We start from the raw sequence: 57671 nt of genomic DNA, 5'->3' as shown, positions 1-57671 counted from the left end.
AACCATATCGTCACCAGTCCGAAAGTCATAAGCTCAGCTACCAATAGCACAGCCAGTATGATCAGCCAGTATACTGCTTCCATAACTGTTCCCCCTTTTATTGCCGGATAGAGTGAAGTTCAAGTCCACAACTGTTTTGTCCATCCAACCGTTATTTAGTTACGTTTATCTTACTATACTATTTTTAATATTACAAGTTTTAGTGAAAGCTTTTTACAATTCTGCCCTATTATGTTAGTGTTCACGCGGTCACCAGCAACAGAACAGGGCTGCTTCTCCATGACTAAACAGTAGTCATGGAGCTGCAGCCCCTTGATTTTAGTGGAAAACGTGATTTCCTATGATTGTATATGATGAGTAGGAACCTAAGTTCGCGCTGCTTACAGTTCTGAAATGAAGGTATCCGCCTACATTGTTCGTTCCTGCCAGGGCATCATTCGCTGCCTGGACGCATGCTGAGCTTACGCCCTTTGCGATTACGCCTGAAAGTCTTCCAACGGTTGAGAACTGACCTGACTGATAAATAACGCCGCTGATCGTGTTCGGGTATCTTCCGCTTCTGACTCTGTTTAAAATGACATTTGCAACTGCGAGCTTTCCTTCGTAGGATTCTCCGCCCGCTTCCATCTGAATGATTCCCGCCATAAGCGTTACGTCATCATAAGAAGCCGATGTTGCTGCCTGTGTGGTAGTAGCCACACTCTTGTTTTTTGCTGCTACCGCCGCTTTCGCTTCTGCCGCTGCCTTTGCTGCAGCTTCTGCTGCCGCTTTCTCTTCTGCTGCCCTGATTGCAGCCTGTTCTTCTTCTATCGAAATGGCTTTTCCCAAAACCAGTTCAACGCTTGCATATGCGCTTGCGATATATCCTGTATTTCCTGACGAGAGCTGTACTGTTACCCACTGACCGTCATTTGCTGTTGCCGTATATGTCTGGCCTGCTGCAGCAAGTTCGAAAACGCCTGCTGTTTCTGAAGGCTCTTTCCTCACCCTTAACGTCTGGGTATTGACTGTCGCTGTAAGCTTTCCATCTCTGTTTGCTACCGCTTCGGCATCCTGTTCAAAAGCAAGATATTCATTATTCACAAATCCCTGCACCGATCCCGAACTGATTCTTGTCCAGACATCTCCTCTTTCAAGGATATCCGCTGCCGCTCCTTTATAAAGCTTTCCGACTATCGCAGATGCTTCATCAGCTGTTTCCCTGATGTTTGCAAATTCTGCCACATTTGCCATTACTCGGTTAGCCCATGGCGACTGTGCCGCCATTACCATTTCAGCCCTGTAGGCTTCAACAGTTGCGATGACCGTATCCTGGTCCTGAGCGATTGCCTGCTCTTTTTTTATCTTTGCATCAATTAATTCCGTCAATTCTGTTTCTACATATGCAAAATCTTCACTACACTGAATTGTTTCTGTCACATTCTGATTAGTATCAGCAGCAGCAGCCTGTTGTGTGTTTCCTGCAAAAGCAGTTGTTATCATCATAGCGAGTGCCATAATGCCACTTGTGACTACCTTTCTGTTTCCTAAATTCATATTTGACCTCCTGACCAATTGTTATGTTTGATAAATTTCCAATACATAGCTTCCCGGCAACATGGTTTATATTCATGCGCCATTCTGCAAACTGTTGAATCGTATTGTGCAAATTAATTCAATTCTATTACAATTGTTACGAATTTATTACGAAGTAATTGTAACAAACTTAACATTTTTTGTCAACCCCTGTCTTCTTCCCCTCCCGAAACCCCAGTGTTTATGCGGGTTTCAGAACCCTTCATGTTTTTGTAAACAGACTATTTTTCATTTATTCCAGGCAGAATACCTCTCAAAATCAAAGCATCAAGAGTTTCGTTTACGAAGCTCTTGTACTAATGCGCAGCCGCTTCTGCGACATATTCTTCTTGCGCGTCATGCGCCTCTCTTGAAGTGTTTTGATTTATAGTAAATTCAAGGAATTTTTCATAAAGACTAGCAACTGCAGGTCATCTTTGCTCATGGGCCGGAATATCTCCTGGCAATAACGAAAATGCAGGCAAAAAAGAACTTTTTATCATGCACAATATCAGCGTATTTCAGCCCGTAGAGAAAAAAACAGGGCACATGTGGCGGTAGCACATTCCATGCTTATCTCCATATACAACATTTTGAAGTATGGCGAAAGCTATAAAGAACTTGGCTGAGACTACTAGAACCATTGCAACAAAGAAACGTTTTCATAATAAAAGCCCTCTTGTAACGTTCGGCTTAGTCAATTTGCACAGCCACCAACTGCTGCACAGTGATACAAAACATGAATTGATGAGCAGCTTTATGAAGACGTTGGTACTTAGGCCGCGTGTTTTGCGGCCTTACGTACCACTACGTCTTCATCTAAGCGAGAGCGCGCTGCGAGTCAACATGTTTTGTATCACGTCCTCATTCGAAAACCTGTGCAAATTGGCTTTTGACACTCCTAGAATAAAGAGTCTGCCTTGGCAGACTCTCGCGCCGAGCGCGGTCGCTTTTGCGACGTGATTCCCATCGCGCGAGTGCGCTTCCACGCGGAGCGTTTTTTATCTCATAGGACGAACTTTCCTATGAGATAAAAAAAAGCCTACCGTCTCTGACGGTAGGCTTCATACATCAATATGGATGCAGCGATCGCTGCATTTAAGGATTCAACGCTTCCCTCCATGGGGATTCTGATCAGGCGGTCGGCTTTCGAAGACAGTTCCCCGCTCAGTCCGTTCCCTTCATTCCCGATCATGAAGGCAGTTCCATTTTTATAATTTTCCCTGTCATAATCATTTTTTCCATCAAGGTGGGCCGCATAGGTCGTAATGCCGTTTTCATGCAAAGCCGGCAGAACAGAGGCCAGATCCTCCACATAGATAAAAGGCATCCGGTATATGGATCCCATTGTCGACCGGATTGTCTTGGGGTTGTAGATATCTACCGAGTTTCTGCTCAGCAGGATTCCCGTTACGCCTGCGCCCTCTCCGGTACGGAATATAGTGCCGAGATTTCCAGGGTCCTGAAGATTCTCTATGAGGACCAGATGCGGATTTCTGCTCGCCAGGATCTCTTCGATGGTGTAATGATACTGCCTGATCAGGCACAGGATGCCCTGGGGAGTCTGGGTGTCGCTGACCAGCTTGAATATGTGGTCTGACACGGTTTCAAACTCCAGTCCTTCAAGCATTGCAGGCGTATCCGCTTTTGCATAGAAGGTTTCTGAGACATAGGTCTTGATGATCCTGTCTCTCGGCGCTTCCCGGAACATCCGGATCCCCTCGACCAGGAAAAGATCCTGTTCCGTTCTTGCCTTGGATTTCCTTCCGATCTGTATCAAATTTTTAATCTGTTGATTTGCTGCAGACGTTATCATTTCGCACCCTATTCCTGTTTTATATTCCCTGTTTTATATTTCTGTTTATCTCTGTCTGATTTTTCTCAGTGAATCATTATTTCCAACAAGCACGAGGGTATCATCTGCTTCCAGAGGCGCATCAGGATTCAGATCGACATCCAGATTATCGCCCTTCTTCACAGCAATCACATTCACCCCGTACTGGTCCCTGATATTCAGTTCCCTGAGGCTGCTTCCCACCCATGCTTTCGGAATACCCATCTCAGCCATGCTGAAGGTAGCAGAAAGTTCCACGAGATCGACAAAGTTTCCTGAGATCATGTTATGGGCAGTCCTTACGCCCATTTCCTTTTCCGGGAAGATGATGGCGTCAGCGCCTACTTTTTTCAAAACAGTTGCATGTCTTTCGTTCTGTGCCTTTGCGATGACATAGTTCACGCCAAGCTCTTTCGCGAGGATTGTAGCCATAATACTTGCCTCCAGGTTATCTGAAATCGCGACTACCGCTCCGTCCAGATTGCTGATACCCAGGGACTGAAGAACATCCGGATCAGTTACGTCCGCTTTTACCGCATAGGTCACTATGTCCGCAATTTCCTGAATCTTCTCTTCATTGTTGTCTACTGCCAACACTTCGCATCCGCTTTTTGCCAATGTTTCTGCCACACTGTATCCAAACTTGCCCAAACCAAAAACCGCAAACTCCTTATTAGCCATTTTACTAATCTCCTTATAATAAAAAAACTGTGGCACCACCTTCAGCCTGTGAAGGTAGTGCCAGGATTACTCAGGTCAATGCGCTGCTGCACATTCCTTAATCATGCTATACTGCAAGCATTTTGCTTACTTCATACTGGTATTCTGAAATGCCTTTTGTCATGGCGAGTGCTTCGTTGATGTCGAAATCTACATAATCGCCGTCCCTGTAGCCTACTACACGGTTTGTCTCTCCTGCGCATAAAAGATCTACCGCAAGGGCACCCATCATGGATGCATACACCCTGTCTTTGGCAGTCGGGCTTCCGCCACGCTGCATATGTCCAAGGATTGTAGCTCTTGTTTCAATGCCTGTTGCCGCTTCGATTCTCTTTGCCATGCTTGATGAATGTCCGATGCCTTCTGCATTTATGATGATATGATGCTTTTTGCCTTTTTTCCTGTTTTTGATGATGTTGTTGATCAGCTGCTGCTCATCGTATTCATATTTTTCAGGAAGGAGGATGTCTTCCGCACCGTTGGCGATACCGCACCAGAGTGCGATGTATCCTGCATGTCTACCCATAACTTCAATGATGCTGCATCTTTCATGGGAAGTTGAAGTATCCCTGACCTTATCGATTGCTTCCATAGCAGTGTTTACCGCTGTGTCAAAACCGATTGTATATTCTGTACAAGCGATATCAAGATCGATTGTTCCTGGAAGGCCTATCGTATTGATTCCAAGGTTTGCCAGCTTCTGTGCGCCTGCAAACGAACCGTCGCCGCCGATTACAACCAGGCCGTCGATTCCATGTTTTCTGCAGATCTCAGCACCCTTTGCCTGTCCCTCAGCAGTCCTGAACTCAGCACAGCGTGCCGTATACAGAACAGTTCCGCCTCGCTGGATGATATCCGAAACATCCTGCGCTCCCAGATCTACGATATCTTCATCAAGAAGTCCCGCATATCCTCTTTTAATACCTTTTACCTTTTTACCGTTTGCGATTGCTTTTCGTACTACTGCCCTTATTGCCGCATTCATTCCCGGTGCATCTCCACCACTTGTTAAAACGGCGATCGTATTGATTTCTTTCGACATACTGCTACCTCCCAGACACAAACCTGTTATGTCAATGATAATTCCTCTGTTTACATGACTATTATATTTGTTACTGTTAACGAAGTGAACAGCAACTATATTTTTTCCTGTAACAACACATAATATCACAAGTTACATTTATAACGCTTAAAGTGACACTCAATATCACGAGTTACATTTTAATTCATTTTACCGATGTTTTCAATACTCTTTTCTATAACTTTTACATTCTTTTCACCAAAGTGTTTTGAAAGCACGCCAATCAGCTCTTTACCGGCTTTCACGCCCTGGCTTTTCGGAAGTCTTTTTATGGATTTCGGAGAGGCCACGTAGATTACGATGCCGTCTTTTCCGTCAGAATCCTCAATCAGCCCGTAAAGGTTCCTCTCGGAAGCCTGAAACGTTTCCTTATCCGGAAACTGTATCCAGATTTCCTTAGGCACTTCTCCGAAAGGCATGATCTTCTCACAGATCAGCTTGCCCGGCTTGTCCTCCTCGGCTGACACGCGCCCCTTCACGAACACCTTTTCATCCTCTGTTATGAAGGCTGCGTTCGCCTCGTAGTCCCTCGGGAAAATAACGACTTCTACCGTGCCGACCAGATCCTCTATGGTTATGAAGGCCATGGCCTTGTTGTTCTTCGTGTATTTGATCGTCTTTGAGGTTATCATTCCTCCGACGATCTGTTTGGAGCCGTCCTCCACCTTGATCTGGTTCGTTTCATCGTCAAGAACAAAATCCGAAGTCAGGGCTGAAATATTCCGCCTCCACATCGCCTCATATTCCTGCAGGGGATGCCCGCTTATGTAGACGCCGAGGACCTCCTTTTCGAAGGCCAACAGAATTTCCTGAGGATATTCCCCGACATCGGGAAGTTGTATCTCAAAGTCCTTCTTCTCCTCTTCGCCCACCAGGTCGAACAGGCTCATCTGGCCTGTCATGGAATATTTCTTCTTCTGCGTGGCCTCGTCGATCAGCTGCGCATAGACCATCATGAACTGCTTCCTGGTTCCTCCCAGGGCATCAAGAGCACCTGCTTTTATAAAGCTTTCAACTGTCCTCTTATTGACCTCTTTGCCGGAAAGCCTTTCGATGAAATCCCGAAGGGAGGTAAAAGGACCGTTCTCATTCCTCTCGCCTACGATCGCTTCTATTACCGGACGGCCGATGCTTTTCAGGGCAGACAGCCCGTATCTGATGGAATTTCCCGAAACCGAGAACCTTCCTTCTCCCTCGTTGATATCCGGAGGAAGGATTTCTATGTTCATGTTTCTGCTTGTCAGGATGTATTCCGAAACTTTTGTCGGATTTTCAATCACGGAGGTCATAAGGGCCGCCATGAATTCAACCGGATAATAGTACTTCAGGTAAGCCGTCTGATAGGATACCACTGCATATGCCGCGGCATGGGATTTGTTGAAGGCATACTTTGCAAAATCCGTCATATCGTCGAAAATCTTGTTTCCTACCTTTTCGTCAATGCCGTTCTTCAGGCAGCCGGCAACCCCTTCTTCCTCATTTCCGTATACGAAATTCTGCCGTTCCTTTTCCATGACGGAAGCCTTTTTCTTGGACATGGCCCTTCGCACAAGATCGCTTCGGCCAAGGGTGTATCCTGCCAGATTACGCACAATCTGCATGACCTGTTCCTGGTATACGATACAGCCATAAGTAGGCGCCAGGATTTCCTCAAGCTGCGGGCAGTCGTATTTTATAGAAGACGGATTGTTCTTGCCCTTTATATATTTGGGTATGAAATCCATGGGGCCCGGACGGTACAGGGAGATTCCGGCTATGATATCTTCCAGGCTCTGGGGCTTTAACTCCTTCATGAAGTTCTTCATTCCGGCACTTTCGAGCTGGAACACGCCCTCTGTACGTCCCGTCCCGATTGCATCGAGGACCGCCTTGTCATTGTAGTCGATCTTAGCCAGGTCTATCTTCCTGCCGATGGACTTTTCAGCCATGCGCACCGCGTTCTGTATGACGGTGAGGGTCCTGAGCCCCAGGAAGTCCATTTTCAGCAGGCCAAGCTCCTCAAGGGTGGTCATGGTGAACTGTGTGGTGATGGATCCGTCCGCCGCCCTGGAAAGGGGCACATACTCCTGCACCGGAAGCTGGCTGATGACGACTCCCGCCGCATGCATGGAGGTATGTCTTGGCAGGCCTTCCAGCCTCATGGACATGTCTATGAGATATTTCACCTGCGGGTCATCGTTATAGAGGTTCTGGAATTCAGGATTCATCTTCAGGGCTTTCTCGATGGTAATGCCCAGCTCCATCGGAATCATCTTGGCTATGGCATCCACCATGGCATAAGGAAGATCCATGACCCTTCCCACGTCCCTAATCACGCCCTTTGCCGCCATGGTACCGAAGGTCACGATCTGCACGACCCTGTCGGTGCCGTATTTCCTTACCACGTAATCGATGACTTCCTGCCTTCTTTCGAAGCAGAAGTCGATATCGATATCAGGCATGGATACTCGTTCCGGATTCAGGAACCTTTCAAAAAGGAGGCTGTATTTCACCGGATCGATATCCGTAATTCCCAGGGTGTAGGAAACGACGCTTCCCGCAGCCGAACCACGTCCCGGCCCAACTATGATGCCATTGTCCCTTGCATATTTGATGAAGTCCCATACGATCAGGAAATAATCCACGTAACCCATTTCTTTGATGACGCCCAGCTCATATTCCAGGCGTTCCTTCAGTTCGCCCCTGTCGTCAGGGTACCGTTCCCCCAGACCCTGGAAGCAGAGATGGTTCAAATAGCTCCAGGAATCATAGCCTTCCGGCACGTCGTATTTCGGCAGCTTTGTCACGCCGAATTCGATCTCCACATTACACCTTTGGGCAATCTTATAGGTATTTTCAAGGGCCTCCAGGGCATAAGGGAAAAGCGCCTCCATCTCTTCCGGAGATTTCACAAAATACTGCCACCCCTCATAGCGCATGCGGTTCTCGTCTTCCAGCTTCTTTCCCGTCTGCAGGCAGAGAAGAATGTCATGGGCAACCGAATCGTCCGAATGGGTATAGTGGATATCGTTTGTGGCTACCAGGTCGATGCCCAGCTTCCTGCTCATCTTCATGAGCTCCTGTGCCACCACTTTCTGCTCCTGTATCCCATGATCCTGGATTTCCAGAAAAAAGTTCCCTTTTCCAAATATCTCTTCATATTTCAGGGCTGCCTTTTCAGCTTCATCAAGGAGTCCTTTCAGTATATACCTCTGGACTTCCCCGCCGAGGCAGGCACTCAGCGCAATAATTCCCTTGTGATGCTTTTTCAATATTTCGGCGTCGACCCTGGGCTTGTAGTAGAAGCCTTCCACAAATCCTGAGGAAACGATCTTCATCAGATTGTCATAGCCTTCATTGTTTTCCGCAAGGAGCACCAGATGGTAATACCTGTCCTCTCCCCCGCTAATCTCTTTGTCAAACCTGGAATTCGGGGCCACATAGACCTCACAGCCTATGATCGGCTTGATTCCGGCTTTTTTTGCCTCTTTATAGAAATCGATGACGCCGAACATTACCCCGTGATCAGTGATCGCCGCGCTGTCCATACCGAGTTCTTTGACTCTTGCAACATATTCTTTTATCTTGTTTGACCCGTCCAGCAGACTGTATTCCGTATGGACATGTAAATGGGTAAAATTCATTTTGTCACCTCCTGATAATCTGCTTTATTGTATCACAAACAGGCACAGACTTACAACGGCACTGATGCCGAAAACACCCGCGATATTTACCCTTTCTTATGGGATATTTTACACCATTGCCGTCCACTATGCGACCAGCAGCTTTACGCCTGTACCAGAATCGGAGGATGCGTCTTTTCCATTGACATATTTAAGAGCAGATATTATAATAAAACAGTAATAATTATTGTTATTAAGAAGCCATAGTGATATGGATTTCTAAGGAGGAGCAAACTATGACCACCTTAAAATACAGCCGCCAGAGAGAAGCAATCAAAGATTTCCTTGCTGGCAGAAAAGACCACCCGACTGCGGATACGGTCTATACGAATATGCGCGGACAGTTCCCGAACATCAGCCTCGGAACTGTTTACCGGAACCTTGCTCTGCTGTCTGAAATAGGCGAGATCGCTAAAATCAGTACCGGAGAAGGCGCTGAACGCTTCGACGGAAACCCCGTGGATCATTACCATTTCGTCTGCACAGGCTGTCATTCCGTTTCAGATCTTGAGATGCCCGAAATAGCCCATATCAATATTCTGGCAGGCCAGAATTTCGATGGTGAGATCAAAGGCCATGTTGCCTATTTCTACGGACTATGCGGAGACTGCGCAAGAAAACAAAAGGCCAGCCATGCAAAGAAATCGAAGCAGGATACTATTTTTCAAAAAATCCGGTAAATATATTGACATTCTGAAATTTATATGATAAATTAATATCAGTAATAATTACTATTATTAATTATTGCATTAAAATTGAGATGAACGGTTGAAACGAAAAATCCCAAACCGTCCTTCATACACATTACAGAACTAAAATATCAGATGAAAGAAAAGGAGATTTTAAAATGAAAAAATTCGTATGTCAGATTTGTGGTTATGTTCATGAGGGAGACTCAGCACCTGAGTTCTGCCCAACCTGCAAAGCACCAGCTTCAAAATTCACAGAACAGTCAGGTGATCTTGCCTGGGCTGATGAGCACGTTGTAGGAGTTGCACAGGGCGTAAGCGAAGATATTATAAAAGATTTAAGAATGAACTTTGATGGCGAATGCAGCGAAGTAGGAATGTACCTTGCTATGTCAAGAGTCGCTTTCAGAGAAGGCTATCCTGAAATCGGCCTCTACTATGAAAAAGCTGCTTTCGAAGAAGCAGAACATGCATCAAAATTTGCTGAACTTCTTGGTGAAGTCGTAACTGACAGCACAAAGAAAAATCTTGAGCTCAGAGTTGCTGCTGAAAACGGTGCATGCGCAGGCAAAAAAGACCTGGCTACCCGTGCAAAAGCTGCAAACCTGGATGCAATCCATGATACAGTTCATGAAATGGCAAAAGATGAAGCGCGTCACGGAAAGGCATTCAAAGGCCTTCTTGACAGATACTTCAGCTAAGATTATGACGCCGGCACGAATGCCGGCTTATACAAAAAGGCAACCGCACAAGCGGTTGCCTTTTTGCTATTTTTTGAACAGTCCGCCCAGCAGATTTCCGATATCATCCATAATATCTCCATCCTTGTCGGAATCAAGCAGGTTCGTGACAACGCCCATGATGCCGCTGCCGCCTCCCTGGCTGAGGAGTCCGCTGAGCATGCCGCCAAGTCCCGATGAATCCAGGTTCTGCTGCTGTTTCTGCTTTCCCAGCGCTCCCATCAGAAGGGGTGCCAGCTGGGTCATAATACCCGAGACCTGTCCCGTCTGCAGTCCCGTCTGTTTTGCAAGGTTGTTCTCTACCCTTGCATCATTGCCTGCGAAGATATGTTTCAGCATTTTCGCCCCGTCATCCATGTTGACGTTCTTCAAAAACCCATCAATATCATCGACGTCTTCATCCTTATGCTGTTCCAGAGCTTTGTTCAGGGCCTCTGCGCCTTCCGGTGTACCTGCATTCCGTTCCATTGCCTTGAGCAGCGCCGGCATTCCGAGCTTTGCAAGCTGCTGCACCTTTTCCGGTTCGACACCCGCTGTTGTTCCCAGCTTCTTAAGGGTATCCGGATTGTTGATCTGTTCAGTAATCAGTTTTAAAATATCCATGATATACCTCCTTTGATCTATCCTCATCTCTGCGTTTCGACCGCCAATACCTGGCCTTGTACTTGGCCTTGTTCTTGGCCTTGTACTTGTCCTTTTCCTCGTCCGCATCCTTATCCTAGTCCGGAAGGACCTGAAATTCCGGACTTTCTATGTAAGAACATTATACCACGTAATTCTTTTCTTTCCATATATAAAGCAGAAAACAGGAGCACATTACTGTTCTCTCTCCAAACCAGCAACAAGAGCCCTTTCCGTTTTTACCCGGAAAGGGCTCCTGCAATTGATTTATTCTGCTATTCGTTTCATTAGCAAGTCCTTACAGACCAAAATCGCTCATAATTTCTTTGAATTCCGGTGAATTCGCAAATCCATTCAGGATGTCTGCACGGCTTACGTTCTCACTCATTCTCTTCAAGTGGTAATCAAGTCCTCCCTGATCATATTCCCTTCCCATAAAGGTCTGGTAAAGGACTTTCACATAGTCTTCATTTGAAAGCTTCCTGTCTTCAAATTCTGACGAGAAGATAAAGTTCTGGGCAGCCTGTACAGGGGTTACGTTTTTCGCAAGGATTTCTCTTGCATAGTATTCCAGCCCATTAGTTTCCGCCGCTCTTCCCAAAGCCTTCGTATATATACGGGATATAAACATGGTCAAGCCGGCATTCTGGTTTCTGGCTTCCTCCAGCACCATGGATCCACGTTCGATTCCATAGGAACTGCAGATATCTGTATATTCTTCCGATTCCACAAATCCACGGAATACAAATTCTCTGGAAACTCCGTTGTCAAGCATATCCAGCCAGTAAGCCTTTCCGCCTTCATCAGAGCCGCGTCCCATAAAGGTCTGGTATAATACTTCGATGTAGTCTCCGTTGCTCAGGTTTTTGCCTGTAAACTCAGGGCTGAAGATAAAGCCTTTTCCTACATCCGCTCCGGATGATGCATGGGAGTTGAGGTTATCTGTATAGAAGGAAATCTCCTCATCCGCTGCAGTCCTTTCAAGGACCTTGGAATAAAGCCTTAAGACAAACTCCCTTACTTTATCAGCAGGTGTTACAATAACCTCTTCTGCTGGTACAAGTGCAGTTATGGCTGCTTTAAGTTCGTTCTCTGCGCTGTTGATCTGAACCTGTGCAGCACTCAGGTCATTTTTAACTGTGTCTGCTTCTGCAAGGGCTGCTTCAAATGCGTCAAGGCTCTCTTCCGTATATTTTGTCCTGTCGACGCCGTTTGCAGTCTGGATTGTTGTTTCCAGGGCCGTTCTGCTTACACGGCCGTTAGCGTTGTCAACTTCACCCAGCTTGAATTTAGCCTGGACAATATAACAGAGATCCGTTGTGACTCCACCGGTCCAGGACAATGAAAACGCCTGATCCCAGTGTCCGTAGGAATCCATAATAAAGGTTCCGTCAGACTGTACGACGATTCCGGCATATCCTGTGTCTCCGGATTTGGCATTGTTTGCAAAGTCTTCTTTCAGAAGAATTCTGTATTCTCCTTCGTTCTGCTGTATCAGGTCTTCATATGTACCGACCCATGCTACCCAGTCTCCTGCCATCCAGTCATTTGATTCAATCAGTCCATCTTTGTCGTAATCCAAGGTGATTTCACGGAATGTAATGACAAGGCGTCCGCTTACAGGATCGTATACAGCCTTGTGCCTTTCACCCTGGAGGGATCCATGAAGTTCTTCAGGTCTGCTCCATGTCTCGCCTTCGTCATCTGAATAGAACATAACAGATTTATGCATATGTGACTGGCTTCTTGCAAGTCCAACTATCCTTCTTCCATCCGGCGAGCGGAACATTCCGACTTCACAGATCTGGTAAGTTGATTCGATTGAACGGTAGCTGCTAAGGTATGGAACTGGTTCGCTCCACTGTTCGTTTCCGTTTTCGTCAAAAGTCAGATAGGTTTTGTAATTTACATAGCCAAAGTCGTGGTATACACCCATCCATTTGTCGATCAGGTTTCCGTTGGCATCTTTCATCTGCACAAGACTTGCCATTGGTACAATTGTCTTGTTAGGTGTCGTTCCAATATTGGTGTACCAGTGTTTGTATTCTGTAAAGGTTTCTCCGCCGTCATCAGAATAGGAAGTATTCCAGCCAGTAGTGCCGTCTCCCCATCCAGGACAGCCTGTGATCATCATGATCCTTTCTGTACCATTCTTCAGATTCAGCTTGAACATAGTCGGTGTTTCCATGGATCTTGCCCATGAAGAAGGAGTTTCCTTTTCCACCCATGTAGCACCGCCGTCATAGCTCTTCTTGAGCACAAGAGGGCCTTTTCCGTGTCCAATCGGATAAGCTGTAAGCAATGATACGCCGTCATTCAGCAGCACCATATCCGGCTGACCCAGATACTGGCGGTCAGTACCTTTGCCGTTTTCAATTGTTGAAATGTGTTTTTCATCCAGCCTGTACTGCGGAATCGTGTACTGGATCTGCAGGCGCGTTGTAACGCTGATTGTAACCGTTTCTGACAATCCTGTCGCTGCATTCTCAACCGTGATGACTGCGGTTCCTTTTCCTTTCGCTGTAACCAGACCTGTTTCACTGACTGTGGCAACCTGCGTATTGCCGGACTGGTAGGTAAGAGTCTTGTCAGCGTTATCGGACTGTATGGCTGCATTGATCTGGTAAGTGTCACCTGTTGAAAGGTTCTTTGTGGATTCTGCAACGCTGATACCATTGAAAACAGGCAGCGTGCTGATTTCCTGCTCGGTCAGGGCACGGTTAAATACTTTGACCTCATCTATCATACCTGCAAATCCGCGACCGCCGATTACCTTGGTAGGTGCGATAACAGGTGTTCTTGTATTCTGGTCCCATTCATTTGTGCCAACAAGCGTTCCATCGATATACAGCTTCAGGGCAGAAGCTGAACTTACAAATGTTACATGTTTCCAGGTATTTCTTGGCAACTGATAATTCTGTGTCGAATATCCTTCTACGATATGAATCGACATTTTTGCTACTGAAGCATCACGGCGGGCATCAATGGAAACTGAGCCGTTCTGTGAGCTGGCATTTGTAAATGCCTTTCCATCCCAGAAAATGGATGAGGTTTCGTTTGTTTCTTCATAATTGACCCAGCAGGATACTGTCCAGTTCTTGCTAAGGGTCACTGGAGAAGTGATTTCCAGTTTGTCTTCTTTTGCAAAACGGAGCGCTGTTCCGCTTCTTCCATTCACAACCGTTCCGCCTGTGAGGACGCCGTCTGCATTTCCCCAGCTGTCAGTTACCGCTGTTCCTTCAACATCGTCAAAGGAATAATAGGATGTCTGTGCTGCAGTATCAATTGATGCATTGGCTACTGTAATAGTGATTTTTACGGTCTTTGTCGGATCAGCCTGTGAAGCCGCAGTAATTTCCGCTGTACCAGCTGCTTTTGCTGTAACGAGTCCATTTGCATCCACAGCAGCAATGCCTGCGTTTGAAGAAGACCAGTTTACATATGGGTTGATCAGTGTAGCTGGCAGAACCTGTGCATGAAGCTGGGAAGTTGATCCTGTCGTTAAGGAAAGGGTGTTTCCTTCCTGCATGGATATAGATTCGACTGCTGTTGTACCAGTTTTAAGCACATTGATATAGGTTGCAGAAAGGGTCTGAATATCTGCTTTTATGTTGTCCATATCGGCAGAAACAGCTGCCTTGCCTTCTGCAGTCAGGTAATAGCCTGAAGATGCATAACTGCCTTTTACCGTTGCCATCAAAGCATCCACTTCGGCTGCGAGTGTAGGGGCATTTTTCCTGATCAGCATCAGTTTATTGACGTCCCTTACGCCTTCTGCCATTTTTTCAAGTCTTACGCTTGATTTTGAAACCGGCGTTTCAGCAGTTCTTTCATCCGGGAAGATCAGGAAGCAGTCTCCGGCCTCAAATGCGTTGTGTGTGGTATCTTCCAATGGATTCTCTACCCAGGAGTCATATGCCCATCTTAAGAAGCCCTGTCCTCCTACAGAATAGGAATACATCATGGTCCAGTAGGATTCCGATGGCGCACTCAGGGAAAAGTTTCCCGGAATATGGCCTGTACAGGAATACACCGTTGTACGGAGGCCTGCCGCCTTACGGTCTGCCAAAAGCTGTGCAAAGTCTGTTGGATGGGCTTTTACAGCTACTGAACCTACATTCAGGTCATCAACTCTCATTGCCAGGTCTTTCTTGGTCACAAAACCATCCATTGCTCCTGCTGTTTTCAGGGAGTCTCCATGGATGCCTCTTACGCTGTCGATCAAATCAAATGCCGCCGCACTGAAGCCGCGTTCATCGATACCTATATAGGTCTGGTCGAACCAGCCTTTTGCTTCCAGATGTGTCACGAAATCATTCAGGAAAAGTCTCCAGATACGTGTGTATTCCGCTGTTCCTGCTGAAGAAAAAGAAAGCATTACATTCTGTGATGTAGCTTCATCATAATATGTAAAAGAATTGTGCCATGGCGCAATGCTGTAGGCAACAATCTTATCGCCTATGCCAAGGTCCTTGTTGAACTGCACCCATTTATCAAAGCTGGTATAGTCAAAAGCAAAGGAACCGTCTGCCTTCTTTGTCCATTTTACCATGGAAGGATAATGTACTGAGTTGGCACTGTAAGTCTGTCCGCTCCATGCATCTTCCACAATTGTAGTAGTGATGGAATGTCCGCCGATTTCTTTGTACTTTAACATATGTGGCCTTAAAATTTCAAAATGTTCCTGGGAAAAAGGAGTTACATTGTAATACTCAGCTACGCTGTATGGATTCTGCCACAATTCAATGTCGAATCCATCCTTGAAAGAAGCTACATCAGTAAGAGCTGCATCCATTACTTCAAGGCTGTAGGCGAATTCCAGAGGGGTGGCAACTCCGTCTGCAGTCACCTTGATCTTTCCTGTATAGGTACCTGCCTGAGTTCCTGCCGGCACGGAAAATTCAACCCATACTGGCTGAACACTGTTGAACGGAATGGAAATTGGTGCTGACTGGTAGAGGATATCATTTGTTTCGGCTCTGCTTCCTGTTGGAACGGCTCTTGTGGTGCTGCCATAACCTGGCATGCCTGTATAAGCAAGGGCAGATTTTATAAATGTTGCCTTCACGTTTTCTTTAGCCAGGATACTGGCTCCATTCGTAAAATCAGTTGCTTCCACTTTTACGTTTGAAAGCGCTGAGCTCCTGCTGATCAGGGCTATTTCGGAAACGGCCTTATCATTTTTCCACGCATACAGGCTCTTGCTTACTACCCCAAGATTTGAAATCTCGGCATAGCGGTCCTGTGTATACTGGGTATTGGTATCTACGATGCTTCCATGGATCTGTGGATTTGCAGATGTTACAGTTACAGTGACTGTTCTGGAAATATTGTTTTTTGCAGAAGTCATTGTAATCACGGCAGTTCCGGCGGATACTGCTTCAATCAGCCCGGCTGCAGTGACAGTTGCGACTGCCGGTTTGTCAGAAGTATACACAAAATCCGTTACTTCTGCATAGTCAGGCGTTACCGTATAGCTGATCTGACTCTGTGCACCCTGAAGAATGGATAAGGACGTTTCCGCTACGGCCACGTCAGTTACCTGATAAGGTGCGTGATATACCACTACCTGTGCACAATCAATTAAATTGCTTGTGGATGAAGCATCCCTTTCACCTGTCGCTACTGCTCTGAATACATGAGGACCTTCTGCAAGTCCTGAAATTGTTGTAATCAGCGTCGAGTCAATATTTGATGAATTGTAAAGACTGAATACGCCCTTGTCCACACCATCTACATAATAGTGGACTTTACCCATAGGCCTGTTTTTGCCGGCGTAAACATCTATTTTATTGCCTACGAACTGCACTTCATACCATGTATCAGCAGTGGTTGTTCCGGCTTCGGTTCCAACAGCATTGGACCAGACATGGGCTGCATTTCCTGCACTCCAGTTACTTGAAAATGTAAATTTGTTGTTTGTTCCTGTAATTTTCGTGTGCGGAATTGTCGTGACCTCATCCGCTGCCGCTGCATAACTTACTGTTCCGACTGACTGCAGAACAGTTGTAAAGACAATAACAAAAGCCATTACAAAATGTAACAGGCGATTTTTAAAGCTCCTTGACTTTTTCATTTTTCTTTCCCCACTTCTACCTTGATAGATTTTCCAGTCTCCCATAATCCAGAATCCTGAACACTCAGCCGGCTGCTATCTTTGGCGTACCTGTACAAAACTCTGGAAACTGCAATTGCTGCCAATTAAACGATGTCTTCCATTCCTCCTTTTGCCTTCGGCCTGCTCCTTTTTTCTTCTCAAAGAAATCATATATAGTAATTATACGTAATCCTCTCTGGAAATTATTTATCTGTGCATCTATTTTCTTTGTACAATAAGCATTATTAGCGCTATCATGCGTGATTGCTCCATTAAGAATCAAAAAAAATCACCCTCCATACTGGCGGCTGCCAATATAAAAGGGTGATTTTTTATGTATTCTGTCGAACATAGCCTGTCCGGGCCTATGACTTATATAGCAGTTCAGCTATATGTCCATTTTCTACTTCTGGTTTGCTGGTTCGATATTTACTGATCTGCCTTTGATTTTTGCACTTTCCATTGCTTTGAGCACTGCAGATGCATATTCCTTAGGAACTTCAACGAATGTGTATTTGTCATACATGTCGATGCTTCCTACTAATTTTCCAGGCATTCCTGTTTCGCCTGCGATTGCTCCGAGGATATCGCCAGGACGTGCATTCTGTTTCTTTCCGATGTTTATGAAAAGACGTACCATGCCTTCTTCAGCGCCTGTATCTCCAAAATCAGTTCTGTTCGGATCAAAGCTTTCAATTGCTGATGACTGGTCTTCTCCCATGGAGAGCTTCAGGAATGCAGCAGCAAGATCCATTGAAGTGTAATCTTCTTCATTGATTCTGCTTTCGATGATGTTGATCATTTCTGTAAGATCTTCTTCGCCGATGATTGCGCTCACGCGGTCAAGGATTTTGCTTACTTTTGTTGAAGCCACATCATCTGCTGAAGGGATTGGCTGAGCAAGGATTTTTGTCTTGCAGTATTTCATGATATCTTTCAGTTTGTAGATTTCTTTTCCTGCAACGAATGAGAACGCTCTTCCCATTCTTCCGGCTCTTCCTGTTCTTCCAATTCTATGTACATAGTATTCGTCATCCTGTGGGATGTCATAGTTGAATACCGCTTCAACGTCATCAACATCGATACCTCTGGCTGCAACATCAGTTGCAACAAGGATTTCAGTCTTTCCGTTCCTGAAGCCGTTCATTACACGGTCTCGCTGGCTCTGTTTCAGGTCTCCGTGAAGTCCTTCCGCAAAGTATCCTCTTCCCTGAAGAGCGGTAACCAGCTCGTCTACCATTCTCTTTGTGTTACAGAAAACGAGAGATAATTTAGGGTCATACATGTCTAAAAGTCTTGAAAGCACTTCTTCCTTATTCTTAGGTTTTACTTCATAGTAATACTGTTCGATTTTCGGAACTGTAAGTTCTTTTTTGATTACTTTGACAAGTTCTGCATCCTTCTGGTATGTTTTCGCGATATCCATGATTGCTTTCGGCATTGTAGCTGAAAACAGGATCGTCTGTCTTTCTTCCGGGATTTCCTTTAAGATTGTTTCGATATCTTCACGGAATCCCATGTTCAGCATTTCATCAGCTTCATCAAGAGCGATCATCTTAACGCTGTCGAACTTAACTGTTTTTCTTCTCATATGATCCATTACACGGCCCGGAGTTCCGATGATGATCTGTGTTCCGGCTTTTAATGAACGGATCTGTTTCACGATATCCTGTCCGCCATAAATAGGAAGGACTTTGATTCCGTGCATGAATTTGGATAATTTCCTCATCTCTTCTGCAACCTGGATTGCAAGCTCTCTTGTAGGGCAGAGTATAACTCCCTGTAAGCTCTTATCCTTCATGTCAATCTTTTCGAGCATCGGTATACCGAAGGCTGCAGTTTTTCCAGTTCCTGTCTGCGCCTGGCCGATGAGATCCTTACCTGACAGAGCTACCGGAATCGCTTTGGTCTGAATCGGAGATGCCTCCTCAAATCCCATTGCTGTTACCGCTTTTAATATCTGTTCTGACAGACCAAGTTCATCAAATCTAACTGTTTCCATAAATACTATATTTCCTTTCTTGTTAAAAAATCTGTTTATCTACAGGTTTCTTTGCCAAGGACTATTCAATATGAGATTATAATCACCATTTATTCATATGCCTGTCTTGCAGGCCTATATATATCTCGTGCGGAATTTTTATGTCTATTTTCTCTAATTCTTCCACATTTTTCCCATAAAAAAAGCTCTTATACATAAGTTGTACAGGGCTTAAACTCAACTTTTCATTTAGTTATTAATCCAGACAAAGCATCACATATATAAAACTAACACAAATATCACAGTATGTCAAACCATTTTTTTGACTTGATTTTAATTTACTTATGTTGTAGTATTAAGCATAGATGATGTAGTTTTTAAAACTACATATAATTTTATAAGGAGGTCTTCATCCATGTCATTTAAAGAAGCTATTACCAAACCGAAAGATCCTGGAAGCGCAATCACCCATTTTATAGGAATGCTCATGGCGATATTCGCAGCTCTGCCGCTTCTGATCAAAGCTGCCGGCAACCCAGACCGCATACATCTGTTTTCACTGGCAGTCTTCATTATAAGCATGATCCTTCTGTATGCTGCCTCAACCTCATACCATACATTCAACTTTTCGCCGGAAGTCAACAAGATCCTCCGGAAAATCGACCACATGATGATATTCGTGCTGATTGCTGGTTCCTATACTCCCATATGCCTGATCGCATTGGGCGGTAAGACCGGATTCATGCTGTTTGCAGTTGTCTGGGGGATTGCTATCGGAGGCATCATCGTCAAGGCGTTCTGGATAACCTGCCCGAAATGGTTTTCATCGGTACTCTATATCGGGATGGGCTGGGCATGCGTGCTCGCTTTCACACAGCTTTTAAACTCCCTGTCAACGGCTGCTTTCATCTGGCTTCTTGCAGGAGGTCTGATCTACACTGTCGGCGGGATCATATATGCCCTGAAGCTGCCTATCTTCAATTCGAAGCATCAGTATTTCGGATCCCATGAAATCTTTCATCTTTTCGTTTTGGGTGGAAGCCTGTGCCATATCATTCTGATGTATGCCTTTATTGCGGACATGCCTGTCGTATAATCTGAAAACAAAGAGTTTCGCTTGCGAAAAAATCAGGCTGGATCCGGATTCTCAAATCCGGCTGTCAGCCTGATTTTTTCATTCCTGCCCAGCTTCTTGATTTCATTCTCACGCCTCATGGCCTCTTCCCTGGTTTCGAAGGTTTCATAATACAGGAGGCTGACCGGCCCTCTTCCCCTTGTATACTTTGCCCCCTTCCCACTGTTGTGGTCGGCAATCCTCTTTTCCAGGTTATTGGTCCATCCCGTATACAGGGATTCGTCGCTGCATTTCAATATATAGGTGTAGTTCATGATTTCTCTTCCTTTCAAAAAGGGCCCTGCAGACCACCTTTGACGGCGGAATGCAGGGCCCTTTTCTCACAAAACCGCAATTGCGGAATCATTCTCACTTGTTAAAGCGGATATTCGCAATCCGCTAAAGCTACTTGCTCATAACCTTATTACCACTTCGTGGTATTTCAGTCGGAGTTTGGACTCCTACTGAAACAAGCAAGTCCATACCCCCGCTTGAAGAAGCAGGTTATGGACTTTCTTGATAAAGTTAAATTAGTGGGAGTCAGTTGCACACTGTACCAGACAGCCTCAACCCAATTCATTCGTGCATATATTTTATTACATACGGCCGGATCCGCCTTGTTACATCCGCCCATGAAAGCCTTTATTTGTTCCACCTACAAATTATACGCGTCATAAGCAGTGTCCTTGTTCGGAATCCGGCTGATGCAAATTTTGTATAATCGTATAGAGAATAAACCAAGCCTACCGCAGTAACTCCCCTTTGTTCTGCGACCAAGTGAATGGTGATTATATGCCGTGGTCTATTTTTGTCCTCTTATAATTATACATCCCCTGAAATACGAAACCGCATTTCGATAATAATTATAACATAAACAAACAAATTCGTAAATGTTAAAAAATTTTTTTTCATTTTGCATCAGCTTTTTCCTTCTGTAAACGGATAAATATAAATAAATTTATATCCCGCAATATTTCCAATGCTCCCTCCATAATATTTATTCGGAAAAGGTTCTTCTGTTTTTCTCCCACCTCCAAACAAACCAACAAATCGATCTGTTCTGACTATATATTCATTTCCCTCTAAAGCAATAATTGGAAATGGCTGTCCTTTAACAATTGAAATTATTTTTCCCTGTGACTGAAAATAGTCAGCTACTTCCTTCAGTATTTCTTCTGTAGATTCCACCGGTTCCTTTGGTTCAATCCTGTATGCGTATTTTGGAGCTAACTCCTGCTTATATTTTTTTAAATTTTCTAATGTCTTTTCTAATTTCATTTCATAACTTCCCCTTCATTAATTAATTGGTAGTACTCCTTCATCTCTCACTTCCTCTAAAAACCGCAGTTCAAGCAATAGGAAAAGAGTTTCCACTTCGCCCGAATGCCGTCACTACAGCAAACATCCGACGAAGCGGAAACCCTGGCCTGTTACCTGTCTTTATTTTACCCCAAATCCACTCATGATCTGATCGAATTCAGATGACATTGCAAATCCGAGCAACACATCTTCCCTTGTTACTCCATTTGAAAGCCTTTCCATGTGGTACTCAAGTCCACTCTGATCAAATTCCCTTCCCATGAAGGTTCTGTATAATACTTTTACATAATCATCATCTTCCAGGTTCTTGTCCCGGAATTCGGACGAGCATATGAAGTTCTGGGCCGCCTGGATTGCCGTTACCCTGCCTGCAAGAATTTCTGCCGCATAATAGTTCAGTCCGTTTTCTTCTGCTTCCCTGCCTAATGCTTCACGATATAAACGGTTGACATACATGGTGAGGTTTACATTCATGTCTCTGGCATCTGTAATGTCTGCCGTTCCTCTTTCGATTCCGTATGTACTGCAGATGTCTGTGTATTCCGGGGATTCTACAAATCCTCTGAATACAAAATATCTCGATACGCCGTTGTCCAGATAGTTTGTCCAGTATGCCTTGCCTTCCGCATCGGATGTACGTCCCATGAATGTTTCATATAATACTTCAACGTAATCCGCATTGCTTAATGCACGGTCTGTGAATTCAGGGCTGAATACGAATCCGCGGCCTACGTCTGCACCTGTCTTGTCTTTTGCAGTAAGAGATGTGGTGTAGTAGCTGATTTCCTCTTCTGCTGCCGTCCTGCCGAGCACTTTTTCGTAAAGCCTTACTACGAATGCTTTAACAGGATCCGTTACAAGAGCTGCCTGTGCCTGAACCAATGCTGTCTGCGCGCTCTGGATTTCTTCATCCGTTGCTGATGTGTCTTCCAGTACAGCCAGTGCATTGTCGCGTGCTGCTGCGAAAGCTGCCCATCCTGTCTCTTCGTAGCTGTCGTCCGAAAGCGCTTCATACTGGTTGTAGGCAGCCTGCAGATCTTTTTTGCTTGTGACCGAAATCCTGAGGTTGTCTAATATGAAGTCCTGTTGTCCCAGATTGCCGCTTCCGTCAACTGTAGTTCCGTAGATGCCGAACCATGTCTGGCCTGAGCTGCTTCCTGTGATCTGCGTCGTGTAGGTGGTTGTGTTCAATGCCTGCGCATAGGTATCGCCTACTGCCGGTTCTCCCGTTCCATCGCCAGTTACGAATGCATATCCGCCTTCAAGTCCTGTCTGATAGTCGAAGCTTACTGTGTAGGTTACCCCTGGTTCGAATCTGAAGTTCTGTGGGATCGTCTTGTAGATGACGCCTTCATAGGAACTGTCATGATTCTTTAAGGACCAGTTTCCTTCAAGCACATCATCTGTTACTCTGCCGCCCCATCCCTTCTGGGTATAAGGTGCATGTTTCTCTGATAAATGTGTCCTGTGGTCTGTCACACCCTGTGCCGGTCCGAATACAAACGGGTAGCATCCCTGTGCAACTGTTTCAAAGTCCTGAACGAAGGTTGTTTCGTCAGCCTTGTTTGTTAAAGTCTTTTCAATGATTCTGATGTCATCGAAATATGCTTTTCCTGTTCCTGCATCGCGTGACAGCGTAAGGGTTGCTGTCTCACCTGCTGCCGTAAAGCTTACAAGCATGATCTGGAACATGCTCTGACTCTTGAGGTTCCTGTTATGTGCATCACATTTTACAAAGTTCTGTGCAATGGATGCCATTGTGTAGTTTGATATGATTTCAGTTCCATTTGTAACTGCGATTCTTGCTGCTGCATCGCTTCTGTTGTCCACGTAAACCTGTGCCACATAACCCTTGCCTGGCGTCAGGCCTGTGATGGTCTGTGAAAGTGATACGTTGGTTGCAGAAGTGCCGATTACGAGCGCTTCGTCGCCAAATAATTCCTGAACGGATGCCGCACCGTCAGCATCTGTTGCTGTCCATGCGAAGAGTCCGTTGCTGTTGAATCCAGGGTCTGTTACATGTGATCCTGTTCCGAATTCAACTGTTACTTCTGCTGCTGTTCCCTGATATACGACATAAGGAGTTTTTGCTGTGGCATTGAACGTGATTGCTCCATTTGTTACCGGGAGTGTCTGTTCATTGATTTTTCCTTCGTCTGCCAACTGATAAATCTTTACGTTTTCTAACGCATTCCATCCAGCCGGCAGTTCCCATGTGGTTTCTCCGCCATCATAGTTGAAATGGTAAAGCTTTTCTCCGCCCGGTGCTGCATCGTCAGCCCATGGAAGAAGGTATGCGTCGTCTTCAAGAACCTTGACTCCGTTTAAGGTAATGGTTCTTTCAATGATGCTGTCGTTTCTTACAGTACCGACATTCCTTGTTACAACGACTTTGTCGCCCTCATCGTTCTTTAATGCGATTTCTTTTTCCTTATTTGCTGTCCTGCATGCTGCATCATCAGCTGCATAGTCTGTCCAGTTGGTCACTTCATAATGCTGCAGGAATTTTGCAGGTACGTTGTCAGTAAATGTCTCAACGATGTAGTTATCGAAGTTGTTTGTTGTCCAGCCTTCAAAGCCTGTAAGCTCCGCTCCGCCCAACAATGGGTTGTCGGCTGTTCCGCTGTATGGCGGATGGTTGAGCACGAAAGAATCTTTCTGGTGATTCCTGATGAAACGGATCACTTCACTGTTGATTCCCTTGGATGCAGCGCCGCCATAGCTTGCTTCCGTTGCCCAGTGCTGCCATGTAGAGTTGTATTCACCTGCTGTTCCGAATTCCGTGGAAAATCTCCATCCGAGGTTGTTGATCTGTTCTGCAATTCTTCTTGTTTCCCATGAATCCCCATACCATACATCGAGGTAGATGAAATCCATTTCAGGAACCTGGTCTTTTAATGACTGAAGTCTTGCTGCCCTTGCCCCTGATGACAGGTCATAATTCCTGTTGATCGTGTAGGAAGGATCCAGCCAGTCCCATCCGTCTGCTCTTCCATTGATCAATTCTTCACTGAACATGTCTGCTTCAGGATATGTTTCCTGTGCATTGATATGAACGCCGATCTGGGCATCATATTCATGAGCGATGTCGATCAGGGTGTTCATGTCTGTTGCTCCACCGATACGTTCACCGATGTCGCCGTAGTCTGAATGTCCGGAGTCATGTCCTTCGTTCGCATACCCCTTGAGCATAACTGCCTGTCCCAGTCCGTCAGTTGCAAGATATACCTTTTTGATATTATCTGCTGATTTGAGGAATGGATTTGTCGCCTGGCTTGAGAAGTTCATGACGATTCGGTAGTTTACAAGTTCAGGGATATCCTCTGAACCCAAAGGATTATTCATAATGTCACGGTATTCGATCGCGCCGTCCTGCCAGTCTGCAGCACCGTCGTCATTTACATCCGGCGTGATGCATACTTTTGTGCAAGGAAGCTCTTCCTGCGGTGCGCCCATCATATCTACCTGGTAATACCATAAGGAACTTGCCAGCGAGATAGTATCTGCCGTATTGTTTCTCGTCACCCTCTTGTCGCCTGGTGCTTCTGAATTGCTCCAGATGCCTGCGCTTAAGCCGTCCGCTGAAACGAATGCGTATGCATAGCCTGCTGTTTCATTTGCAGTGAATCCGCTGTCGAATGTGATTGCCGAGTCACCACATACAGTCGTGTTTCCAGATATGGTAGTGCCCTTGAAAGCAGCTCCTGCCTGTGTGCTCTTAACTGATACAAGATTCAGTTCAGGGATTTCAATGGTGTTGATCTTCTGTACATCCTGAATATTGTTCTGTACCTTTGTGATTTCATAAGTAAGATCATTGTCTGCAACACTGATCTTCACATCGATTACTGCATCGATGTCATTGTCCGTATCCTTCGCAGTCAGCGTGTAGGTTGCTGAATCTCCTGCTTCCGATACTCCGTTGAATGTTACCTGCGGATAGAGGAGAAGGCCGTTGATCTTGACTCCATAGATGCTTTCTGTCTGTCCGTAGAAGTTCTTGTCCGTTGTTCCGTGGTAGGTGTATCCTTTTACTCTCGGGAACACCTGATCAATGGCTGCCGTGAGTTTTTCCGAAGTGATTGTCGTGATATTTTCAGGTGTCGTCGGTTCTGCTGCCGGTACGATTTCCCTGATTGAAAGGTTGTCTATTACAAAAGAGTTGGCTGACCTTAATTTGTAAAGTCCGAAATATCCTTCACCGGTCGGAGCTGCCGAAGGAAGTGATGCTGAAATCACTTTGGTTTCGTCGACCCAGAGCGTAATTGCCGTATCAAGCAGTTTTACCTTGATGTGGCGTGTCGTTCCTGCGGTAAGGGCCGGACCCTCGAACATGCTGCTCCATGAGTTTCCGTTTTCGCTCCATACCTCGTAGAACCACTGGTTTGGAGAATCGCCGCATCCGATGAAGATCAGGCTGTTGTTTCCTGTCGCACGGAGTGCAGTTCCGAATCTTGTTCCGTCTGATTCAGGAGTAACGTCGAATTCGATTACGCCGTTTTTGAACATCCCGCTATTGGAATCCACCATGATCGTCTTGTTGGCTGAATCAGCTCCGACAGCAGCCTTCATTGCGTATCCGCCGTCTTCATCCGCTACGGTTGTAAAAGTCGCGTTAGATGGCACGTTTCCGATATTCCTGAATGTGCCTGCTGAATCTGCAGTATCGAAATTGTTTACATATTCTGTCGTTTCAGCTTCATAGATTTTTGTGTAGCTGATGGCATTCACGCTGATGCCTGTATTTGCATTCAGGGCCTGGAAGCCGATCTGTCCTGCAGCCATTCCTGCAACTGCATCTCCAAGCTCTTTTGTTCCCTTGCTTACACCGTCCAGATATAAGGTAAGGTTTCCGCCTTCAAGGGCAACCTTGACTGCGGTTTCCGTTCCCTCTGCAGGTGTTGCAGCATCGGTAAAGTAACCATAGTTTCCTGTACCATTTACCTTATATTCGTAATACCAGCCTGCCGTGGTATCATAACCTGCGAAAACCCAGTTATCCGCATCCACATATCTCAAGGCGATTCCCGCCTTTGAAGCAGACGCTGCTGTATCGGCTCTTAATACAGCTTCTACAGATCCGTTCTGCATTTCGCACGGATAGAGTGCTGCCGCTGCTCCGGTGTTCCTGAGCCAGGTGGCATCAGGCACTGCAGGTGCTGTTGTAAAGGTCTCACCGCTTGCAGTTGATGCCAGGGCCCATGTATCAGCTCCGTTTTCAACTACAGTTTCAGTTGTACCGTCAACGGTCTTTTTGATTACCGTATTCGCAAACTGGATTTCTGTAACTGCTCCGCCGTAGGTTGCTGCCCTTAAGCCGACTGAAGGGTTCGAAAATGCGGAAAGCGCTGCAATTTCATTCGTTCCCTTTAAGACGCCGTTTAAATAGAATTTCAATGTGGTTCCGGCAAATTCTGCCTTCACATCGACGGTCTCTCCGGCTGCCGGCGCTGGTGCGGACTGGTAGCTTCCATAGCTTCCGTCAGTGCCGTTCTGGTACTGCCAGTACCAGCCGCTGCCGTTATATCCCGCATATACATAATGTGTTGCATCCACATATTTAACAAATAGACCAAATCTGGTATTTGCAGGTGTCGATACCGGCTTGATCGTCATTTCCACTGTTCCGTCTGACATGCCTGCCGTTGCGGCATTGGTGTTCAGAAGCACTGCAGGGTTGTCTGCATTGTTGTTGTTTGCTCCCGCTTTCACGTCATGCCATACTACGCCGCCTTCTTCCACGGCTTCAAATGTACCTGTCTTCACCCATGCCGGATCCGAAACTGAAAGGTCAAACGTTTCAGTCCTTGTCACAGGCGCTGCATTTACGGTCAGCGACGGTACCAGTTCCAGTACCTGGGTCATCATCATGACCCCCGCTAAAAATCCCGCTATTACAGAAGATTTCTTTTTTCTTTTCATAATAACTGTTCCTCCTCATTTTTTTGATATGCATTTTTTGCACATCTGATCTATTTTTATAGCAACTATCCAGAACCCCTGTCCCGCGAGGACATCGTCCTGAATCGTTACTTTTGATAAATCACGGCCAGGAAAGCCACAGCATTCCTGGCCATGATCTATTTCCCTTATTTTTCGCCTGTTTCTACAATCCGAATCCGGCCATGATTTTTTCAAATTCTGGTGCTTCTGCAAATCCAGGAAGAATCTCTTCTCTGCCTGTCCCTTTGTCCATTCTGTTCAGGTGGTAATCCAGACCGCCCTGGTCGAATTCCCTGCCCATGAAGGTACGATACAGCACTTTTATGTATTCGCTGTCCGAAAGCTTCCTGTCCCTGAACTCGGATGAAAAAATGAAGTTCTGGGCCGCCTGAAGCGGAGCCATTCTGCCGGAACCGATTTCTCCCGCATAGAAGTTGAGCCCTTCAGTTTCCGCCGCTCTGCCAAGGGCTTTGTCATACAGGCGGAACACATACATTGTAAGGTTCGGATTCTGATCCATCGGAGCCTCCAGCGCCACACTTCCCCTGCTTATTCCGTATGACTCGCAGATTTCTGTGTATTCCGCTGATTCAACGAATCCCCTGAATACATAAAGCCTTGAGACTCCGTTATCCAGGAAATTTGTCCAATATGCTTTTCCTTCTTCGTCAGAAGCACGTCCCATGAACGTCTCATACAGCATCTCGACATACTCCCCGTTGCTCAGACTTCTTCCTGTGAATTCAGGGCTGAATACGAATCCGCGTCCTACATCCGCTCCTGTCTTTTCCTTTGCGTTCAGGGATGTCGTATAGTAGCTGATTTCCTCCGCTGCTGCCGTTCTTCCCAGTACTTTTTCATAAAGCCTTATTACGAAAGCTTCTACCGGATCCGTCACGGTCTGTACCGTTGTGAAGCCTAACACTGACGGTGAGGATGCATTTCCTCTGCTGTCCGCCGCTACGACCTGGATAAACTGGATCATCTCAGGCTCCAGGCCGGTAAGGGTGACTGATGTGCCCTTTACAGCCTGCCTTGCACCGTTTACATAGAGGAAATATCCTGCAGTATCTGCCGATGCGCTGGCATTCCATGAAATGACGGCTGATGTGGTTGTAACCTTTGATGCCTTCAGTCCAGCCGGTTTTTCCGGTGCTGTCGTATCCGGCGCCGGGATCGTCTTTGCTGCAATATGTGCCGCTGCTGATTCCCCTGCTTCGCTGACTGCGGACACACTGATGTCATAGGCTGTGTCTGCTTTCAGATTCCCAACCCTAAGGCAGGTATCTTCTGTTTCCGCAAGGAGTTCTCCGTTTCTGTAAATCTTATATTTTGCCGCACCCACGCTTCCTGTCCATGCAAGCGTAAAGCTTTCCTGCTCCGTGCCTGTTGTCTTCAGATCCAGAGGCGCTGCAGGTGCTTGAGCGGCAGATGGGTCTGGCACAAGCGCCGTTTTTGCCGCTTCGAATGCAGTCAACGCTGCCGCTACTTCGTCTGCCGTTGTATCAGCATCATTGATCACAGACACCGCCTCTTCAAAAACAGAGCTGTATGCCGCCCATGAGGATGCTGTGAATTTATCCTGTTTCAGCTCGTCAGATGCTGTGCTTACCAAAGTGAAAAGTTCCGCCTTGTCTGTTTCTGCAATCACCGTGTCAAAAATCTTTATGAAGTCGATTGATATCTTCGTGCTTGTTCCGCCAGTGTTCATAGGAACCGCCTTGATTACGATGGTGTGTGACTTATTTTCCAGGTTCCTGTAGGAAGCCAGAAGGGCCTGTTTTGTATCCGTTGCCGAATATACGGTTACAGGTGTCTGCGCCACCCCGTCAAGGGTGATCTCCATCTTTGTGAAATTCGGATTCTTCTGCCCGTACAGTTCGATTCCCGTTCCCGTAAAACTATAGGTACAGGTCGAGTTCAATGTCGTAGTTTCCAGCTTCGAGCCGTCTGACTGCCCGCTTTCCGACCATATGTACCAGGTACCTGTCAGGCCAAACAAAGGATTGATTGTTGTTCCGACAGGTGAATCTTCGATTACTTCCGATGTTTCAGTATTTGTGGCTGCTGTGGCATCAGCTGAAATCACCTTGAAATAGTCGATTGCAACTTTTGTGCTGGTTCCGCCTGCCGTATCGGCTACTGCCTTTATGCTTATTGTATGCTCCTCGTTCTCCATGTTCCTGTAGGAAGCCAGAAGCTGCTGGAACACATCTGATGAATTCTTTACGCTTACGGTTTCCTGTACTTCACCGTCAAGGGTGATTTCCATCTTCGTGAAGTCCGCATTCTTCTCACCATAGATTTCGATTCCCGTTCCCGTAAACGTATAGCTGCATACTGCATTCAGCGTCATCGTTTCAAGCTTTTTACCGTTCAGATGTCCGGCTTCCTGCCAGATATACCATCCTGATGATGTTGTAATTGCAGGATTGATCGCTGTTCCACTTAATGAATTCGGAATGATTGTGGATATTTCAGCTTCGCTAAAACGAATCGGAACGACAACCGTACCTGCTACTCCGGAGCCGTCACGAGCTGTTGCCTTAACAGTTACCGAACCATTTTCAGTTCCAACTGCGGTCAGCAGTCCATTTGCATCGATCGTTGCCTTTGATGTGTTGTCCACCGACCATGTGACACTTTTATCAAATGCATTCGCCGGTGTTATTTCAGCTTTCATCTGTAGTGATCCGCCCATTGCTGAAATTTTATTGATGCCCGACTTGCTGCTTACCGTGATTGCGCTTGCCTTGGCACGCGTGTCGCCTACTGCGGCAGCCGCAGTCATGGCTGTTTCCTCAGCATCCGCTACTGCTGAAAGCTTGTACTCGATTCCCCCCAGAACCTCGTTGGCGTCAGCATCCGTGAATGTTGTTCCTGTAATTCCCGATTTGATTTCTACGAACTCTCCCGTACCGATTTTTCTGAATACGTTATAGGTTACAGTGCCTTCTCCTGCCACTGCTTCCCAGCTCAATTCCACTGAATCCGCATCTGTCCTTGACGCAGCCAGTCCTGCCGGCGCAGCCTTGACTTCTGCTGCCACATCCATAGGAACGATGGTGTAGGTTTCGCCTGCCACGCTCTCGAAGGAAACCCTGTCCGGGCTGACTGCTGTGATGTCTTCCACAATTGTTCCGTCGCCTGTCACTATTTTTGCATGGCTGATATCATCGTAATCTACGACACATTCTCCTCCATCATTTGACAGGATGGTGATCTCGTCAGCCTTTTTGTCGCTCCATTCGATCCCGATTTCGAAATCTCCTCTTGCAACAAGCCCGTCAACGCTTCCTGCATCCCATGCATCCGGAAGCGCCGCAAGTATATTGATGTATCCTGCATTGCTCTGAACCAGCATTTCTGATATGCCTGCAGTTGCGCCGAAATTTCCATCAATCTGGAAAGGCGGATGCGCATCCCAAAGGTTCGGATACATTCCTGAATCGAAAAGGGACTGGATCAGCTTGTATGCGTGGTTTCCGTCTCCGGTCCTTGCCCATGAACAGATTCTCTGTCCCATTCCCCAGCCTGTTGAACTGTCGCCTCTTTCCGTAAGGGAAACGATAGCCGCATCCATCCATTCTTTTGTATCCGTTGTGATCATATCGCCTGGGTAGAGTGCCAGAAGCTGTGACATATGCCTGTGGTTTGCACCGGTTCCCATGCTGTATAATGTCGTTTCGTCATACCATTCTTTGATCTGTCCGTCGTCTCCGACTTCGATTGGATCAAGTTTCGCCTGGGTCTGCTTCCATTCTGCAACCAGTGCCGGATCTGTTTCAAGAAGCTCTGCCGCCTTAATGGTGTCTTCATACAGCTGCCAGATCAGCTCCTGCTCATAGGCATTTCCCAGCGTCCTTGGTCCCTGTTCCGGAGAGTATGCAGGTGCTGACACCATTCTTCCTGTTTCCGGGTCTTCGATGAGGATCTGTTCATACAGCTTCACTTCTTCCTTCATCATCGGGTAGATCATTTGCTCCATGTATGCCAGGTCGCCTGTGTATTCATAATGCTCCCAGCAGTTCTGGAGGATCCACGGCACTGCTGCCGGAGACCATCCCCAGCTGAAATCCCATCCCGGACAGGTCCATCCGAAAGGAGTGTTCTGGGTATGTGCCATGAAACCATTTTCTGGATTTTCCTCGTCACTGACAACACCTGCATAGATTGCTGCAGTAACACGTCCCGGTTCCCTCAGGGCATCCACATACTCGACCAGCGGTTCTGCACATTCCGCAAGATTCGTGGAATAGACCGGCCAGTAGTTCATCTGAAGGTTCACGTTCATATGGTAATCGGAATTCCACGGCGTCGCTTCCCCCGCTCCCCTGTCATTCCACATCCCCTGAAGGTTTGAAGGAAGTTCATTGCCTTCCCTGGAGCTGGCAACTGTAAGGTATCTTCCATACTGGAAAAGGATGACTTCCAGGGCACTGCTCTGCGCTTTCGTTGTCTTATCTGCTTTATACTGTTTCAGCAGTTCATCTGTAGTCAGTGTCGGCGTTTCCTGTCCAAGGTCCAGGTCCACTCTTGAAAACAGTTCCTGGTAATCCGCAAGATGGTCTGCCTTGACCTGATCATAGCCTTTTGTTACGGCATTTGTGATGAGGTCTGCTATTTCTGCATTGAGCTCTGCATCTGTCTGTCCCGTCCTGTACGTATCATATAGGTCCGCATAGTCTGTTCCCGCAGAGATGTAGAGCACTACCGAGTCCGCACCGCTCACTGTAAGCTTCGATCCATCGGCAGTAACCGTACCACCTGTCGGAACCGCTTTCAGCTGTCCGTTGTACTTCATCTGGTTGTCTGCAAGTCTGCCTTTCAAAACGATGGTGTCACCGGATGCTACCGGAGTCCCACCTGCTTTTGAAGGAAATCTCACATCGAAATTCAGGCTGCCTGCTTCTGAGGCTGACAGTTTCATTACCATTACATTGTCAGGGTAGCTTGTGAAATATTCCCTTTCATAGGTAACTCCTTCATAATCGAACTGCACCGATGCGATTGCAGTATTGAGATTGAGGTCTCTTGTATAATTGGTGGCTTTTGTGCCATCGAACCCGAAGTCCATGTAGATGTCTCCAAATCCCGTATAGCAGCCGTAGCCGTTTGATGTGCCGACAAGCTGGTTGCATAAGCTGCTTGCCTGTGCATCCTGCCCTGCGATAAACAGTGCCTGAATCTCTTTCACTGTCTGTCCATTATTCCCTTTCGCTTCAATGTTTCCTCCGTTGTAGGCAGGTCTGGATTCACTTGGTCCTCCGGTCCATAATGTCTTCTCATTGAACGTCAGGTGCTCACTGGCAATTTCTCCGTATATATTCGCTCCGATAAAGCCGTTACCGATTGGCAGCGTCAGCTGCTGCCAGATGTTATTTGCAGCCGTTGTAGATGCACCGGCACTTAATATGGTCGTGCCTTTTGATGTGGGTTCATCATACCACAGACGCAGGTCATTTCCTGTTTCAGAGTCCGTTCCGCTGTCAGCCTTAACAGCTGCTGTTTCTTCGGCAGATGAATCAGCACCCGTTTCCCTTACTGTCCCGGCCGCTTTAACAATTGACGCAGCCTGGAAAGCCCCAGCTCCAAACCCTGATGTCGCAATCATCGCCGCCGCTAAAACCAAAGCCGTGACTCTTCTTGTGCAAGACTTTTTCATTTCTTTGTTCCTCCCTTTTGACACCTCTGCCTTGACAGCATCCATGTTCTGTCAATCACATGATCGTATCTGTCTTTATTCTGTCAGATAAATTATAATCCAGGGCCGAATGAAATTCTTTGTACTATTGGTTAGTATTTTTGTACAATCTGTTTTTTATTCCCTTATTTGTAATATATTTTTATGCATTTTCACACTGTGTTCCTGTTTCCAGCGCTCACAATCTGTCATTTTTACACAATTTCAGCCAACAAACTTCTGTCACTGGATATACGCCTTTAAGACAAAAAGCTGCCACAAAACCGATTTCCCTGGTTTTGTGGCAGTCCATTCTCTTTTTCCTATACTTCATTACAATCTGTTTCCGTACTTACTCCCTGATTTCCCTTTTCTTTTCTTCCAGCCTTTTTGCCTTCAGCCTTTCTAGCTGCTGCTGCTTGCTTTTCAGTCTGTTTATCAGCTTTTTTCTTCGCTTTTTCTTCCCTTTTTATAGCTGCGTTTTTCTTCCCCGCTGCATTTGTCTCAGCTTCGCCGGTGACGGCTTCGTTTTTATAAGCCTCTCCCGTTTCCGCCCCAGTCATATCCGGCTTCTCCGCTCCGGCTTTCTCCAGCTCCTGCAGCGCTCTCTTTTTTCTTCCGGCCTTATCCTTCTGATCCCTGCTGTTTCCTGCCGCTACGCAGATGCCGCCTATTCCTGCATACAGTAAAACTACGATAGGACCTATCGGAACTTTGCTTCCTTTCACTGCCGTGTCAAGCACCAGCCCTGCTGCCTCTGCATCCTGCATCGCAGTTCCGAAAACGCCTGTCATGAACACACCTGCAAACATGGCAACTGATGATATTCTTTTTCTCATTTTCATAAACCCGCTCCTTATTTTTGCTAGTATTCTGCTGACCATTTCCGGCGTTCCCCATACCGGAGCTGTCCTTTGTATCTATATTATATCAATCTTCATACAAAGATTCTTTAGACAAAAAATTTGATTATTTATATAATCAGAGCAAATTCACACAAAAATAAGGGCTGAAATTCCTTTTTTGGAATTTCAGCCCTATATCATTCACAACAAGCGGTAGCCTCGTCCCGACTTACAGAATACGGAAGCCTGACACCGTGACCTATTCTACTGTAACGGATTTTGCAAGATTTCGTGGTTTATCAACATCAAGACCTTTGGCAACCGATACGTAGTATGCGAGAAGCTGCAGTGGTATGACTGCAAGAGAGGTCATGAAGCAGCTCATGGTCTTCGGAACGTATACGGTAAAGTCCGCAGTATCTTCCATGGCATAGTTACCATATGTCGTAAGACCCATTACATAAGCGCCGCGGCTCTTCACTTCAACGATATTGCTTACCAGTTTTCCGTAAAGCTGTTCCTGCGTGGCAACACCGACAACCAGGATATCCTTCTCAATAAGAGAAATCGTTCCGTGTTTCAGCTCGCCTGCAGCATAAGCTTCTGAATGTATGTAGGAAATTTCCTTCAGTTTTAAGGATCCTTCAAGACAGGTTGCATAGTCGAGTCCTCTTCCTATGAAGAAGATATCATGGCTTGATGCAAACTTGTTCGCAAACCACTGGATCCGTTCCTTTTCCTCAAGAATTTTCTGGATTTTTTCAGGAAGCTTCTGGATTTCTTTGACCATGTTCTTATAAGCTTCCTTCGTAACCGTTCCCCTGATCTGTCCAAATAAAATGGAAATCAGATAGACTGCCGACAGCTGGGTGCTGTATGCCTTGGTTGTGGCAACTGATATTTCAGGGCCTGCCCAGGTATACATGACATTATCTGCTTCCCTTGCAATGGAGCTTCCCACAACATTGACGATTCCTAAAACCTTAAGTCCTCTTGCCTGCGCTTCCCTTAGTGCAGCAAGGGAATCTGCCGTCTCTCCCGACTGGCTGATTATGATTACAAGGGCATTGTTATCAAGAATCGGATTCCTGTAACGGAACTCGCTTGCAAAATCCACATCCACCGGAATCTTGGCCACTTCTTCAAGGACATATTTTGCGCTGATTCCCACATGATATGCCGAACCGCAGGCCACGATCTGAATACGGCTGATTGCCTTTATTTCCTCATCTGACATATTAAGCTCTTCAATGACAACTTTGCCGTCCTTGATCCTTGGACTGATCGTATCCCTGACAGCCTTCGGCTGCTCGTAGATCTCCTTAAGCATGAAATGCTCGTATCCGCCTTTTTCAGCAGCCTCCGTATCCCATTCTACCTTAGTGAGCTCTTTCTGGATCTCTTCCCTGTCTATGTTGTAGAATTTGATTTCCTTATCGCTCATTTGTACTATTTCCATGTTCTGGATATAGTATACTTCGCGGGTGTATTTCAGGATTGCAGGCACATCCGATGCTATCAGGTTTCCTTCTTTCGAAGTACCTACGATAAGCGGGCTGTCCTTACGGACTGCATAGATTTCACCCGGTCTGTCCTGAAACAGGATTCCAAGTGCATAAGACCCCTGTACGCGGACCATGACTTTGGTAATCGCTTCAATCGGATCTCCTTTATAATAATTATCAAGCAGATGGACAAGGACTTCCGTATCCGTCTGTGATACGAACTCGTAGCCTTTTTTGATAAGCCTGTCCTTCAGTTCCAGATAATTCTCTATAATTCCGTTGTGCACAAGCACAACTCTTTTATCCTTTTCAAAATGAGGATGGGAGTTTATAGCTGACGGCTCACCGTGGGTTGCCCATCTTGTATGCCCGATACCGCAGAATCCCGGAACGGAGCTTCCGTTGTCGGTCATTTCCCTGAGTATCTGCAGGCGTCCTTTTGCCTTCACTACCTCAATCGTATTATTTCCATTCTCATCTAAAGATGATACGGCAACGCCTGCCGAGTCATATCCTCTGTATTCCAATTTCGCCAGTCCGTCCAGCAATATAGGTGCTGCCTGGCTTCCTCCAATATAACCAACTATTCCACACATGATTTTTTCTCCTTGCAAATAATTTTATTTGCCCTCTCCTGTGAACCCTCTAAAACCCAACTTTTATTTATACTATTTTCAGGCCCCCGCCATCTGTCATATTACCCCTGACACTATCCGCATTATAATACCACTTTTCATACTTCATGTCTATATTTGCGTGAGATTTCCGTTCCCTTCCTCCTGGCTGCAGTCAACCCGCCTGTTTATGCAGTTTTACGCACCAAATTAACTTTCATACCTGTATCTTCATTTCTTATTATATGGTATTTCGAGTCCGCCGATGGTATAATTAATTATAAAGGTAACTATTCAGGACTACGTCCTTCATAGTCACATATGAGGCACATAAATTGCAAAACCAGCAATTTGGCGCACGAATGTCTCAGGTTTTTATGCGAAATCAGCATAAAAACACCTTGCGAGGGAGGGGTACATATGAAAAATTTATTATTGCTGACCGAAGAAACGATCTGTTATTTCGCAGATGATCCAAAACGCATCCAGCATTTTATAAAGGTACACAGTTTTGCAAAGTTGATTGGAGAGATGGAGAGCATTGATCCTGCCACGCTGGAGATACTGGAAGCCGCTTCCATACTGCATGATATCGGAATCAAGACCGCCGAGCAGAAATATGGAAGCTGCGATGGAAAGCTTCAGGAACAGGAAGGACCGCCGATTGCCAGAAAGATGCTTGAACCCCTTGAATATGACAGCCGGTTCATTGAAAGGGTCTGCTATCTGGTCGGTCACCACCATACCTACGACTACATCGCGGGCATTGACCACCAGATCCTCATCGAAGCCGACTTCCTTGTCAACATCTATGAAGATGGTTTGTCAAAAGGTGCTGCTTTGACAGCTTATAACAAAGTCTTCAAGACGTCCTACGGAAAATTTCTATGCCGGAAGCTGTACGGTCTGCAGGAATAAAAGCCTGATCAACTTAAAAAAGCGGTGCCGTCCCGATTTCGTTTCCGGGCGGCACCGCTTTTATTTTTGTAACGATGAAGGGCTGCGCCCTTCATCGTTATTTACAGGTAATGTACAGAGCTTGCGGTTATACATGGCTTCTCTTTTTCACTTTATTTTCCCTCACTTAAAGCCCGAAGCTCTTTATGATATTGGAAAATTCCGGCGATCCGGCAAAGCCTAAAAGAATTTCCTCACGGCTTACGCCCGCTTCCATCCTTGCAAGATGATATAACAGACCGTCCTGGTCAAATTCCCTTCCCATGAATGTCCTGTATAATGTCTTTATATAATCCTCATCAGAAAGGTTTCTGTTCCTGAATTCATCCGAGAAGAAGAAGTTCTGGGACGCCTGCACCGGTGTTATCCTCTTTGCAAGAATCTCTTCTGCATAATAGTTCAACCCCTGTGTTTCCGGAATCCTTCCTAATGCCCTGTCATACAGACGGTATACAAACATGGTAAGCTGCGGGTTCTGATCCCTCGCCTCTGTCAATACATAAGATCCTCTTTCAATTCCATAGGTATCGCAGATTCCCGTATATTCAACGGATTCTACAAAGCCTTTGAATACAAATGCTCTCGACACTCCGTTGTCGAGCATGGTTATCCAGTACGCCATTCCATCCGGATCAGATGCGCGGTTCATGAATGTCTCGTACAGCACCTCTACATACGCTGTATTGCTCAGTTCACGATTGGTAAATTCAAGGCTGAACACAAATCCTGCTCCTACCTCAGCTCCCGTCTTCTTCTTTGCTAACAGGTCTGCTGTGTAATAGCTGATTTCTTCATCACCGGCTGTTCTTCCAAGCACCTTGTCATACAGCCTTACAACGAATTTTTCGACCTTGTCTGCAGCAGTTTCTATAACTGCAACGTTGCAGACAACCGTCTTGCCTCCGGCACTTGCCGTAATCTTTACAAAACCTGCTCCGACTGCAGTTACTTTTCCTGTACTGTCTACCGTTGCAATGGTTTCATCGCTCGATGTCCAGGTTACAACCTTTATGGCTGCATTATTCGGAGTGATGGAGGCCGTGAGCTGAAGGGTATTTCCCAGTCCCATAATAGTCTCACTGGTCGAACTAAGGGCAAGGGATTCCACCGGCACTTCCACAGTTATCGCACAGGATGCGGTCTTTCCGCCGTCGACTGTTGTCGCCGTAATTGTGGCCGTTCCATTTCCAACTGCCGTCACTACTCCGGCTGCACTTACGGTTGCTGCTGCCGCATTGCTCGAACTCCATGTTACAGATTTATTTGCTGCCTTTGCAGGTGCCACAGTCGCAATCAGCGTTTCCTGTCCGCCTATTGCTGAAATTGCAGCTTCCGTCTTATTAAGGGTTACGCCTGTTACCACTATCTTTACTGTAACCGTACAGGCTGCCGTCTTTCCTCCGTCATCCGTTACAGCTGTTATAGTTGCTGTTCCATTTCCAACTGCTGTTACCAGACCAGCCTGGTTTACTGTTGCAACTGCTTCATTGCTGGATGTCCAGGTTATATCCTGTATCGTCGCATAAGATGGTGAAATCGTTGCTGTCAGACGTTCTGTTCCTCCTTCTGATGTCAGGGTTGTTGAAGTCTTGTTCAGCGCTACCGATTCAACGCTGACCTGGCCCAGGGAGTTGTACCATTCACTGATGCTCATGACATCAAGTTTCCCCTGCTGCACGTATTGTGATGCATAGTCTACAACTGACTGGAAAATCGAGGTCTTGACTGTATATTCATTAGCAGTAGCACCTACCCCGTGGATCATCAGAATCAAGGTATAATTGTTATCAACGGTGCCATCAATCTCATCCTTGATCAATTTTTCTTCTGTCATAATATTGAAGCTCTTCAGTTTGTAAAGCGACTCAACCGGAAGGCTCTGTGCATCGCCCCAGGTCGTTCTGCAGGTTTTAACGCCGATTTCCTTCAAAATATCAATCAGCTGTTCGGAATATGCCCCAAACGGATAGGCAGCATGGTATGCGCCACGTGTCCATCCCTGGGAAATGAGCCAGTTCTGGTTATCCAGGTATGCAGCTCTCAGTGTAGCAAGGCTCGCTTCATCAGTATCATATCCTCCGCTGTAGTGATTGATTGTATGGTTTCCAAGATCCCATCCGTAATAGGAATAGAGCTGTCCCATTTCAGATGCACTCATGGTTCCTGTACCCCAGTCCTGCTTATCTATATCTCTTCCGACATAAGCCGTTCCTTTCAGGCCTTTCGCATACAGGATAGGTGCCGCAACTGAAAGGGCGGATTTGTCCCCGTCATCGAAGGTGAAAATCAATTTTGCTGCTGGTTTGTTCAGGATAACGCTTATATTGCAGGCTGCATTTTTTGTTCCGTCAGCAGTCGTTGCCGTTATGACTGCCGTTCCAGCTCCTTCCGCCGTTACATTTCCGGAGCTGTCCACAGTGGCTACTGTAGAACTGCTCGTCGTCCAGGTGACTGCCTGGTTTGCCGATTCCACAGGATATACAGCTGCCTTTATGGCTGCCGTTCCACCGACCATAAGTGTCAGGGCAGTCCTGTCCAGACTTACCGATGTCGGCGCACCCGCAATATCCTCGACGGTAATGCTGCAGGTTGCAGTCTTATTTCCATCCTTAGTCGCCACCTTTATGACTGAGGTTCCTGAAGCTACTGCTGTCACCAGTCCCGTGCTGTCCACAGTCGCCACTGAAGCATTGCTGCTTGTCCATGCAACTGTCTTATCCGCTGCATCTAACGGAAGTACAGCAGCAGTCAGAACTGACGTTCTCCCCGGAGTCATCTTCAGAGATTCTTTATCCAGGGTTACCGACTGTACGGCCACTGGTGGTGCATTTACCGTAACGCTGCAGGCTGCCGTTTTTCCGCCCTCCACGCTGGTGGCGGTTATGACTGCGCTGCCAACGCCTGCTGCAGTCACCTTGCCAGATGAATCCACAACTGCAACTGCTGAATTGCTGGTCGACCAGGTGACAGCCTTGTTGGATATGTATTCCGGTACTACCGTCGCTGTCAGGGTCTCTGTATCGCCCGTAGTAAGCGTCAGGGACGTCTTATTCAGGGTTACCCCTACAGGAAGTGAATCATACCATTTGCTGATAGTCGTCACTTCCAGTTTACTCTGCTGGGTGTACTGGTATGCATAGTCTACGATTGACTGGAAGTATGAAGTCAAAACAGTATATTCATTCTCCGTATCGCCGACTCCGTGAAGCATCAGAACGATCGTTGATCTGCTGCTTACAGCATCGTCAATCTCTTTTTTCACGTCCGATTTTTTCGGATCTATATCAACGCACCTGAGCTCATAGGGTTTTATAAGGGGAAGAGTCTGCAGACCGCCATAGGTAATCCTTGCAGTCTTAACCCCGATGCTCTGCAAAACATCCATCAGGGCATTGCTATATGCGCCAAAAGGATAAGACGCATGTTTTGCACCCCTGGTCCATCCCTTTTGAATCAGCCAGTTCTGATTGTCCAGATACTCCTGCTTCAGCGTAGCAAGGCTGGCAGCATCCGTATTATAGCCAATGGTGGTGTGGTTCAGGGTATGGTTTCCAAGATCCCATCCATACTCGGTATATAATCTTCCCAGCTCTTCGTCAGTCATCTTTCCCGATGACCATGGCTGAAGCGGTATATTCTGCCCCACATATGCGGTAGCGCTGAATCCCTTCGCCTGCAGAATCGGTGCCACAACGTTGATGTTTCCTATGTCCCCGTCGTCAAAGGTAAACAGCAGTTTTGCCACGGTCCCGCTTTCCGCACCTACAGTTTCATCCGCTGCATAGGCCAGATTTATCGAAATGCTGAGTAGCAGAAGCACTCCCGTTAAAATCATGCTGATTGTCTTCCTGATCATTTTCATATTCCAGATCTCCCTTCTTTGATGTTTCCTGATGCTTATCAAATGCTTAAGCCTGTGACATAAAAAAAAGCACTTTTCAAGCCCCTCCCCTAATCATGGACAGGTGGTTGAAAAGTGCTAAGCGTCTGATCGTATATCATCCTGATAATACTCCAGACCGGATTCCACCTATCAACTTCCATTTTAACCCGTCCACTAATTTGAGATAAATGATAGTGAAAAGAAAAAACAAGTATCAAGCTGAACATATGATGCAGACATGTTGGAGAATGCTGAACTCATGCTGTACAGAATCAGGTCTTACGAATAGCAGTAAATTATCAGTATCTTTTTCAATTTATTTCATCTTTCGAAATCGAATTGACTAAATTAATTCTAGTATCTATTTTGTTTTCTGTCAATAGCCATTAACCCCTACCTGAGATATTCGCTTCCGCAGAGCTTATACACATTTTTATGAAGGGTTATGCCTTCCGAGGCTCCTATTTCGGTATTGTCAATTATACACAGGAATCCTTCCATATAGTTCTCCGTAATATTTATATCGGAGACTTCTGCAAGATAAAAGCATCCTGATCCTGCATTCTTTGTTGCCGCATACATCTGATTGCCCGATATTTCGGCATTGAAGGTATTGCTCATGCCGATTGAAAACCGCAGCGTATTGGAGAACAGATTGTTTTCAATGACCGTGCCTTTCATTGGCGTTTTCTTTACGGCCGCGATATTTATATCCACTGTTCCGTTCCCAAAGAACTCGCAGCTTTTTACGCTTACATTCCTTGCTCCGTTCCCAAAGCCATAGGTAAGGCCCTGCACGCCGTTGTTGCTGAATGTACATTTGTAGAAACTGACATTGTCGGCCATCGGCTGGATGCCGTCGGGTTCAATATCGACGCCCGCTTTGGGCATCGTCCTGTCCATTCCGTTGAAAACCGAATTGGTCACATACATTTCCTTTACCCCGCCTATGGTCAGGCCATTCCTTCCACAGCGGTCCACGTAGGCGCTGTCGATATAGATATAGCTGCTCAGGGAGCTGTCTTTGTATGGAGGCGAATTATAGACCGCCATGCCGTCTCCCCATGCATCCTTAACAACCACATTGCTGATATGGACATAGTCGCAACAGGATATGACAATCAGCGTCCCTCCTTCACCGGCCGTGTCCAGATGCTCATCCCTCTCTCCAATCCAGTTTCCTCCTGAAACTGTAACGTCGGAGGTGTTCCTGATCGTCAGCAGGGTCGGGACCGGACTTGCCGTAGGCAGGAGCTTGAATGTTGCACCTGCATCTGCATACAGCTCCATGCTGCCTTCTATAAACAGACCCTGTCCATCCCTTGTTTCAAATGGCGTATCGACGCCTTTCCCAGCTTTTATCATATAGGTTCCAGCCGGAACATAGAGATCCTTGCTGTTTTCCACACAGTAGTCTATGATATTCTGCAATGCAACAGTATCATCGGTAATTCCGTCACCAGCTGCGCCCTTAAGGGGTGATGGCGGATTTTTCGCGTTTAGGAATCCCTTTTCTGCATACAGTGCAGACTGCTCATCCGAAGATTCGGAATCATCATCCGTACCTGTTCCCACAGAATCAGAATCCGGCGGCGGAAGATCTGCGCCTGCCGTTTCAGGCAGATCCACCTTCTCCTCATCCGGAGTCCCGCCGCCAAAGGATATCAGTATGACTCCCACCAGAACCAGCCCCAGAAGCCCTGCAATGAAGCGCTTTCCGTTCCTGCCGATTGTGCTTTTTCGCTTTTCGTCTGTCAAAACGTCCACCTCTTTCCTCAATGGCAAATGACATGCTCTTATTTCTCAATCCCCGCTTCTGTTGCCCGCTTTTCTTCAAATTCTTCCTTCAAAATAGAGTAGTTTACCTGATTCCAGTATTCTCCCTTTTTATAAATCCGTTTGCGGAGCACACCCTCCTGGGTGAATCCGCATTTCTTAAGCATCTTCTGGGAAAATATATTTTTCTCGAGGGTAAGTCCGGTGATACAGTGCATGTTCAATTCATCAAACGCATAAGCCAGGATTCCCATGGTGGCGTCGTTTACATCACCCTTGACCCTCTTTTCAATATCGTTGACCACCTTGTAGAACAGCTCGGCCTTCCTGTTTTTCCAGTCGATATCCACCAGACCTATGGTGCCGATGGTAGCACCGTTGACGACATCGATCATGCATCTCAGTTCCTTGTTGGGATCAAAATGTTCAAACCACTTCATCTGGTTCTCCTCAGACATAGGGAATGACCATCCTGCCATCATATTTTCCACATCCGGATCATTTAAGATAGCAAGCAGCATCGCCATGTCTTTTCTTTCCAACGCACGCATCGTTACACATCCGTACTGAATATTCATACGTCTCTCCCCCTGCCTTATTCCACAGCATTCTGCCTTATCCGGCATCATACGCTGACTCTGATTTTCGCTTTTGAGACTGTCAGCCCCAGCTGGTTCCTGATCGTCGCCTTGATGGTCAGCAGCTGAAAAGTGTCATTCTTTTCTGTAACCTCTCCACGTATGGTGAGAGTGTCGTTTATATATACAGGTTTTGTAAACTTAAGTTCCATCTCATGGATCAGGCATCTCTCTCCCGGAAGGAACACGCCGACAAGGGTAGAATAATAGGATGCCGTAAGCATGCCATAAACCACCCTGTCCTTAAACCCTCTTCCGACAGCAAACTCCCTGTCCCTATGCAGGGGATTGACATCTCCGCTCAGTCTGCAGAACATGTTCTGCTCTTCATCACGTATATCCGCAGTGAATTCATATGCATGACCGATTAAAATTTCATCATAAGAAAAGGCATTCATAGGTTTCCCCCCGTTCTTACTATTGTTCCGGCTCTGATCTTCAAATCATCCAGGATTACTGCGCAATCGACAGTTTTTTTTCAATAAGGCGGGACATGTCACCCACGTCCTTAAGTGCCGCCACTGCCCTGATATCCAGTTTGATTTTGAACTCATGTTCCATGGCTACGATCAGGCGCATCTGCTCGAAGGAATCCCAGTCTTCAATATCCTGCGCTGATGTCGATTCCGTTATGATCAATGTATCATCATCAAAATTATTCCTGAAAATATCCTGGATCTTATCCATTATCTCTTTCCTGCTCATCATAAAATACCTCCATCACGCTGTTTTTATTCCTGTATTCCTCAGGTATGCTGTATGACCAGACTGTCCCGGTTTCGCTTTCCTCTGTCTTTTCAAATCCCAGTTCCTCGTACAGCCCTTTTACCAGCAGGTTTTTTTTGGTCGGCAGATAGGAGGCTTTGATCTTTTTGACGCCTTTTCTTTTGCACTCCCTGATCAGTTCATCGAATATGGCAAACTCCAGATTCCGTTTGAAGACCCTGCAGCTCATGACCCAAAGCTCGATTACTGCTTCGCCGTCTTTTACGGGGGCTATCATGGCTGTTACGATGCCTGCGTTTTCGAATTTGTCGCATAGTCTTGCTGCCAGGGTTATGACGCTTTCATCCTCAGCGGCATTTCTGACCTCATTTTCAGTAAGACGTTTCGTTGTCAGATTGAACTGGTTCGTCTTGTTGATTAGCTGGGTAATCCTGGGGATCACAGGCTCCGTGAAGGGGCTCATATAACACTTCATCTGCAGAGACACAAGAAATTCGCCGTAGTCCTCAATGCTGTTTTCCAGAATTTCCCTTTGTATGATGGCCTTGTAGGACTGGTTTCGGTTCATGTCGTCTTCGGAAAGGGTTGTTATTTCAAAATATCCCTCCTGGTCCAGCGCTTTGATGTATTCCTCCGGACTTCCTATCTCTGGTACGCTGACCTCGGGCAGCCTGGTCCTGACAATTTCCCTCTCCACCGGATTGTCATCCACGAACACGATGCTGTCCAGGCCTATATTGATTTCTTTTGCCATGGCGGCGATGCTGATATTCTTGTCTGTCCAGCTCACCTTCCATGATATGAAATCATCCCTCTTCAGCACGCTTCCCTCATGAGAAAAACCTTCCACCGCAAGGGATTCTTCGTTTTTCGAGCATGCATTCAGGGTGATTCCCAGGGTCGAAATCTCTTTCAGATAACGCTGGAATGCCGTAAAAGCCCTGCCTTCCGGCGATTCCTCCCCCAGTCTGATATTTTCGACACCGTCATCCCCAATCACTCCGCCCCAGAGGGTATTGTCGAGATCAAGAGCCAGAGCCTTTTTATTTTTTCCATACAGGGACTTCACGATCCTGGATATATTCCGACAGAGAAGCGGTATGGCATTCAGATCCATAGCCTGCTTGTACAGATACCAATGAGAAGGGTTTGACCATTTCTCCAAGCCATACCAGGAAGCAAGATAGCTGATGTCATTGATATAGAACCCTGCGTTGGCATTTGCATACTCATACATTTTCTGATTCAGATGGCTGATAAAATTATTTTTTCCGTACTTATGATAGGCATCCGCATTTCCCAGGAGCCTGTAGGCCAGCGGCTCGAAGTTGTTCTGGATGACCGGACATCCATAACGCTTTTTCAGCTCGGTCCAGACTGTTTCGTATCTCCTGTATACCGACTCAAGCTTTTGCGCCAGAACAGCTTCTCCGTCTCCCACACATGGAAAAACGTCAATATTTTTATTGCTTGTGTGTATATAAATGATTTCAGGCTGGAACTCCTCCAGGCCGGCATTTCCAAATACAGCCTCTTCATAAAACCTGTTATAGGAACCTTCGTAAAATACCGGTCGGATTCCCTGGTCCAGAAGAAAAAGTTCAAGAACTGATTTCACATCGCCGATCGTCGAACCGCTCAGGATCGCAATTTTTTTATCAATAAAGGGGCTGTCCTTATCGAGGAGCTCCTTCCTGATTGATTTCTTCTTTTGCATGATCATTTCGTCGTCAAATGGATAATTCAGATTAAACATCGCGAAACACCTCCGTCGCCTCAGCAGGACATTTTTGCTGTTTCAAAATTAGAAAATATTCCATTATTTCGTTTATTGTAAGTATAGCACATGATGTTGATTATATAAAGCGACAATTTTTAGTTTTTTTCACTGTTTATCGACATCTTTTTTCTGGTGCCGGCTGATTGATGCTAGCCAGTCAAATACCTCAAACCCTACTGCACCTCCTTCGCGGAGCGTTTTCAACTCATAGGCCACGCTCCTATGAGATAAAAAAAATGCCATGCAACGCTGACTGCCTTCAGCTGCGCATGGCACCTTCTCCCTGTTATTTTTCATCTCGTTCTTTAATTAATTTTGCAATCATCTGCCTGTTGTAGATAAGATGCATCATCATTGCATATTTCGCTGCACCGGGATCCCGGGATCTGATCGCATCGGCTATATCCCTGTGGGTAGAGATCGTCTCCTGTTTCAGCTTGCGTTTTGTAATATCCGCAAACAGGACGACAGCTGTATTGATGACCGGTATGATCTTCTCGATAACGACATTTCTGCTGCAGCGCGCAATAAGTTCATGGAATTTCACATCCTCCAGCCTGTGGTCTTCGCCTTTTTCATACAGTTCCTCCACCTTCCGGCACTGGTCGACGATTTGTTCTATTTCCTCATCTGTCGCCTTTATAGCCGCCATACTGGCAATCTCAGGTTCAAGTATGATTCTCACATCCAGCAGATCCATGGCCAGCGCATATTTATCATGGACAAACGCCAGGCCAAGGGGATCTTCCGCAATCCCTTTTTTATCCGATACGTAGGTTCCGGCTCCGCGCCTGATCACGAGCACATTTCTGCTGACTAAAAGTTTGACAGCCTCCCGGATCGTACTTCTGCTGACCCCCAGTTTTTCAGCCAGCTCAAATTCATTCGGTATCCTGTCTCCTGCCTGCATATCATTTTCTATGATATATTGAATCAGGTTTTCCTCAACCATCTCTGCCAATGGCTTGGCAGAAGAAGTATCTTTATTCATCAATTCCATCTCCTTCACGTCAAACAAACTCTATCTATAATTATATGGAAATTCTGATAATTATCAAGTAAGGCTTTAAGGGCATTGCAGAACGCAATGCCCTTAAAGCCTTTTTCATTTATTTTTGGTTATCACCTGGCAGTGCGGCAGATGCACTGCTCCAACTCCTGGCCTTCAGCTATTTTACAATTACTGAAATAAGAAGCGCTACCACAAATCCCGAACCGCCTACGATCGTTTCCATCATGGTCCATGATTTAAGTGTCGTTTTTTCATCAATCTGAAGCAGGGATTTTACAAGCCAGAAACCTGAATCGTTGAAATGGCTGCATACTGTTGCACCGCCGGCAATGGCTGCCGTGATGCATGCAAGATGTATAGGGGAAAATCCCGAAATGGCCGGCATAGCCGCCACAATACCTGCAGCCATCGTCATGGCAACCGTGGATGAGCCAACGGAGATTCTGACAAGCGCAGAAATGATAAATGCAACCACAACCATTGGGAGTGCGCTGTCTGCCACGAACTGGCCGATCACATCCCCAAGTCCTGAATTCTGGAGCACATATCTTAAAACACCGCCGCAAGCTGTTACAAGGAGTATCATGCCTGTAGGTTCAAGTGACTTCGTCATGACTTTTTCAAGTTCTTCACGTGAATATCCATGTCTGATGCCAAGTATGAACATGGCAACCAGGGTGGATACGGTCAGTGCTACAAAAGGTTCGCCAAAGAAGGCAAGAACAGGGGCAATTGCCGCCATTGCAGGCACGACGCCGGATACGGTCTTGAGCAGGATCAAAAACAGAGGGATGAAGATTATTCCAACTACCGTGCCGAACTTTGGCAATTTTGATTCATCATAATCTTCCATTTCCGCGATATTAGTAGGAAGCGGAACGAAAATCTTAGTGCCGATATATTTTCCCCATACAGGACCGCCAAGGATCATCGCTACAGTACCACAGATAAGGCCGATACCGATTACATATCCCAAATCCACGCCAAGAAGGTTCGCTACAAGTATCGGGCCCGGTGTCGGCGGAATAAATGCATGCCCAACTGCGAGACCTGCAAGAAGAGGAATTACGTAGAATAACGTTGATTTCTTCGTGTTTTTTGCAAGTGTCAATGCAAGGGGAATCAGAATGATGAGCCCTGCATCAAAGAATACCGGCATTGCGATTACAAGGCCTGTTATCCCAAGTGCCCATGCCGCTTTGTTTTCACCGAATTTATTTACCAGGGTCAATGCGATTCTCTGGGCACCACCGGATATTTCCAGTATGGCGCCGAACATTGAACCAAGACCTACCAGCAGCGCAATGCCTCTCAGCGTATTTCCGATACCATCGCCTATGGAGCTGATGATCGCTGCAGGCTCCATGCCCGCAATTACGCCGATCACGCTGGCGCTGATCAGGATTGCAAGAATCGCATGAAGCTTGATCCCGATAATTAGTACCAATAAAACCACCAGACCGATTATTGCCGCCGCAATAAGCCGGGCAGGATCAGCTGTTGCAGCTGCTGTTGCAGAAGCTGCTAAGAATAATGTATTTCCCATGATTTTTTTCTCCCTCGAACTTTTCCTATTTATTTTTTGACTATTCCTGTTTATTTTTTGACTATTCAGGACCATGCCCTTCATAGCAATAGACGATGCATGCAAATTACTCCATATATCCGCCCTTCATCGGCGACACGGCGTGCTGCGAGAATATCTTAAGAACCCCGCTCTTATATTTTTCTTCTTTTGGAACCCAGTTCTTCTTTCTTTCAGCAAGGATTCTGTCCACTTCCTGAAGCGGCATTTCCTGACCTTTTACACCGATAATCTGGAGAATTCTCTTCTCGATATCAATTTCAATCAGATCATCCTCTTCAACGAGGGCAATCGGACCGCCTGAAGCAGCTTCCGGTGAAACATGTCCAATCGCAGGCCCTTTTGAAGCGCCTGAGAATCTGCCGTCCGTAATAAGGGCAATCGTCTTTCCTAATTCTTCATCTGACGAAATCGCCTCAGTCGTATAGAACATTTCCGGCATTCCGCTTCCTTTTGGACCTTCATATCTGATGATTACAGCATCTCCCGGCCTGATCTGCCTGCTGAGCACCGCCGCGATCGCATCTTCTTCACAATCGAAAGGTTTCGCCTTTAATACTGCCTTGTGCATTTCCTTAGGAACTACAGAATGCTTGACGACAGCTCCTTCAGGTGCGAGATTTCCTCTTAAGATTCCAACGGTTCCATCGTTTCCGATCGGATTGTCAATGCTGCGGATTATGTCTGTTCTTTTGAGCCCTGTCTTGGTAAGCAGTTCCTCACATCTTTCGTAGTAGCCGTTTTTCTTAAGATCTTCCAGATTTTCTCCCAGGGTCTTTCCAGTTACAGTCATCACGTCAAGGTGCAGCAGATCCTTGATTTCTTCCATCACACGGGGCACGCCGCCTGCATAGTAGAAATATTCAGCCGGCCATTTTCCTGCAGGTCTGATATCAAGCAGGTATTTTGCACCCCTGTGGAGCCTGTCGAATGTATCCGCATCAACCTCAAGTCCAAATTCATGGGCTGCTGCTGGAATATGCAGCAGGGAGTTCGTGGATCCCGAAATCGCCGCATGAACGATGATTGCATTCTCAAAAGACTTCATCGTCACGATATCGGATGCCTTCAGGCCCATTTTGGCCAGTTTGACAGCCTGTTCTCCGGCTTTGTAGGCAACCTTCTTCAGATCTTCACATGTAGCTGGCATCAGTGCGCTTCCCGGAAGCATAAGACCAAGCGCCTCAGCCATGATCTGCATTGTAGAAGCAGTGCCCATGAATGAGCAGGATCCGCACGACGGACATGCATGATGTTTATAATAGGTCAGCTTTTCTTCGGTGATTTCCCCACGCTGACACATCGCACTGTATGCGCCGATCTGCTCGAGCGTAAGCAGATCAGGTCCGGCCTCCATGACGCCGCCTGTTACGATAATTGCCGGTATTCCAAGTCTTCCAATAGCCATCAGATGTGCCGGTACAGCCTTGTCGCAGCTGGCTACAAAAACGCCGCTGTCAAAAGTTGTCGCATTGGCATGAATTTCAATCAGATTGGCAATGGCGTCTCTTGAAACAAGGGAATAATTGATTCCGTCATGGCCCTGCGCCATTCCATCGCAGATATCCGTAGCAAAGTATCTTGCTCCTTTTCCGTTATGTTCCTGAATGCCCCTGACGGCTTCTTCCACCAATCCAAGCAAATGTACGCTTCCCGGATGGCTGTCGCCAAATGTGCTCTCGACAATAACCTGCGGTTTTTCCAGATCTTCTAATGACCATCCTGCGCCCAGACGCAATGGGTCCATCTCCGGTGCTAGTTTTCTGACTTCCTGACTCCTTAACATACTTCTTCCTCCTGTGTTGACGTATAACGTCTGACGTATTTCTTGATTAAATACTAGCATTTTGGAGTTGCACTGTCAATTATGCATTTATTTTTCGTTATTTCGCACAAATTCCAGGGTGAAACACACTCTATACATCCGATGTTTTTATTGATTTTCAACAACAAAAAGGAGTTTTGCACTGTAACCTCGTTGTTATAAGCGCCTTTCAAATACTGTTCTACGCACAAACATCCAAAGTGGTCAGACCTCCTCCCCGAAATTCTGCATCTTCGCTTGTCCCCAGTTTACTGCTCACTCCGTGACAAGTAACGCGCTGCGCGATGCACAGAAATGGCATGAACAGTTACACCCGCCAGGCCAGATTATAAAACATTCCGAAAACACTTGACTCTTTCTGGTCGGGCATGTTATAGTAAGCAAGTATTACAGATGTATCAATAGATTTCACATATTTCTAGAGATTGTATGTATGATGCTGATATATATATAATTTGTAGAAATATGTGAATTTTTTTTACAATGGAGTATAATAAAAAAATGGGAGGTACCACAATGAATAAGGGTACAGTAAAATGGTTTAACGCAGAAAAAGGATTTGGTTTTATTACAGCAGATAACGGAGCAGATGTTTTCGTACATTTCTCAGCTATCTTAGGAGACGGATTCAAATCATTAGACGAAGGTCAGGCAGTAAGCTTTGACATCACTTCTGGCAACAGAGGAGATCAGGCAGCTAACGTAACAAGATTATAATCAGCTGATCTAATCTTATACAGCAGCAAAAAAAAAGGGCCGCGGGTATTTCTCGCAGTCCTTTTTTTGCATATATTTTTTATATAATTTGCCCGTGACAGACAGTCCCTATATTGACGACTTCGTTCCGGACTGATATACTGAAATTGACTATTTATCCGGAAATTAATAAAAAATGATATTTGCAACTACGAGCAATCGTTGTCAAAGCTTTTAAGGAATCGTCTTATCAGGGGATAATACGGTTTTATGAAGAGAAATGCAAATTTATTTAATTGATGAAGCAACGGCTGGTATATCCATACTATTTAATTATATATAGATAACAGGCCGGTTTTCTATACGGCTTAAACAAACGGACTAGGTCAATTCACTAAATTATGAAATACAGGAGGTATTTAATTTGAATACGAACGAAGACACAAATATTGAAGAATCAATAAACAAAGAAATACAGATCGAAAAGCCGCAAGTCATCGAGGCTTCAGGCGATCAGACAAAGAGCGATAAAGAGGAATCGGACAAACCGGCTGCCCGCAAGCCAAGGCCAAGAAAGCCAAGAAATAAAAGCGACAAACCTGTTGCCGACCCCGCCGCCGCTGAAAAAGCAAATGCCGAAAAGCCGAAGGCTGACAAGCCTAAGACCGACAAGCCAAAAGCAAATAAGCCAGCACCTCAGAAAGCAAAAACAGATGCAGCAAAAGCTGCCGCACTCCCGGGCTCCGAGGCCGTGACTGAAACAGCTCCAAAAGCCCAATCAAAATCCGGCACAAAAGCTGCGAAAGTGAAAAGCGACAAACTCCGGATCATCCCTCTTGGCGGACTTGACAAAATCGGAATGAATATCACTGCAATCGAATATGAAGACAGCATCATTATCGTCGACTGCGGAATCTCATTTCCAGATGAAGATATGCTGGGAATCGACCTTGTAATCCCGGACATCTCCTATCTGAAGAACAACCTTTCAAAAGTCAAAGGGTTTGTCATCACTCATGGACACGAGGATCACATCGGCGCTCTCCCTTACGTATTAAGGGATATCAACGTTCCGATCTATGCAACCGGACTGACTGTCGGACTCATCGACCACAAACTGAAAGAACACGGCCTGCTGACAAAAACAAAACGAAAAGTGGTAAAGCACGGACAGTCAATCAACCTCGGCGCTTTCAGAATCGAATTCATCAAGACAAACCACAGCATTGCTGATGCTTCTGCCCTTGCAATCTATTCACCGGCGGGCATCCTTGTGCACACAGGAGATTTTAAGATCGACTACACACCGCTGTTCGGCGATTCTATCGACATTCAGCGATTTGCAGAAATAGGAAAAAAAGGCGTACTTGCCCTTATGTGCGATAGCACGAATGCATCCAGGCCAGGCTTCACGCCGTCTGAGATCAAGCTTTCAAAAACTTTCGAAAATCTTTTTACAGAACACAACATGCAGCGCATGATCGTAGCAACCTTCGCATCCAATGTCGACAGGGTTCAGCTGATTATCAACACCGCTCACAAGTTCGGGCGAAAAGTAGTTCTGCAGGGCCGCAGTATGGTCAACGTAATTGCCATCGCCTCGGAACTCGGCTACATCACTATCCCGGACAATACCATGATCGATATCAAACAGGTGAAAAATTATCCGGACGAAAAGCTCGTATTTATCACTACTGGAAGCCAGGGCGAATCCATGGCTGCACTTTCCAGAATGGCTGACGGCAGCCACAAGGACGTCAGAATCAAACCTGGCGATGCAATCATCTTCAGCTCGACTCCGATTCCAGGAAATGAAAAAGCAGTTTCCAAAGTCGTAAACGAACTGACCATGAAAGGCGCAAAGATAATCTTCCAGGATACGCATGTATCCGGACATGCCTGCGCCGAAGAGATCAAGCTGATCTATTCGCTTTTGAAGCCTAAATACTCAATTCCTGTCCATGGCGAATACAGGCATCTCGCAGCACAGGCTGCCCTTGCAAATGAGCTTGGTATTTCTCATGAAAATACATTCCTGCTGAAGTCAGGAGACGTGCTTGAACTTTCCAAAGAGAAAGGACGCGTTATAGACAAAGTCCAGTCAGGCGAAATCTATGTTGACGGCCTCGGGGTCGGAGACGTCGGAAATATCGTCCTCCGAGACAGGCAGAGCCTTGCAGAAAACGGCATCATTATCGTGGTCCTCACCCTTGAAAAAGGAACAAACCACATCCTTGCCGGACCGGACATCGTTTCCCGCGGCTTCATCTATGTCCGCGAATCCGAAGTCCTTATGAAGGAAATGCGCAATGTCATCAACAATGCTTTAGACAAATGCCAGACCCGCAACGTTACAGAATGGGGCAAGCTAAAGAATGAAGTCAGAGATGACCTGAACGATTTCTTATGGAAAAAGATAAGAAGAAGTCCCGTTATACTCCCGATTATTATGGAATCTTAAGAACAAGCCCTGTGGCCTGAGGACAAACTTTTTCATGAGATAAAAACAGCCCTGTGGCCAGGAAAACATCTTCCTGGCCACAGGGCTTTATCAAAAGAGAGGACATCTTATGTACTATCAAATCAGCACGGAAATCATGCAAATCGGCTTTTCAGAAATTGATCCGGACAAAATAACAGTCGGCCTCATTTCTCTGGAAGAACTCGAACGGAATTATAAATGTTTCGGTTTCGCAAACTCTACGGTACTGGAATGCAAGAGCGACCGGATCCATCTTCACGGGAACATCGATGTTTATGACGACTACCATTTCGGCATCATAAACGGCATCGATTCGGAACACATCCTGAAACTGCAGGACCGGATTGCAATCTATATCAAGCGCAATCTATTCATGATCGTTATCATCGAAGATGCTGACGACAGCGTAGCCGAAAAGCTTTCAAAAGCCATGGAACGGCTGAATCCGAAGAAACTGACTCTGGAAAGAGTCATCTACGGGTTTCTCGAGCGGCTCATCGCAGATGACTACGACGCTATCGAGGTTCTGGAAGAAACGATCAGCGGTCTGGAAGAGGAAATAAGCAAGAAACAGCTGAATGACGACTTCCCTGCCGAAATCACCAGTATCCGCAAACGCCTCCTGGTAACCCACAATTTTTACGAGCAGCTGACTCTGCTGGGAATGGCGCTTCAGGAAAATGAAAACGATCTGTTCCTCGAAGACAAGCTGCGCTATTTTACCATATTCACGAACCGGGTATCGAGCCTGAACAGCAATATACAGATGCTGCAGGACTACTGCGCCCATGTAAAGGAAGCATATCACGCCCAGCTCGACAACAACCTCAACGCTGTCATGGAAGTCTTCACGGTCGTTGCTGCCGTCTTCCTTCCACTCACCCTGATTGTAGGCTGGTATGGAATGAACTTCAAATACATGCCCGAACTTTCCTGGAAATTCGGCTATCTTTTCGTGATTATCCTTGCTATCCTTGTCGTGACAATCGCACTCCGGTATTTTAAAAAGAAAAAGTTCTTTTAATCTGTCGTACAGAACAATCTTTCCTGTGGCACAGTAAGGAGCCAGGCTTTGTGGTAAACCAACCACAGAGCCTGGCTCCTGTATTTTTACAGCTACTTCGGAATCCATTTTTCAAAAACTGTAATCCGGTGCAGGGATTACTCCTCTTCGCCTATATCATCCAGCGGTGTCTCGGAGGCATTCTCATAGGCATCATCATAGACGTCATCGAAATCATCATCTACTTCCGGTTCCCCGGCCGGCTCTTCAGCCGATGCCTTTGTTCCGCATCCCGGGCAGTATGCTGCATCTGCGCCCATATCGGCACCGCAGTTTTCGCAGGTCTTCACACCTTTAATTTTATTGATTTCGCCTTTCAGCTCCTGTATCTTTTCAGAAGCCGACTTGATTTCCCTAAACTGGGATGCATAGGGGCCGTCTTCTTCTTCCCTGTGCAGTTCAAAATAAGCCTTCCCAAGTTCAGCATACAGCTTACTGACGATCTTTTCCTGGCTGCTGATCTGCACGCTCAAATTCGAAATGTCTGCCATCTCTTTTGCCTTCTTTACTGCTTCCTTACCCTTTACAGATAATGTTTCTCCTACCTTTTCAAAAAAATCCATAACTGATTCTCCCTTCCATCTATTCATGAAGTTCCAGCGGCAGGCCATCAGGATCCTGAAAGAAGGTCATCTTCTTTCCGGTAAATGCATCCAGACGCACAGGTTCCGTTTCTATGCCTTTTTTGTTCAGTTCCCGGACTGCTTCTTCGATGTTTTCGATTTTAAATGCCAGATGCCTCAGACCGCAGGCTTCCGGATAACTGGGCCTTGGGGGACTGTTTTTGATACCGAAAATCTCAAGTTCGCAGTCGCCCAGAGCAAGATCGAGCTTATAGTCATCCCGTTCTTCTCTGAAATTTTCACGGATAATTTCAAATCCCAGCAGATCCACATAAAAATGCTTCGATTTTTCGTAGTCCGATGCAATGATTGCAACGTGGTGTATTTTGTCAAACATCATGGTGTTTTTCTCCTTGTAATATTACTGCGCCAGGGTAACTATTCAGGACTGCGGCCTTCATAATTAAATATGATGCACAACATTTTGTTACCCAAAAAGCTTCTCCTTGTAAACGCCTTCTGCAATAAGCTTTTTAAAGGATTCAACTACCGATTCTTTATCTTCTTTATAGGTAACGCCAAACCAGCTGTCGTTTGTATCGAGGACTCTGACGCTTGCCTCTCCTGATTTGATGAGGCTGTCGATGATTGTTGGCAGAAGGTATTCTGCTTTCAGATCCTCCGCCGAAAGCTTTGAAAGGAATTTCACAAAACCCGATTCGAGAATATCAAAGAATTCCGGTGTCAGTCCCCACATGTTCATTGAAACATAAGAATCTGAATCAATTGGTTCCTGTTTTCCATCTTCCGCAAGAATGGCTGCGCCGGTGGAGGTTTTTATGATATTCTGGGTCTCAACCACATCCGCAAGCATACCGTTTTCATCGATTCTGCATACGCCTCTGGTGACTCCGCCGTTTTCACTCAGGGTATTTTTGAGTCTGAAGCCAGCCATGCAGAACTCAGACTTTTGGTCAGCAGATAGTGCGGACAGATATTTATGGACCTTGACGAAGGCTTCTTTTCCATAGTAATCGTCTGCATTGATTACCGCAAACGGTTCCCCGACGATACCCTTGCAGGCCAGGACTGCCTGACCGGTTCCCCATGGCTTGGTTCTGCCTTCCGGTTTTGCAAAGCCCTCCGGAAGATTATCTATTTCCTGGAATGCATAGGCCACATCACAGATTTTTTCTATTCTTTTTCCGATCACCTCTTTAAAGTCTTCTTCCAGATCTTTTCGGATTATAAACACTATTTTGTTGAAGCCTGCTTCGAGGGCATCGTGTATGGAATAGTCCATAATGATTTCGCCATTCGGTCCAACCGGTTCAAGCTGTTTGATTCCTCCGCCGAATCGGGATCCGATCCCGGCTGCCATGATTACTAAAGTTGTTTTCAAGTTGTAATTATTCATGATTTTCTCCCCGTTTTTTTCAATATATAAAATAAACAAGTGTTTTTCTTTTTCCCTATGCGACTATGAAGGACTCAGTCCTGAATAGTTGCATAACAAACACTCTCTGTTCTATTGTATAGTCAACATTTAACAATGTCAAACAAAAGGCACCAGGAATTCCTTCCATCCCTGCACATCACGCCTTCCCTGAGCGTAACCCAGCTCATAGCTTTCTGTAAGCTTCCTGTAATCCACCTCGCGGTTGGATACCGGCATGACATCGGGATAGACCAGGAATGCCTTCCCTTCGCTCTCCAGCTGCTCTAGTTCCTCCAGAGTCCTGTTGTATAAGATATGGCGGTTCATCATCGCTTCCGCCACCAGGGGATAGTGCCGATAATAGGCCCTGAGTGCGCCTGTGTATTTCAGCGGTCTTTTCCTGTAGCCTTTTTCGCGGGTAAGGATAACGAAAAATTTCTTCTTTCCATCCTTTTTTGCAACATCGAGGGCGATACCTCCGCCCAGGCCTCCGTCCACATAGCAGCGTCCTCCAAAATGGGTGGGCGGCATGAAGATCGGCATGGACGAAGATGCACGCACTATTTTCATCAGGTCGCTTACATTCCGGATGTCATCCTTGGTATAGTAGACCAGCTCACCTGTTTCACGGTCAAATGCGCCAATACGCAGTTGTGCCGGATTCGCCTTGAACGTATCGAAATCGAAGGGTAATACGCCACCCGGCCTTGGCGTTTCTTCGTATATATACTTCGAACGGAAAAAACCTTCTCCCCTGATAAAATATTTCCATCCGCCGAAGTTTTTATCCTGGACCAGATCCACAAAGGATCGTTTGACCCTCTCTGTATCCCTCGACAGATAGTTGGCGCTATGGCTGGATCCTGCAGAAATGCCTGCGACATAGTCGAAATACATCTCGTTTTCCAGCAGCGTGTTTAAAAATCCGGCGGTATAGCTTGCTCTCATTCCGCCCCCCTCAAAAATCAGGGCTGTGTCTTTTATATTGTTTGTCAGCTTTTGTTCCATCATTGATGATTGTCTCCCCTTTTCAGATTGCTGCACCCATCCTGGTACCAGGTACCCGGATGTATAGATAATATAAGTATATATCTTCATACCTCCAATCGCAATGTTTGTACGGAAAAGAATCCAACCAAAGATTTCATTCCTAAATTGAATTTTTAAATTCCACCCCTTTTATACAAGGTATGGAATTTAATCTTGCAATCTCTTGTGTGGAATTTAGTCTTACAAGCTTTTCT

36 protein-coding genes (1 of these 36 running past the window's edge) are annotated in these 57671 nt (G+C 46.1%); 7 read left to right on the top strand and 29 right to left on the bottom strand.

What is annotated here, in order from left to right:
- The 6 genes from BJR36_RS07310 to BJR36_RS07285 all read right to left on the bottom strand — a co-directional run.
- Positions 1-83 carry the beginning of an NfeD family protein gene (locus tag BJR36_RS07310; protein WP_091232239.1) on the bottom strand. The gene continues 364 nt to the left of window position 1, outside the view, so only the first 83 of its 447 coding nucleotides appear in the window; its start codon is at positions 81-83; its stop codon lies off the left edge, out of view.
- A gap of 235 nt (positions 84-318) precedes the next feature.
- Positions 319-1536 carry a cell wall hydrolase gene (locus BJR36_RS07305; RefSeq protein WP_091232237.1) on the bottom strand — a complete coding sequence of 406 codons (1218 nt, stop codon included), beginning with the start codon at positions 1534-1536 and terminating at the stop codon, positions 319-321.
- 1060 nt (positions 1537-2596) lie between these two features.
- Positions 2597-3370, bottom strand: a complete 774-nt coding sequence (locus BJR36_RS07300; protein ID WP_091232234.1) for a TrmH family RNA methyltransferase — start codon at positions 3368-3370, stop codon at positions 2597-2599.
- A gap of 45 nt (positions 3371-3415) precedes the next feature.
- Positions 3416-4069 (bottom strand): potassium channel family protein, encoded by a 654-nt coding sequence (locus BJR36_RS07295; RefSeq protein WP_091232232.1) that lies wholly within the window; start codon positions 4067-4069, stop codon positions 3416-3418.
- A 106-nt stretch (positions 4070-4175) separates the two neighbouring features.
- Positions 4176-5150 carry a 6-phosphofructokinase gene (pfkA, locus tag BJR36_RS07290; RefSeq protein ID WP_091232230.1) on the bottom strand — a complete coding sequence of 325 codons (975 nt, stop codon included), beginning with the start codon at positions 5148-5150 and terminating at the stop codon, positions 4176-4178.
- Between the two features lie 179 nt (positions 5151-5329).
- A complete protein-coding gene (locus BJR36_RS07285) occupies positions 5330-8812 on the bottom strand; it encodes a DNA polymerase III subunit alpha (protein WP_091232228.1) in 3483 nt (1160 codons plus the stop codon).
- A 275-nt stretch (positions 8813-9087) separates the two neighbouring features.
- Here BJR36_RS07285 and BJR36_RS07280 point away from each other — a divergent pair, with 275 nt between their 5' ends.
- Together BJR36_RS07280 and BJR36_RS07275 are read left to right on the top strand one after the other, a co-directional pair.
- Complete coding sequence (locus BJR36_RS07280) at positions 9088-9531, top strand: Fur family transcriptional regulator (protein ID WP_091232225.1); 444 nt, start codon at positions 9088-9090, stop codon at positions 9529-9531.
- A gap of 167 nt (positions 9532-9698) precedes the next feature.
- Positions 9699-10241 (top strand): NADH peroxidase, encoded by a 543-nt coding sequence (locus BJR36_RS07275; RefSeq protein ID WP_091232223.1) that lies wholly within the window; start codon positions 9699-9701, stop codon positions 10239-10241.
- Between the two features lie 66 nt (positions 10242-10307).
- Here BJR36_RS07275 and BJR36_RS07270 read toward each other — a convergent pair whose 3' ends face one another.
- The 4 genes from BJR36_RS07270 to BJR36_RS07255 all read right to left on the bottom strand — a co-directional run bounded on the left by BJR36_RS07270 (position 10308) and on the right by BJR36_RS07255 (position 19000).
- Complete coding sequence (locus BJR36_RS07270; protein WP_169823619.1) at positions 10308-10883, bottom strand: DUF937 domain-containing protein; 576 nt, start codon at positions 10881-10883, stop codon at positions 10308-10310.
- Between the two features lie 316 nt (positions 10884-11199).
- Positions 11200-16977 (bottom strand): glycoside hydrolase domain-containing protein, encoded by a 5778-nt coding sequence (locus BJR36_RS07265; RefSeq protein WP_169823618.1) that lies wholly within the window; start codon positions 16975-16977, stop codon positions 11200-11202.
- 64 nt (positions 16978-17041) lie between these two features.
- Positions 17042-17281, bottom strand: coding sequence for a hypothetical protein (locus tag BJR36_RS07260; protein ID WP_091232216.1), 240 nt, complete (start codon positions 17279-17281; stop codon positions 17042-17044).
- 120 nt (positions 17282-17401) lie between these two features.
- Positions 17402-19000, bottom strand: a complete 1599-nt coding sequence (locus BJR36_RS07255; protein ID WP_091232215.1) for a DEAD/DEAH box helicase — start codon at positions 18998-19000, stop codon at positions 17402-17404.
- Between the two features lie 394 nt (positions 19001-19394).
- On the opposite strand from BJR36_RS07255, the gene trhA reads away from it, so the two are divergent.
- Positions 19395-20075: a PAQR family membrane homeostasis protein TrhA gene (gene trhA / locus BJR36_RS07250; RefSeq protein WP_091232212.1), complete on the top strand. Its 681-nt coding sequence runs from the start codon at positions 19395-19397 to the stop codon at positions 20073-20075.
- A gap of 32 nt (positions 20076-20107) precedes the next feature.
- Here the strand turns inward: trhA and BJR36_RS07245 are convergent, their stop codons facing one another.
- The 6 genes from BJR36_RS07245 to glmS all read right to left on the bottom strand — a co-directional run bounded on the left by BJR36_RS07245 (position 20108) and on the right by glmS (position 35985).
- Entirely contained in the window at positions 20108-20368 is a 261-nt protein-coding gene (locus tag BJR36_RS07245) for a GIY-YIG nuclease family protein (RefSeq protein ID WP_091232210.1), read from the bottom strand.
- Between the two features lie 643 nt (positions 20369-21011).
- Positions 21012-21371 (bottom strand): hypothetical protein, encoded by a 360-nt coding sequence (locus tag BJR36_RS07240; RefSeq protein ID WP_091232208.1) that lies wholly within the window; start codon positions 21369-21371, stop codon positions 21012-21014.
- A 162-nt stretch (positions 21372-21533) separates the two neighbouring features.
- Positions 21534-27335 carry an endo-alpha-N-acetylgalactosaminidase family protein gene (locus tag BJR36_RS07235; RefSeq protein ID WP_091232205.1) on the bottom strand — a complete coding sequence of 1934 codons (5802 nt, stop codon included), beginning with the start codon at positions 27333-27335 and terminating at the stop codon, positions 21534-21536.
- A gap of 184 nt (positions 27336-27519) precedes the next feature.
- Positions 27520-33021, bottom strand: coding sequence for a glycosyl hydrolase family 95 catalytic domain-containing protein (locus BJR36_RS07230; protein ID WP_169823617.1), 5502 nt, complete (start codon positions 33019-33021; stop codon positions 27520-27522).
- Positions 33022-33362: 341 nt separating this feature from the next.
- The gene (locus BJR36_RS20235; protein ID WP_091232198.1) at positions 33363-33884 is read right to left on the bottom strand and encodes a hypothetical protein; all 522 of its coding nucleotides are present in this window, start codon (positions 33882-33884) and stop codon (positions 33363-33365) included.
- Between the two features lie 259 nt (positions 33885-34143).
- Entirely contained in the window at positions 34144-35985 is a 1842-nt protein-coding gene (glmS, locus tag BJR36_RS07220) for a glutamine--fructose-6-phosphate transaminase (isomerizing) (protein ID WP_091232194.1), read from the bottom strand.
- Positions 35986-36423: 438 nt separating this feature from the next.
- Between glmS and BJR36_RS07215 the strand changes: the two genes are divergently transcribed.
- Positions 36424-36921 (top strand): HD domain-containing protein, encoded by a 498-nt coding sequence (locus BJR36_RS07215; protein ID WP_091232191.1) that lies wholly within the window; start codon positions 36424-36426, stop codon positions 36919-36921.
- Between the two features lie 166 nt (positions 36922-37087).
- Here the strand turns inward: BJR36_RS07215 and BJR36_RS07210 are convergent, their stop codons facing one another.
- From BJR36_RS07210 to ilvD, 9 genes are all read right to left on the bottom strand, one after another.
- Complete coding sequence (locus BJR36_RS07210; protein ID WP_091232188.1) at positions 37088-40822, bottom strand: Ig-like domain-containing protein; 3735 nt, start codon at positions 40820-40822, stop codon at positions 37088-37090.
- A gap of 414 nt (positions 40823-41236) precedes the next feature.
- Positions 41237-42601: a right-handed parallel beta-helix repeat-containing protein gene (locus BJR36_RS07205; protein ID WP_169823616.1), complete on the bottom strand. Its 1365-nt coding sequence runs from the start codon at positions 42599-42601 to the stop codon at positions 41237-41239.
- A 38-nt stretch (positions 42602-42639) separates the two neighbouring features.
- A complete protein-coding gene (locus tag BJR36_RS07200; RefSeq protein WP_169823615.1) occupies positions 42640-43197 on the bottom strand; it encodes a GNAT family N-acetyltransferase in 558 nt (185 codons plus the stop codon).
- A 47-nt stretch (positions 43198-43244) separates the two neighbouring features.
- Positions 43245-43655 (bottom strand): MaoC/PaaZ C-terminal domain-containing protein, encoded by a 411-nt coding sequence (locus tag BJR36_RS07195; RefSeq protein WP_091232175.1) that lies wholly within the window; start codon positions 43653-43655, stop codon positions 43245-43247.
- Positions 43656-43710: 55 nt separating this feature from the next.
- Positions 43711-43965 carry an acyl carrier protein gene (locus tag BJR36_RS07190; protein ID WP_242875489.1) on the bottom strand — a complete coding sequence of 85 codons (255 nt, stop codon included), beginning with the start codon at positions 43963-43965 and terminating at the stop codon, positions 43711-43713.
- Positions 43937-45739, bottom strand: a complete 1803-nt coding sequence (locus tag BJR36_RS07185; protein ID WP_091232173.1) for an HAD-IIIC family phosphatase — start codon at positions 45737-45739, stop codon at positions 43937-43939. Before BJR36_RS07185 ends, BJR36_RS07190 begins: the two co-directional genes overlap by 29 nt.
- A gap of 310 nt (positions 45740-46049) precedes the next feature.
- The gene (locus BJR36_RS07175; protein WP_091232167.1) at positions 46050-46754 is read right to left on the bottom strand and encodes a FadR/GntR family transcriptional regulator; all 705 of its coding nucleotides are present in this window, start codon (positions 46752-46754) and stop codon (positions 46050-46052) included.
- Positions 46755-46932: 178 nt separating this feature from the next.
- Positions 46933-48321: a GntP family permease gene (locus BJR36_RS07170; RefSeq protein WP_091232162.1), complete on the bottom strand. Its 1389-nt coding sequence runs from the start codon at positions 48319-48321 to the stop codon at positions 46933-46935.
- A gap of 106 nt (positions 48322-48427) precedes the next feature.
- The gene (ilvD, locus tag BJR36_RS07165; protein ID WP_091232158.1) at positions 48428-50146 is read right to left on the bottom strand and encodes a dihydroxy-acid dehydratase; all 1719 of its coding nucleotides are present in this window, start codon (positions 50144-50146) and stop codon (positions 48428-48430) included.
- Positions 50147-50701: 555 nt separating this feature from the next.
- Between ilvD and BJR36_RS07160 the strand changes: the two genes are divergently transcribed.
- The 3 genes from BJR36_RS07160 to BJR36_RS07150 all read left to right on the top strand — a co-directional run bounded on the left by BJR36_RS07160 (position 50702) and on the right by BJR36_RS07150 (position 54387).
- Positions 50702-50902, top strand: a complete 201-nt coding sequence (locus BJR36_RS07160; protein ID WP_091232155.1) for a cold-shock protein — start codon at positions 50702-50704, stop codon at positions 50900-50902.
- A gap of 784 nt (positions 50903-51686) precedes the next feature.
- On the top strand, positions 51687-53342 hold the full coding sequence (locus tag BJR36_RS07155; RefSeq protein WP_242875494.1) for a ribonuclease J: 1656 nt from the start codon (positions 51687-51689) through the stop codon (positions 53340-53342).
- A 109-nt stretch (positions 53343-53451) separates the two neighbouring features.
- Positions 53452-54387, top strand: a complete 936-nt coding sequence (locus BJR36_RS07150; protein ID WP_091232152.1) for a magnesium transporter CorA family protein — start codon at positions 53452-53454, stop codon at positions 54385-54387.
- Between the two features lie 137 nt (positions 54388-54524).
- Here the strand turns inward: BJR36_RS07150 and BJR36_RS07145 are convergent, their stop codons facing one another.
- The 4 genes from BJR36_RS07145 to BJR36_RS07130 all read right to left on the bottom strand — a co-directional run bounded on the left by BJR36_RS07145 (position 54525) and on the right by BJR36_RS07130 (position 57438).
- Complete coding sequence (locus BJR36_RS07145) at positions 54525-54989, bottom strand: zinc ribbon domain-containing protein (RefSeq protein ID WP_091232148.1); 465 nt, start codon at positions 54987-54989, stop codon at positions 54525-54527.
- Positions 54990-55008: 19 nt separating this feature from the next.
- The gene (gene gloA2 / locus BJR36_RS07140) at positions 55009-55389 is read right to left on the bottom strand and encodes an SMU1112c/YaeR family gloxylase I-like metalloprotein (RefSeq protein ID WP_091232146.1); all 381 of its coding nucleotides are present in this window, start codon (positions 55387-55389) and stop codon (positions 55009-55011) included.
- Positions 55390-55476: 87 nt separating this feature from the next.
- Positions 55477-56406: a nucleotidyltransferase family protein gene (locus BJR36_RS07135; protein ID WP_091232143.1), complete on the bottom strand. Its 930-nt coding sequence runs from the start codon at positions 56404-56406 to the stop codon at positions 55477-55479.
- Between the two features lie 138 nt (positions 56407-56544).
- A complete protein-coding gene (locus BJR36_RS07130) occupies positions 56545-57438 on the bottom strand; it encodes a patatin-like phospholipase family protein (protein WP_091232140.1) in 894 nt (297 codons plus the stop codon).
- Between the last annotated feature and the right edge of the window lie 233 nt (positions 57439-57671).

The sequence above is a fragment of the Anaerobium acetethylicum genome (assembly GCF_900096945.1).
In the GTDB taxonomy this organism is placed as follows: domain Bacteria; phylum Bacillota; class Clostridia; order Lachnospirales; family Lachnospiraceae; genus Anaerobium; species Anaerobium acetethylicum.
Note: the sequence above shows the minus strand (reverse complement) of the source record. Positions and strands in the feature narration are given on the sequence as shown.

Excerpts from the sequence above, each read along its gene's own strand:
- BJR36_RS07305 (WP_091232237.1), bottom strand. The coding sequence starts at position 1,536 with ATGAATTTAGGAAACAGAAAGGTAGTCACAAGTGGCATTATGGCACTC.
- BJR36_RS07300 (WP_091232234.1), bottom strand. The coding sequence starts at position 3,370 with ATGATAACGTCTGCAGCAAATCAACAGATTAAAAATTTGATACAGATC.
- BJR36_RS07295 (WP_091232232.1), bottom strand. The coding sequence starts at position 4,069 with ATGGCTAATAAGGAGTTTGCGGTTTTTGGTTTGGGCAAGTTTGGATAC.
- pfkA (WP_091232230.1), bottom strand. The coding sequence starts at position 5,150 with ATGTCGAAAGAAATCAATACGATCGCCGTTTTAACAAGTGGTGGAGAT.
- BJR36_RS07285 (WP_091232228.1), bottom strand. The coding sequence starts at position 8,812 with ATGAATTTTACCCATTTACATGTCCATACGGAATACAGTCTGCTGGAC.
- BJR36_RS07280 (WP_091232225.1), top strand. The coding sequence starts at position 9,088 with ATGACCACCTTAAAATACAGCCGCCAGAGAGAAGCAATCAAAGATTTC.
- BJR36_RS07275 (WP_091232223.1), top strand. The coding sequence starts at position 9,699 with ATGAAAAAATTCGTATGTCAGATTTGTGGTTATGTTCATGAGGGAGAC.
- BJR36_RS07270 (WP_169823619.1), bottom strand. The coding sequence starts at position 10,883 with ATGGATATTTTAAAACTGATTACTGAACAGATCAACAATCCGGATACC.
- BJR36_RS07265 (WP_169823618.1), bottom strand. The coding sequence starts at position 16,977 with ATGAAAAAGTCAAGGAGCTTTAAAAATCGCCTGTTACATTTTGTAATG.
- BJR36_RS07255 (WP_091232215.1), bottom strand. The coding sequence starts at position 19,000 with ATGGAAACAGTTAGATTTGATGAACTTGGTCTGTCAGAACAGATATTA.
- trhA (WP_091232212.1), top strand. The coding sequence starts at position 19,395 with ATGTCATTTAAAGAAGCTATTACCAAACCGAAAGATCCTGGAAGCGCA.
- BJR36_RS07245 (WP_091232210.1), bottom strand. The coding sequence starts at position 20,368 with ATGAACTACACCTATATATTGAAATGCAGCGACGAATCCCTGTATACG.
- BJR36_RS07240 (WP_091232208.1), bottom strand. The coding sequence starts at position 21,371 with ATGAAATTAGAAAAGACATTAGAAAATTTAAAAAAATATAAGCAGGAG.
- BJR36_RS07235 (WP_091232205.1), bottom strand. The coding sequence starts at position 27,335 with ATGAAAAGAAAAAAGAAATCTTCTGTAATAGCGGGATTTTTAGCGGGG.
- BJR36_RS07230 (WP_169823617.1), bottom strand. The coding sequence starts at position 33,021 with ATGAAAAAGTCTTGCACAAGAAGAGTCACGGCTTTGGTTTTAGCGGCG.
- BJR36_RS20235 (WP_091232198.1), bottom strand. The coding sequence starts at position 33,884 with ATGAAAATGAGAAAAAGAATATCATCAGTTGCCATGTTTGCAGGTGTG.
- glmS (WP_091232194.1), bottom strand. The coding sequence starts at position 35,985 with ATGTGTGGAATAGTTGGTTATATTGGAGGAAGCCAGGCAGCACCTATA.
- BJR36_RS07215 (WP_091232191.1), top strand. The coding sequence starts at position 36,424 with ATGAAAAATTTATTATTGCTGACCGAAGAAACGATCTGTTATTTCGCA.
- BJR36_RS07210 (WP_091232188.1), bottom strand. The coding sequence starts at position 40,822 with ATGAAAATGATCAGGAAGACAATCAGCATGATTTTAACGGGAGTGCTT.
- BJR36_RS07200 (WP_169823615.1), bottom strand. The coding sequence starts at position 43,197 with ATGAATATTCAGTACGGATGTGTAACGATGCGTGCGTTGGAAAGAAAA.
- BJR36_RS07195 (WP_091232175.1), bottom strand. The coding sequence starts at position 43,655 with ATGAATGCCTTTTCTTATGATGAAATTTTAATCGGTCATGCATATGAA.
- BJR36_RS07190 (WP_242875489.1), bottom strand. The coding sequence starts at position 43,965 with ATGATGAGCAGGAAAGAGATAATGGATAAGATCCAGGATATTTTCAGG.
- BJR36_RS07185 (WP_091232173.1), bottom strand. The coding sequence starts at position 45,739 with ATGTTTAATCTGAATTATCCATTTGACGACGAAATGATCATGCAAAAG.
- BJR36_RS07175 (WP_091232167.1), bottom strand. The coding sequence starts at position 46,754 with ATGAATAAAGATACTTCTTCTGCCAAGCCATTGGCAGAGATGGTTGAG.
- BJR36_RS07170 (WP_091232162.1), bottom strand. The coding sequence starts at position 48,321 with ATGGGAAATACATTATTCTTAGCAGCTTCTGCAACAGCAGCTGCAACA.
- ilvD (WP_091232158.1), bottom strand. The coding sequence starts at position 50,146 with ATGTTAAGGAGTCAGGAAGTCAGAAAACTAGCACCGGAGATGGACCCA.
- BJR36_RS07160 (WP_091232155.1), top strand. The coding sequence starts at position 50,702 with ATGAATAAGGGTACAGTAAAATGGTTTAACGCAGAAAAAGGATTTGGT.
- BJR36_RS07150 (WP_091232152.1), top strand. The coding sequence starts at position 53,452 with ATGTACTATCAAATCAGCACGGAAATCATGCAAATCGGCTTTTCAGAA.
- BJR36_RS07145 (WP_091232148.1), bottom strand. The coding sequence starts at position 54,989 with ATGGATTTTTTTGAAAAGGTAGGAGAAACATTATCTGTAAAGGGTAAG.
- gloA2 (WP_091232146.1), bottom strand. The coding sequence starts at position 55,389 with ATGATGTTTGACAAAATACACCACGTTGCAATCATTGCATCGGACTAC.
- BJR36_RS07135 (WP_091232143.1), bottom strand. The coding sequence starts at position 56,406 with ATGAATAATTACAACTTGAAAACAACTTTAGTAATCATGGCAGCCGGG.
- BJR36_RS07130 (WP_091232140.1), bottom strand. The coding sequence starts at position 57,438 with ATGATGGAACAAAAGCTGACAAACAATATAAAAGACACAGCCCTGATT.